Origin of the sequence: Bradyrhizobium sp. 139 (assembly GCF_023074175.1) — a bacterium.
Taxonomy (GTDB): domain Bacteria; phylum Pseudomonadota; class Alphaproteobacteria; order Rhizobiales; family Xanthobacteraceae; genus Bradyrhizobium.
The window spans coordinates 56,622-113,571 of the sequence record NZ_JADPKS010000037.1 but is presented as its reverse complement, the minus strand read 5'-3'; the positions used below and the strand labels follow the sequence as shown (position 1 = coordinate 113,571).

Below are 56,950 nucleotides of genomic sequence, written 5' to 3'. Positions count from 1 at the left end.
GCACCCGCTCGCTCAGCGCGGCAACGCCAGGCGCCTGCGGATGGAATACGTCGACACCGCGCCTGACGTCTTCGGCCGCCCGGATCAGCGTCGCATGTCCGCCAAGGGCATCTGCGCGCTGGCGCACGGCCGGGGCATGCGCGTCCGCCTTCGGTGGCAGCGCCGCCCAGATCAGCCCGCCGCCCCAATCGTAAATCACGTCGCCACCGGTCTCCCGCACCAGCTGGGTCCCCAGCGCCGCGCCGGAGGCCGGCGGACAGACGATCCGCCATACCGGCCAGGCCCCGAGCGCACCGTTGGCCGCGAACGGCAGGACGTCGCGGATCGTGGCCCACAATACGGCAGAGGCTGCATCCTCGACCAGCGTCGCGGTTCCGAACGGCGCCAGCAATTCGCGCAGCGAGCCGGCGCGATGGGCGGCCGAAGCCGTGATGCCCTCGAGCCGCAGCACGGTCAGCGCTTCGCCCTGGCCGGCGGTGTCGCCAAGCCCGTCGGTCTTGGCCCGCAACGCCGATTTCGGCAGATGCGCGGCAGCAGAGACATCGAAGGGCGAACCGAGTGCCGCGGTCATCGCCTTGTTGGCGGCGGCATCGTCAAGCCCGCGCAGCAGCAGCGTCCGCTCTGCTTCCGGCTTCGGCATCACCTTGAGCGTGACTTCGGTCATCACCGACAGCGTGCCCCAGGACCCCGCCAACAGCTTGCAGAGATCGTAGCCGGTGACGTTCTTCACCACCTTGCCGCCGGTCTTGAAGCTGTCGCCGAAACCGGAGACGGCATGCGCCCCGAGCAGGTGATCGCGCGCCCCGCCCGCCCTGATCCGGCGCGGACCGGCGAGACCGGCCGCGATCATGCCGCCGATGGTTCCGAGCGCGGGCGTGCCGAGCAGCGGCGCCGTATTCATCGGCTCGAAGGCGAATTGCTGGTTCTTGGCATCGATCAGCGACAGCACGTCGGCCAGTGGCGCACCGGTCTGCAGCGTGACGATCAGCTCGTTCGGTTCGTAAGACGTGACAGCATTCAACGCGGAGACGTCGAGCACGGCATTGGTCGCCATCGCATGGCCGATGCCGCGCTTTGAGCCATGGCCGATGATCTCGAGCGGCTGCTCATTGGCAATCGCCGCGCGCACCACCTCTTCGACGTCTTTGGCGTCACGTACCTTGAGCGTATCCACCACTGAGCCGGTAGCGAAATTCGCGGCGGAAATCAAATGTCGTGCGGCCGCGGAACGCCTTGATCACCCGACTTCGTCCGACTGTACAGGAGGCGTCCTGAAGGGTCGCGGTGCGCGGGTCCTCTCCTCGCCCTCATCCTGAAGGCGGCGAGTGCGGTGCGATAGGAACATGCGCCATGCGCTTCCGTTTAGGGTTCGGATCCGGACAGTTCTCATTCATCACCGGGGACAGCCTCGAACGAAAGGACGCTCATGACCCTACGCGGCGCCCGGCCCGATCGCTTGGACATCAGCGATGCTGACATCCCGAAAGAGCTGGTCGCAGCCGTCAGGCAGCGCAGTGCCGTGCTCTTCGTCGGAGCAGGTCCATCGATCAGCGTTGGGCTGCCGTCCTGGCAATCCCTCATCGATCATCTCACCAAGGAGCTATCGCTCGATCCATCCGACCTCGCCAGTTCGCCGGCAAGCCACTACTCGCTGGCGGAATACTACCGGATTGTCCATGGCAGCATCGGGCCGCTTCGCAGCTGGATGGATCGAAACTGGAAGGTTTCAGAAGATCGCGTTTGCCGCTCGAAGATGCACGAATTGATCGTGTCGCTTGATTTTCCGATCATCTACACCACCAATTTTGATCGCAACATCGAGGCAGCCTTCGCCGCGCACGGTCGTGACTTCATCAAGGTCGCGAATGCGCGGGATATCGCCAAGATCAGGGAGCGCGTGACGCAAATCGTGAAATTCCACGGCGATTTCGACGATGACGACTCGCTCGTGGTCACCGAGACCGACTATTTCAACCGCCTCGCCTTCGACAGCCCGCTGGACGTAAAATTTCGTGCCGATGCGCTCGGCAAAACCGTACTCTTTATCGGCTACAGCATGCGCGATCTCAACATCAGGCTGTTGCTGCACAATCTGTGGAGGACCTGGCACAATTCCGGACACGAGCAGGATCGGCCGCACTCATTCGTCTTCATGTCCGAACCAGAGCCTGTGCAGGAAGCCGTTCTTTCCGGGTGGGGGATCAAGGTGCTGTCGAGCCGGCACGGGACTCCCGACAAGAGCCTGACGGATTTCCTGCAGCGGCTGCTTGATGCCGCCGGCCGGCAGGACCACACCCAAGCCGAAGCGGGCAATCGCGGCTGACCTAGCAGGGAAAGAAGGCGGGGTTTCCGTTCAAGAAAATCAAGGCGAGGGTCGCCACTCGGCTCACGGCAAGCCTGTCGCTCAGGTAAGCCGGTCGAGATTGCCGAACGGCTTGAGATCGCCTGTCTCCTCGCTAGGCTGCTCCCCTTTATTCTCCTGATCCTTGCCTTCCTCGTGCAGCGCCTGATCGCCAACGATTTCGCCCGCGATCTGTTTGGTCTTCCCTACGATCCGATCTTTGACGGCTCTCGTCTTACTCATCGCTGCTCCATTCGATTAGGTGTGTCGGATGCGATTGAGGCGTAGATCACGGAGCATTTTCACGACCTTCGCCTCGGCTCATGACTTTCCGGAGTTCAAGCAGTTCATATGCATGCCCGGCAAGCGTCTGTAGCTAACGAACTTGCGCGCCCGTGATTGGTTCATCGCGCGATAACGGATTATCCGGATCTTTTCGCGGATCGCATGTCTCGATTTGCTGCTGTTCGCGCATAACACTTCGACGTCTGTCGAACCATAAACGCCCGGGTTTCGCTATCCATCGAACCTGCCGCAACCTGGCGCGGCGACCACCTGCGATGAGGAGTTCCATCATGACCCAACAGGCAACGAACCGGCAAACCATCGGTGAGGCGACCAGTGACGGCGGCCTTCTGGTCGTGGCGCAATGGGAAGCGAAGGCGGGAGATGCCGATAGCGTCGCCGAGATCCTGCGCGGCTTCCTTCCGGAAGCGCAAAGTGAGCCCGGCGTGAAGTTGTTCCTGATCAGCCGCGCCAAGGATAATCCGGCGCAGTTCCTGTTCTACGAGCTGTTTCGCGACGAGGCAGCCTTCAAGGCGCATCAGGAGAGCGCGCATTTCAAGAACTACATCGCCGCACAAGCCCTGCCGCTGCTGGCGAAGCGCGAGCGCACTCAATACGCGCTGATATGAGCAGCAGCGTTCGAGCGGGCAGCGGAGGCACGACCTCCGCTGCCTCCGCGGTCGTCCCCGTCAGAACCGCGGGATGTCGGGAAACGCCAGCTTGCCCGCATGGACATGCATGCGGCCGAGCTCGGCGCAGCGGTGCAGGGTCGGAAACACCTTGCCGGGATTGAGCAGGCCCTGGGCGTCAAAGGCGCATTTCAGGCGCTGCTGCTGGTTGAGGTCGATCTCGCTGAACATCTCCGGCATCAGATCGCGCTTCTCGATGCCGACGCCGTGCTCGCCGGTGAGCACGCCGCCGAACTCGACGCAGGCGCGCAGGATATCGGCGCCGAACGCTTCGGCGCGTTCGATCTCGCCGGGCTTGTTGGCATCGTAGAGGATCAGCGGGTGCAGATTGCCGTCGCCGGCATGGAACACGTTGGCGCAGCCGAGCCGGTACTTTTCCGAAAGCTCGCGGATGCGGGCGAGCGCCTTCGGCAGCGCGCCGCGGGGAATCGTGCCGTCCATGCAGAGATAATCGGGCGAGATGCGGCCAACGGCCGGAAACGCGGCTTTGCGGCCGGCCCAGAACAAATTGCGCTCGGCTTCCGAGGTCGAGATCTGGCAGGTGGTCGAGCCGCAGCCGTTCGCGATGGCCTCGACGCGGGTGATCAGCTCGTCGACCTCGATCTTCGGACCGTCGAGCTCGATGATGAGCAGCGCTTCGACATCGAGCGGATAGCCGGCATGAACGAAGGCCTCCGCAGCGTGGATCGCCGGCCTGTCCATCATCTCCATGCCGCCTGGGATGATGCCGGCGCCGATGATGTGCGCCACGCATTCGCCGGCCGCCTCGACTTGCGCGAAGCCGACCATCAGTGCGCGTGCCGTTTCCGGCTTTTGCAGGATGCGCACCGTGATCTCGGTGATGACGCCGAGCAGGCCTTCGGAGCCGGTGATGACGCCCATCAGGTCGTAGCCGGGGTTTTCCGCCGACTTGCCGCCGATGCGCAAAATCTCGCCGCTCATCAGGACAATCTCGCAACCGAGCACGTTGTTGGTGGTCATGCCGTATTTCAGGCAGTGCACGCCGCCGGAATTTTCCGCGACATTGCCGCCGATCGAGCAGGCGATCTGCGAGGACGGATCGGGCGCGTAGTAGAAGCCGGCATGCGCAACCGCCTGACTGATCGCCAGATTGGTGACGCCGGGCTCGGTGACGACGACGCGGTTGTCGAAGTCGATCTCGCGGATGCGCTTGAACTTGCCGAGGCCCAGCAGCACGCCGTCTTCGAGCGGCAGCGCACCGCCGGACAGTGAAGTGCCGGAGCCGCGCGGCACCACCTTGATGCCCTGCCCGGTACAATATTTCAGGATGAGCGAGACCTGCTCGGTCGTGTCGGGCAGCACCACGACCATTGGCGGCTGCCGGTATGCCGTCAGCCCGTCGGATTCGTAAGCCCGCATCTCGGAAGCGCTGTCGATCACGCCCTCGCCGGGCACGATTGCGCGCAATGCAGCCACGATCTCGGCGCGGCGCGCGAGCACGGCCCGGTCGCTCGCAGGCATCATGATGGCCATAACATATCCTTCATGGCATATCCTTCCGGCTCACGCCGCACGATCAATTTGTCGCGGCAAATCAACCACGTCCGCGGTGGTTTGGGTAGGCCATCCGAAAGTCGGATCGACGATCTTGCACGAGTTCGCTCTGGGACAAGTAGGAAATCGTGAAACCTGTCATGGTTTCGTGGCTTGTCCAAGCCGGGCGGGCCTGCCAAAACCGGCAGGTCCGACGATTGCCGACAGGCAACACAGATCAGGCCAGACCCACCAGGGAAGAGACGAAGAGCACCCGATGAAAAAACTGACTTTTGGCGCACTGACGATCCTCACCGTGACTGCCACGGCCTCCACTGCGATGGCGCAGGATGTCGCGGCCGGCAAATCGTCGTTCAACAAATGCCTGGCCTGCCACGCCATCGGCGAAGGCGCCAAGAACAAGGTCGGCCCCGAGCTCAACGGCCTCAACGGCCGCAAGTCGGGCACCGCGCCGGACTACAACTACTCGGATGCGAACAAGAATTCCGGCATCACCTGGGACGAAGCCACGTTCAAGGAATACATCAAGGACCCCAAGGCCAAGATCCCCGGCACCAAGATGGCGTTCGCCGGCATCAAGAACGAGACCGAGATCAACAATCTCTGGACCTACGTCTCGCAGTTCGACAAGGACGGGAAAATCAAGCAGTAAGCGCGTGAGAGGCGGCCGCTAATCCGCGGCCGCCTGCACCGGGACGATCTTCCCGATCATCGTCTCGATCTCCGTCTTCACGAGATCCGGCACCGCGTTCTGCACCATGTGGCCGAGATCGGGCAGCGCGATCAGCTTTGCATTCGGCACCATCGCGGCGAAGGGACGCGCGTGGATGTTGGTCGACACCGTCTTGTCGAGCTCGCCGGCAATGATCGTGACCGGCGCCGATATCTCACCATAGCGCGAAACTTGCGCAGCCACCGCTTCCTTCAGCGTCACCAGATCACAGGCATTGGCGATGAACTCGCGCGGGCGCAGCAGCAGCGGAGTTGCGGAGTCCCGCACGAAACCATCAGGCATCATCTGCGGCAGGAAGACGCTGCGCGCACCGGCCTCGGCAACGAAATACCCCAGCGGCAGCGTGACGGTGTAGGCGAGCAGCGGCCCGATCACGGGCGTCGCGATGATCTCGTTGTAACGGCCGACGCCGCCGCGCCAGGGATGCGTGACCGGGGCCAGCATGACGAGGCCGGCAACCCGGCTCGGATGATCGAGCGCCAGCCGCGCGCCGAGCGCCCCGCTCCAGGAATGCACGACGACGATCGCGCGATCGATCCCGAGCTTTCCGAGCGCCTCATCGATCATCCGCGCCTGGATCTGCGGCGTCGAATCCTGCCGCCGCATCCGCGTGCTCCAGCCGTGGCCGGGACGGTCGATCAGGATGACGCGATGGTCTTTGGCAAGGAGGTCGCCGAGCGGACGCCGCATCGCTTCGAGATTGGAGCTCGCGCCGTGCAGCATCACGATCGGCATGCCGTAACCGCGCGGACCGATATCGACGACATGAAGCACAGCGCCGTCGACCTCGACCATCCGGCCCTGAGGCGGAAAGGCGCGTTGCACGGCGAGGACGCCGGCCTGCGTGAGCAGCGCCAGCAGAACCAGCGCGGTCACGACTGACATCACGAACATGGAGAGAATCCGGGCGATCCAGGGCACCTGGCAGTTACGAGACTTGCCGGGCGGCAGTTTCGCTCCATCAGGCCCCGCACTCCACCTGAAATCCTGGGCTGTGGATATGTGCATAATTCCAGCAGGAAAAAAGCAAACAAAATCAATCACATTCCCAGCAGCGCGCAAGCCTCAGGCCAGCTTCATGCAGTCGTCATCCCGGCATCCATATAATCGCCACGGTCGGTTCCGCCATCTAGACGCGGGTGGGCGCCGTTCCTCCTCGCAATCCACAGGAACGCGGGAACGACCGGCAGATTGTCCTGGTTCGAACCGGAGGGTTTTTGATGAGCGTCAGATCGAATGACACCGCGATCGAGGAGATTGTCGCAAGCTGCAACGGCGACCTGCGCGGTGCCGTGCGGGCGCTGCTCCTGATCAACGAGCATCTCGAGGCGGAGCTTGCAAGGGCCTACGCTGCAGCCGCCGATCGCGGCCTCGTTGAGCGCGGCGGTAGCGCCCTGCACTAAGTGCAGGCTAGTTCGTACCGTCCTCGTCCTTTTCCTCGTCGGGCGTGACCGCCGGGCAGGCGCGGATCGTCGAGCGGGCAAGCTTGGCATCGGCCCTGGACTTGTAGGGACCGTCGCCGAACCAGATGTCGCCGTCGATCACGGGATTGCTGGTTACGATGTTGCATCTGCCGGTGGCGCGATTGCCGACCACCCAGAACAGTCCGTCGGCGAGACTCACCGTGCCCGACGCGAGCAGCAAGACACCTGCAAAAATCGAACGCTTCATGGCTGTGCTCCTGCCATGCAGGTAGGCCTGCGCGTCCGTCGACAATACCCCTGAGAATGCCGCACGTGCGATCGTAGTTAATCCGCGCACGCTGCGATCCCTCGGGAATTGTTCAACTTATCGGCTAGATGTCGCGGCCTTCGATCTTCTCGGTCAGCGCCTTGACCTGGTCGGGGATCTTGTCGAGGTGCGGATTGACGGCGAGTGCCTTGCGGTAGGCCTCGAGCGCACGTTTCTCGTCGCCGACCTCCTGCATGATCATGCCGAGGCCTGCGAGCGCGCCGAAATGGCGAGGCTCCCGGATCAGCACCTCGCGGATGTCGGCAAGCGAGCGGCCGTAGTCGTTCTGCATGTAGTAGAGCGTGGCGCGCCGGTTCCAGGCCTCGATGTAGTCGGGCCGCAGCTTGATGACCGCATCGAGCAGCTTGATCGCGATTTCGATCTTCTGCGCATCGACCGCGGTCTTGGCCCGCGCCATCAACAGCCCCGCGGTGTCGCTCGGGGTGTGGATCCAGATCGCCCAGATCCGCGCCTCGACATGCTTGGCGCTGGCTTCGTCGGGCGCCGCCTTCAACGCGCCGAACAGAAAATCGAGATTCTTGGTGCGATCGACCTTGGGCAGCTTGGCCGGCGCTTCGGGAAGCTTCTTCTGCTGCTTGCCGGGCGGGGTCGGCGGATCAGCCTGCGCCAGCGCGGGAGCGAGACCAGCGGCTCCCAGAACGAAAGCCAGACACACGGTGCGCGCGAATGAGAATCTCACTGCCATGGTCAAAGTCTAAACGCACAAAGCCGCCCTTGCAAAGCAGGGGCGGCGTCAAACTCGTGTGAGACCGTGGTCTTGCGCGCGCGGAGGCGACCGGCAGGGCGAAAGATCAGCCCTGACGAGCCTTGAAACGGCGCTGCACCTTGTTGATCACATAGACCCGGCCCTTGCGGCGGACCAGGCGGTTGGCGCGATGGCGACCGCGCAGCGATTTCAGTGAGTTACGGACCTTCATGGCAAAATCCTGAACGTTCGAAAGGCCGTGTTCGGCACTACCGTTTCGGCACGCGCGAATGTGGCAAAATGAGATTTTCCCGCTGGCAGACCGACCGCCCGGGACGGGGCGGTTCTTAAGGCATGGGAGCACTGGATGTCAATGTTAACTGCCCGGTTCCGGACCAGCAAATTCTTGAAAACAACCCCATGCAAAGTAGAAGCGGCCGGATCGGCCCGATTTGCCGACTGGAGTTCCGCCCGCAACGACGCCTTGCCAAATTCGTTATATCATATAATCAATTCGGCAACCCGTCGGGAGAAAACCATGCCGAAGCTGAAGTTGCCCAATATCGACGACGTCGTCGCCATCGACATCCACACCCACGCCGAAGAGCCCTGCGGCACCCATCCCGACGACGGCTATGACGATTTCCAGGCGCAGATGGCGGACTACTTCAAGTCGCCGCACAAGCATCCGCCAACCGTGCCAGAGACCGCGGCTTATTACCGCTCCAAGAACATCGCCGCCGTGATCTTCCCGGTCGACGCCGAGCGCGAGACCGGCTTCCGCCGCTACAACAATTACGAGATGCTGGAGGTCGCCTCCGAGCATCTCGACGTCCTCATCCCCTTCGTCTCGATCGACCCGCATAAGGGCAAGCTGGGCGTGCGTGAGGCGCGCAAGCTGATCGAGGAATACGGGGTGCGCGGCTTCAAATTCCATCCGACTATGCAGGGCTTCTACGCCAACGACCGCATGGCCTATCCGCTCTATGAAGAGATCAACAATGGCGGTGCGATCGCGCTGTTCCACACCGGCCAGACCGGAGTCGGTTCGGGCATGCCCGGCGGCATGGGCATGCGGCTGAAATTTTCCAACCCGATGTACATGGACGACGTCGCGGCTGATTTCCCCGATCTCAAGATCATCCTCGCCCACCCATCCTTCCCCTGGCAGGAAGAGGCGCTGTCGGTCGCGACCCACAAGCCGAACGTCTATATCGACCTCTCCGGCTGGTCGCCGAAATATTTCCCGCCGATCCTGGTCCGCTACATCAACTCGATCCTCCAGGACAAGATGCTGTTCGGCTCGGACTGGCCGGTGATCACGCCGGACCGCTGGCTGTCGGATTTCGCCAAGATCGACATCCGCGACGAGATCCGGCCGAAGGTGCTCAAGGCCAACGCGCGCAAGCTTCTGGGGATCTAGGCGCGTACTCATCGCCGTAGTGCATTGAGGGTTTCGATCCCAGCGATCGAAGCCCTCACGCTCAGATGTTGGTCGCTAGACGTGATCGCCCCGTCCGCCCAAAATGGAGCAGCAACTATGGTGTGAAACGCGGGTCCATTGAGAGCGCCGATCGAGCGACGTAATCAATCTCGCCCCGTCCAATCCCGATATCCTTTAGCTCTCTGTCGCTCAGATCGTCCAGCGCAGCACGCAGCCTCTCGCGTTTGCGCCATTCACGAAATGCATTCCAATATGCCTCGAGGGGACTGCAAGGCTGCCGCCTCGCCGTTGCTGGTCCAAACTCACTGTTTCCGTGGATGGTGCTCATTGCAGTGTCCAGGTTGGTCTATTTCTGCCAAGCGAGATTGCCGGCAAATCCCCTGGCGCGCTTAACAGTTGGCTTACATTTCCTTTACCGACAGCTTATTCTTGGGTTTCAGAGGTGGCCGCGAGAGGGAATGCAGCTTGCGTTTTCTGTTTGAGGATTACGCATTGGATACCGACAGGCGCGAACTGCAGCGCGCAAGGGAAGAGGTCGTTGTCACACCCCAAGTATTCGACCTGATTGAATACCTGATCCGGAACAGGGAGCGCGTCGTCAGCAAAGACGACCTCGTCAGCGCCGTTTGGAAGGGTCGCATCGTCTCGGATGCCGCGCTAACGACTCGCCTGAACGCCGCCCGGAGCGCAATCGGCGACACGGGCGAGAAACAGCACTTGATCAAAACATTGCCGCGCAGAGGTTTCCGCTTCGTTGGCGCAGTGCAGGAAGACCGGATGCCCGCAAATGAGACGATTGGCCTAATTGAGCGAACCGGCGAAGCGCCGCCGCGCCTGTCCATCGTCGTGCTACCCTTCGCGAACCTGAACGGTGATCGTGAGCAGGACTATTTCGCGGACGGTATAACCGAGAGTCTGACCACGGACCTGTCGCGCATCGGTGGTTCATTTGTAATGGCACAGAACAGCGCCGTCTCATACAAGGGCAGAGCTGTCGATGTGCGCCAAGTCGGCCGCGAATTGAATGTTCGCTACGTGCTCGAAGGCTCAGTGCAACGCAGCGGCAAGCGACTTCGGATGAATGTTCAGCTGATCGATGCCAGGAGCGGCCAGCATCTTTGGGCCGAGCGCTTCGAGAAGCCTGTCGTCGACCTGTTCGATATGCAGGACGAAATCGTATCGAGGCTCGCCGGCACATTAGGTGCCCAGCTCATCGAGGCTGAGGCGCGACGAGCCGAGCGTACGCTGCATCCCGATGCGATGGACTTGTGCTTCCAGGGCCGGGCCTGGTTGATGAAGGGGATTAGCCTTGAATGCGTGACGCAAGCGCGGGGCTTCTTCGAGCGCTCGCTGGAGTTCGATCCCGGCAACGTCGAAGCAATGATTGGTCTGGCAAATGTTGATACGGTAGTTGGAGGTAGCTTTACGACAGATGATGGGCCCGCGCGGCTTGCGGCGGCCGAGGCGATGGTGAGCAAGGTATTGTCGATTAGGCCGAACAGTGCCTCAGCCCACATGGCTCGGGGTTGGGTCCAGACCTTTACGAACCGGGCCGCCCAAGGCATCCGTGAGTTCGAACATGCGTTGGCGCTGGCTCCGAATTTGGTCCACGCTCATGCTGCCCTTGGTTTCGCCAAATCCTACCTAGGTCGCGCTACCGAGACCGAAGGCCATATACTCGAAGCTTTACGGCTCTCTCCTCGCGACGTTTTCGCCTACCAGTGGGCGTGTTTTGCGGGCGTGGCCAAGCTGCTGCTTGGTTCAGACGTCGAAGCCGTCAGTTGGCTGCGACGAAGCACCGAGGCGAATCGTAACTTTCATCTCGCTCATATATCGCTCGCCGCTGCCTTGGCCTTGACCGGCGCGCTCGATGAGGCGCGAACTGCTGCGAGAACGGGACTTGCGCTCAACTCAGGTTTCACCATTGGTTGCTTGCTCGCAGCTCAACAAAGCGACAATCCAATTTACCTTGCCGGGCTGCAGCGCTTGTGTGAAGGCTGGCGCCTCGCTGGCGTGCCGGAAGGGTGATGAGCGCTCCGGGTCTGAAGTCGACTTCAGCGCGTTCCTGCCCTACGTCGTCTTTGGGTCAAAAGCGTCGATCTAGCGCTCGCCTGCGAATTTCCGGTTGATCTCTAAGAACCGACAAGCCGCCGATCACGCTTGCAGTGGTACAAGTCCGCCGTGCTTTGGTAAGCTGACGACTATGCGTACTCCCAAGCGCAGTTCTTATGACCACAAACGGCCCGGAAGGACAACCCATGAGCCTCAAAGCCGTGGTCTTCGATGCCTACGGAACGCTCTACGACATCCAGTCCGTCGCGGAGACCACTGAGGATGCCTTTCCGGGCTACGGCGAGATCATCACGCAGATCTGGCGGATCAAGCAGCTCGAATACACCTGGTTGCGCTCGCTGATGCGGCGCTACCAGGACTTTGCCGCGGTCACACGCGACTCGCTCGCCTATACGCTCCGGGTGCTCGGGCTGAGCTATGACGGCGAAGTGTTCGAACGCCTCATCGAGAAGTATCTGCACCTCGATCTCTATCCGGACGCGACCGATGCGCTTGCGGCGCTGAAGCCAAGGAAACTCGCCATCCTCTCCAATGGTAGTCCGGACATGCTGAACGCGCTCGTGCGCAACTCCGGGCTCGACCGCCTGCTCGACGCCACGATCAGCGTCGATACGAAGAAGATCTTCAAGCCGAGCCCGGACGCCTATGAGCTGATCGGCGAGGTGTTCGGCACCGCGCCGAACGAGGTGCTGTTCGTCTCGTCCAATCCCTGGGACGTGGCGGGCGCAAAGTCGTTCGGGCTGAACGTCGCCTGGATCGAGCGCGTGACGCCCGAGGCGGTGGCGCTGGCTTGCGTCGAGAACGAACTCGTGGCACCGCTGACGATGTTCAAGGCGATCCGCACCCAGATGGACGAGCTTGGCTTGGCGCCGGACCACCGCGTCCGTTCGCTGTCCGAGCTGCCCGGGATCATCTAGGGATGACCCAGGGATCGCCGCCCGCACGTGAGACACCTGAATGAGCCTGGAATCCGTTCGCGCCTTCTTCGCCGAGAAAGCTCCCGACATATCCGTGATTGAATCGCCGATCAGCTCGGCCACGGTGCCGTTGGCCGCCGAGGCCTATGGCGTCGAGCCCGGACGGATCGCCAAGACGCTATCATTGCGCATCGGCGAGCGCGTCATCCTGATCGTCGCGGCCGGCACCTCGCGCATGGACAACAAGAAGGTGAAGGCGGCGTTCGGCGGCAAGCCGAAGATGCTGGGACTGGAAGAGGTCGCCGGAATCACCGGCCATGAGGTCGGCGGTGTCTGCCCGTTCGGGCTGAAATCACCGCTGCCGATCTACTGCGATGTGTCGCTGAAAGCGTTCGACATCGTCGTTCCCGCCGCGGGGTCGACCCACAGCGCCGTGCGCATCGCGCCCGACCGGATGGCCGAGCTTGTCGCGGCCGAATGGATCGACGTTTGCGAAGTCAGATCGTAACGCGCGCTAATCGTCCTCATCGTAAGGCCGCGGCGGCGCGGGCGGAGGCGGCGGCGCAGCGTTGTAACGCGGTGAGGGCGCCGCGCGATTGCGCGGAACCTGCTGCTGCGGCTGCATCTGATTGTTGGACTGGAACACTGCCCGGCAGCCGCTCGAAAGCTGTGGCGTGTTCTGCTGCAGACAAGCCGTGATGCGGCTCACGTCTGGAATATGGTCGCTGCACAGCCGCCACACATCAGGCGTACACGCCATCTGCTGTTCCATCGTTCCGCGATACTCTTCGGCGGAGGCGGCGCCCTGCGCGACGGTGCCACCGATCGCAAGCGCGACACCCAGCGCAATCCGCTCTGTTCGCATGTCCCGATCCTTCTCGATTCCCTCAAATTCTCATCAAACAATGAGGCGGGAGCCGGTTCTGGACCAACAACAAAATGTGAAAGCGTGGCTGGAACCTACTCCACCTTGCCGATCTTCTTCACCGCCGCGATCAGCCGCGCGCTGTCGGTGGCGACGAACTCGGAGAAGGCCGGCGCGTCCTGATAGGCGACGAGACTGCCCGAGGCCTCGAACGACTTGAGCACGTCGGGACTCGTCATCACCTGCGCCATCGCTTCGCGCAGCCGACTCGCGACCGGCGCCGGCAGCGAGCTCTGCGCGAACAGGCCGGCCCAGATGTACATCTCGACATCCTTGTAGCCGAGCTCCTGGAAGATCGGCACGTCAGGAAAGCTCGCGATGCGCTGCGCGCCGCAATTGCCGAGCACGCGGAGCTTGCCATCGTCGACCTGCGGCTTCAGCGTGCCGGGTGCGGCTGCAATCGCCTGCACGGTACCGCTGAGCAGCGCGGTCAGCGCCGGGCCCGCGCCGCGGAACGGAACATGCAGCAATTTGATATCGGCGCTGCTCGCGAACATCTCCATTGCGACATGCAGCGTTCCGTAAGGACCGGACGAGCCGTAAGTGATCTGGCCCGGGCGCTTCTTCGCATCCTCGACGAAATCCTGCGCCGTCTTCCACGGCGCCGATGCCGGCACCGCGAGCAGCGTCGGATCGGCGAGCACGCGCGCGATCGGCATGAACTGCGAGATTTCGTAGGCAACGGGACGGTCGAACAGACGGTCGGCTTCGGGGAGCACCGCAAGCGAGGACAGCGTCATCAGCAGCGTGTAGCCGTCAGGCTCGGCGCGCGCCGCCGCGGCGTTGCCGACCGAACCGCCGCCGCCACCGGCGCGGTTGTCGACGATGACGGGCTTGCCGAGGATCCGCTCCAGCGCCATCGCCACGGGACGCGCGGCTAGATCAGCCTGACCGCCCGCCGGAAACGGCACGATCAAAGTGATGTTGCGCATCGGATAGGTTTGCGCGAAGGCCGGCTCAGGCAATGCAGCCCGCAACAACGGAAGTGCGGCAACGGCCCGCAAGAGATCACGTCGATCCATCATAGTCCCCTCGCCCCCGGTTTTCTTTGTTTCGCCAGCCTAACGTGCCACGCGGCAAGAACAAGGCGTTAACGAAGCATTGACCATGTCCGGGCCCGCCCGGAACGCATCCGTGAACCCACTGTTGCCCTCCCAGGGAGTGAGTGATGCGGAATCTTGCGACCATCGACATCGCCTTGGACGAGATGCTGGTGAATCTCGCCGCGATCGTCCTGCGGCTTTCGAAGCCCGAATTGACGCGAACGCCGGAAGCGCGGCACGCCCTGGCGCAATCCGTCCACCAATACGCGGTGTGCGCGGCACGCTCGACCGACCCACGTGTTCACGAATTGAAGTCGCAGTTGGAAGAGACGCTGAAGCCGAGGCTGCGCATTGTTGCTAGCGACGGCGTGAAGGTGTCGTAGTCAGAGGTGGTGGGCTCGCTTCGCTTTGCCCGCCCTACGATAGCCGTTCGGAGGATAGACAAGCGAGATCTCGTAGGGTGGGCAAAGGCGCGCTCTTCGCGCGCCGTGCCCACCATCATTCTCCGAACTGCCCCGCCAGATCCCGCATGTCCCTCCCCAATCCACTGGAAGAGTGCCCTGGTCGACGTAGCGATGGAAGCTGCTGAGGGACCAATCGCGCACGCGCGTGACGAGGCCATGCTTCACAGGGTTGAAGTGTATGTAATCAACGTGCCGCGCCAAGTCCGCGTCGTCGCGAATGGCGTGCTCCCAGTAGCGTCGTTGCCAAATGCCTTTTTCGCGTTTTCTCGATTTACTTATCGAGCGCATTTGCGCCTCCAAACCTCGCGAAAAACCGCCCTTGATCAGATTCCATCGCGACGAAAAGTCGGCGTCATCCTCCGGAAGCGACCAAATGGCATGAAGATGGTCGGGCAGAATGCAGATCGCGACGGTCTCGAACGGGCGGCGCTGCTGAACGGTATGATAAATTCGTCTCAGGCGATCAGCTCGATTAACGAGCAACGTGCTCGACCGGTCTGCCAGCACAACCGTGAAGAAGAATGCATTGCCTCTTGCTCGACGGTATTGAGGCATGTTGCATGCTTCTCGACGAGAGTGGTGGGCACGGCGCAAGAGCGCCTTTGCCCACCCTACGATAGCTACCCCGCTTTGACACCCTTCTTAGGCCGCCACTTGCACGTGCCCGGCAACTTCGCGACGAGAAAATCGCCGAGCGCCTCAACGCGTGCGGGGCGCGGGCCGCCGGGCGGGGTTACGAGATGCACGGCGCCTTCGGCCTGCTTCCAGTCCTTCAGGATCACTTCGACCTCGCCGGAGGAAATCGCCTCGCCCACGATGAATTCTGGCAGTTCGGCGATGCCGAGACCGGCGATCAGCGCCGGCATCACCGCTTCGCCGTTATTGACACGAAGCTGTCCGCCCGGACGCACGCTCGCCTGCTCGCCTGCCGAATTGGTGTAGTGCCAGACATTGGGCGTCGAGAGATAGGCGTAGCTGAAGCATTTGTGCTCGGCCAGATGCATCGGATGCGTCGGCCGGCCGTGGCGCTTGAGATAAGACGGCGCGGCCACCGTAAAGCGCGGCATGGTGAAGAGCCGCCGTGCGATCAGTGACGAGTCCGGCAGCCGCGCGATCCGCACCGCCATGTCAAAGCCCTCGCCGATCAAATCGACGGTCGCATCGCTCAGATGCAGATCAACCGAGACTTCCGGATAGGTCTCGAAAAATTCCGGCAACAGCGGCGCCACCGCCTTGATCCCGAACGTCATGGGCACCGCGAGCCGCACCAGGCCGCGCGGCGCCACCGATTGCGCCAGCGCCTCGTTCTCGGCCGCCTCGCCGTCCACGAGCAGACGCGTGGCGCGTTCAGCGAGCTTGTGCCCGGCATCGGTCAGCGCGAGCCGCCGCGAGGTGCGGTTGAACAGCCGGGCACCGAGCCGCTCCTCCAAACGCGTGACCGCCTTGGACACAGTCGCCTTGGACATCGCGAGCTCGCTCGCGGCTCCCGCAAACGACCGTAATTCCACAACTTTTGCGAAAATCGCGAGCGCCTCGAAATCCGGAAGTTTTGCCATAAGAACCATTCCAATTGGGGGCGTTATAGGAAACAATGCGTTTCAACAGTTTCTATTTCTACACCACAGGCGAAGACTTATCCAAGGGCCATCAGAAGTTCAGGAATGGAGAAATCCAATGACCAAGAAGCTCTCAGGCAAGGTTGCTCTCGTCACCGGCGGTTCGCGCGGCATCGGCGCGGCCTCTGCCCGCGCTCTCGCCGATGAAGGCGCGGATGTCGCCATCAGCTATGTCGCCTCCCCCGAAAAGGCCGAAGCGGTGGTCACCGATCTGAAGGCCAGGGGTGTCAAGGCTCGTGCCTTCAGGGCCGACCAGGCCTCAGCCAAGGACGTGACGCAGCTCGTCAACGATGTCGCGAAGGAATTCGGCCATCTCGACATCCTCGTCAACAACGCCGGTGTCGCCGCAGGCGGCGCGATCGACGATGCCAACGCCGATACGGACGCGCTGACGCGGCAGGATGCGATCAACGTGCATGGCGTGATCGCGGCAATCCGCGCCGCATCGCAATTGATGGGTGAAGGCGGCCGCATCGTCACGGTCGGCTCGATGCTGGCCGACCGCGCCTCGTTTCCGGGCCTTGCCGACTACGTCGCCACCAAGGCGGCCGTGGTCGGCTACACCAAGGGCGCGGCACGCGACCTCGGCCCGCGCGGCATCACGGTGAACGTGGTGCAGCCCGGTTCGATCGACACCGACATGAACCCGAAGGACGGCGGCGAGTTCGCCGAGACGCAGCGCAAGCAGCACGCGCTGCAGCGCTTCGGCCGCCCGGAAGAAGTCGCAGCCGGCGTCGTCTTCCTCGCGAGCCCGGAAGCCTCCTTCGTCACCGGCACGGTGCTCAACGTCGACGGCGGTTTCGGCGCCTAGCCGCCACCCGTCCAACACAAGGAATGACGCAGATGATCGAACTCAGACCTTTCGCAAAGCTCGGCGGCGCCGATCACGGCTGGCTCAAGGCCAAGCACCATTTCTCCTTCGCCAGTCACTATGACCCCAACAACATGGGACACGGCGCCTTGCGGGTGTGGAACGACGACGAGATCGCGCCGAACACCGGCTTTCCCGCCCATCCTCACGCCAACATGGAAATCATCACCTATGTGCGCGAGGGCGCGATCACCCATCAGGACAGCCTCGGCAACGAGGGCCGCACCGAGGCGGGCGACGTGCAGGTGATGAGCGCCGGCAGCGGCATCCGCCACTCCGAGTACAATGTCGAGCCGAACAAGGCCCGAATCTTCCAGATCTGGATCGAGCCGACGGTGCGCGGGGGACAGCCGACCTGGGGTTCGAAGCCTTTTCCGAAGGCGAACCGCTCCGGCAAGCTGGTCACCATCGCGAGCGGCTTCGAGGATGATACGGACGCGCTGCCGATCCGCGCCGATGCGCGGGTGCTCGCCACCACGCTGAAGGCCGGCGAAACGGCTGAGTATTCGGCCAAAAAGTCGCGCCACCTCTATCTGGTGCCGGCGGCAGGTGCGGTCGAGATCAACGGGGTGCGCGTCAACGCCCGCGACGGCGCCGCGATCCGCGACGAGGACAGGCTGCAGATTACGGCGCTGGAAGATTCGGAGATCGTGCTCGTCGACGCGGCGTAGCAACACAACAACTCGTCATGCCCGGCCTTGAGCCGGGCATCCATCGCTCTTCGGGAATGTCTTCCGAAGAAGGATGGATTGCCGGGTCAAGCCCGGCAATGACAGAGAAAAAATAACTCAACCCACCAAATCTGAATTCAACGGAGACCATCATGACCAAAGTTCTCGTCCTCTACTACTCCGCCTATGGCCACATCGAAGCGATGGCCAATGCCGTTGCCGACGGCGCGCGCGACGCCGGCGCCACCGTCGACGTCAAGCGCGTGCCCGAGCTGGTGCCGGCCGAGGTCGCCAAAGCGTCCCATTATAAGGTTGACCAGGCTGCGCCGGTCGCCAAGATCGATGACCTCGCCAATTACGACGCGATCATCGTCGGCACCGGCACCCGCTTCGGCCGCATGGCCTCGCAGATGGCGAACTTCCTCGATCAGGCCGGCGGGCTCTGGGCCAAGGGCGCGCTACACGGCAAGGTTGGCGGCGCCTTCACATCGAGCGCGACGCAGCATGGCGGCCAGGAGACGACGCTGTTCTCGATCATCACCAACCTCTTGCATTTCGGCATGGTGGTTGTCGGCATGAATTACGGCTTTGCCGGCCAGATGAAGCTCGACGAGGTCACCGGCGGCGCACCCTACGGCGCCACCACGATCACCGGCGGGGACGGCAGCCGCCAGCCCAGCGCAAACGAGCTTGCCGGCGCGCGCTATCAAGGACGCCAGATCGCGGAGACCGCGAAGAAACTACACGGCTAAGCTGCACGGGTGATGCGACGGGGCTGCTTCAGCGCGCCCCTTTGCCCATCGCGCGCGCCGCGAGGGCGGCCAGTCTGGGATGGCGGCGCAGGCCCTGCGCGGCATGGTCGCGCCATGCGTAAGGAGTGCCGCGCCAGGACAGCGCGACGCTGACATCGGTCAGCGGCACCGGTTCGGCGCCGAAGCGGCGCTTGTAGTGCTGATTGCCGATACTGAGGTCGAACCGGCGCACGCCCTCTGCATGCAACGCCGCCATGGTGCGCTCGGTGACGAGCAGCCCCGGCGAGCAGCTCGACCATGACTCGCCGGCGTGGCTGATGCGCAGGAGGGAATAGGTCGCGCCGTGCCTGACGCCAAGCGTGGTGGCGACGACGCCCTCGTCGCACACCAGCGCCGAGATGACGGCATAACCGTCCACGACACCCTGGCGGGCGACGTCGCGATAGAACTGCGCATGGGCGTCATCGTTGAGGACGAAGCGCGAGCCGAGCTTTCGCATGCGTGCCTGCTGCTGGACATCCATGACATCCAGCAATTGGCGCGCACGCGCGACATCCGAGGCGATCTCGAACCGTGCACCTTTGTTCCGGCTGAAGACGCGCCAGCAGCGCGGCATCTGCATGCGCTTGATCGAGGCCTGGTAGGCTTCATAGTCGTCGCCCGTCAGCACGAGATTGCCGTTGAGCGAGCAGGCCCCGGCACGGCCGAGCGACACCAGCGGGTTCGGCTTGCCGCCGACTTGGGCCGGCATCTTCTTCAGGCGCAGCAGGTCGAAGCGGTCGGGCAAGGCGCGTAACGCGTCGACCAGCGCCTTGCCGATCGCATGCATTTCCGCCGCGTCCAACGCGGCCTCGAGCGCCAGGATCGGCGCGTTGTTGTCGGAGACACCGAGGTCGGCGAATTCGACGATGCGGATGCCGCGCCTGACGTGACTGATCAGCGGCACCACCGCGATGTCCTCGCCGGTCGCGGCATCGCAGATCAATGCGATCAGCGGCGCAAAGCCGTGAAACGCCTCGTACCAGGCGCCGAGCCAGTAACCATGCTGGAAAGCGGTGCGATGCCCTGCGTTCAGGCGCAATGCGGCCTGCCGCCAGTCACGCACGAAATCGACCGCGATTCCCGACGTGCTGGAGACCCGACCATCTGGTTGCTCGACGCTGAGAAACGTCATCCGCGCGACATACGATTACTGAATGTTTCCGGATAGATTATGTTTTGTCGCAGACCACAAGCAACGTTGCTGCTTATCGTTAAGCCGGTGCCACTATTGCCGCCCCGGCTGCGACAAGCTGTCAACGCTCCGGTTCCATCTGCTCGACGCATTGGAACCTGGCCAGGAAGTGCAGGCCTGCCGCGGCAAGAGCGAACATGAACCAGATCGGATTCTGCCGTTCGAGCAGGAAGGTCTCGGTAGCTCCGTAATACAAGCCGAACAGCCATACGGTGAGGAACAGTTTTGCCAGCGCGCGACTGCGGTTGTGGGCCTGGGCCGACTGGAAATTGCCGAGCGGTGCGAGCACGAAGACGAGGATCACGAGCAATAGCCCCGGCAAGCCGATGGTGACCGCGAGGTCGAGATAGCTGTTGTGGCTGTGGGCAGCGGACGTCGCCCATTCGGCGCCCTGGGTGGTCTGCCGCGCGGTCACATTGTCCCAGAAGGCAGCATAGCCGTGACCGATGGTTGGCTTCTCGGCGACGGCTGCGAGCGCGAATTCCCAGATGGCGGAACGGCCGGTGAAGGTCGGATCGAGCGGAAGCAGCCGCGTCATCGCCCCGAGCGCCGGGCTCAAGACGCTGCCGACCGTCAGCAGGTTCATCACGATCAACGGCACGAAGCAGATGAGCCGCTTCAGCCACAGGCTTGGCGTGACATAGACCAGCGAGGCGAGCGCGTAGATCGCAAGGCACAGCACTGACGACGTCTTGCCGCCGGTGAAGATCAGGAAGATGCCGGCCAGCGCGGCGATCGCGGGCCCGATCACGAACGAGCCGACGGCAGACAGGTAAATGCCGACATAGACCAGGATGGTCATGACGGGCGAAGCGACGTTCTTGTGGCCAAAACTGCCGCGCCAGTCGCCGGCAAGCTGCGGCTCGGCGAGGTCGAGGGCGGTGTGGATCGAATATTGCGGCGCGAGGAAGACGCCGAGATAGCACAGCACCAGCAGCACGAGCGCGGCGACGCCGAGGCACGGATTGAAGCTGCGTTGCGTCGGCGGCAGCAATGGCAGCACGACGGCGAGCGACGTCACGCTCGCCGCGAGAACGAAGCGCTGGATCGAAACGCCGCGACTCTCGGAGAAGACGATATTGATCAACAGCCAGCCGACGAGACAGAGATGCAGCGGGGTGACCAGGCTCTTCAGCGCGGGCGCATCTGTGGCGGCGACGAACAGCAGCGCGACCGCAGCCAGGAGGCCCCATGAGACATAGGCGAGCGCCATTCGCCCGCCGACGACGTTGGCGACATCCTCGCTGCGCAGGTCGGGAAACGGATCGAGCGTGACCAGCACGAGGAGCAGCGCCGCGACCGCGACGAGGCACCGCGCCGCCTGCGCGGCATTCAGCCCCGCGAGCCTATCGTGCAGGACGTGGCCCAGCGTTCGGGTCTCGACGTCAGTCATGTCAGCGGCGCTGCGATCCATGGCTCAAGGCAGGTCGTGAAGCCGGGGAAGCCTGAGGTCTTAGCCCATCCCCGTTAACCATCCGTCAACCAGCACATTGGGGCTCTGCGCCACCGCCTGCGGCTGCACGATGCTGCGCGCGATCTCATAATATTGCAGCGCCCGCTGCTCCAGCGTGAGAGTGTCGAGCACGAAGCCGCGGGGGTCGAACGTACCCGCGGCGCACCCGGCCCAGAAATTGTCCCAGCCCGCCTCGAACCCCGCGATGTCGACGAACTTGGCGCCGCAGCGCGGGTCCCAATACGGCACCGACGACACCGGCTCGAACCGGACGCGATGCGGGAAATAATCGGGGTCGCGCCACGGGCCGCCGGGATCCCAGGCGAACACCGGCACGCCGCAAGACAGAGCCTGCTGATAGGCGATGCCCTGGCTCTCGTTCTGGCACAGGAAAATCATCGCGCGCGAGCGCGCCAGCCCAGACTGGTAGTCTTCTTCCTTGTAACTGCCGTAGCGCAATTCCGTGAACGAGCGGCCCTCCTTCAGGAGGCGGGCGCGGACGGGCTCGATCAGCTCCGGCGCGTAGCGCTCGCGGTCCCAATGGACCTTGTCGTAGATCAGGACGTCGACGGTCTTTTGCGAGGTGCGCGACGGCGCCCAGAGATCCGTGTCGATGCCGACTGGCCAGGCCTCCGTGTCCGGCCAGTACGGCCGGTACATGTCGACGTACCATGGGCCGGGCACCACGACCTTCTTCACCGGCAGGCGCTTGAACAGGTCGGGATCGTCCAGCGGATGATTGTGGGCGGCGACGCCGAGCAGGATCGGATTCTTCCACGCGAACTTGTCGAGCAGAAAGGTGCGGCCGATGATGCAGGCGAGTTCGCCCGGATGCTGCGCGATGTAGCCGTAGTCGTTGACGCGGTAACGGATGCCGAGCCGGTCGAGTCCCGCGCAGAGATTGAGGAACACGCGAAGCTGCCCGCTCATGCGCGGCTCGCCGAGCAGCATCCGGCGCGCCATGCTCCGCAGATGCCGGTCGCCGGGAAACCAGCGGTCGTCCTTGTCCTCGTAGAAGAGGTTGAGGACCATCGCATCGGGGTCGTGTTCGAACGTCTTTGCGGGCACCGGATCCATCCGCGGCAATCAGGTCGGCATTCTCGCATGGGACCGGCTGTCGCACTCTTCCAAATTTGCGACAGGCTTAATGCCACCGGCTTAACGCTAATCTACGAAACCAGAGCCGCGCAGATCTTCGCGGCAACGATTTGGCCGTAATGCGAGTATGCCAAGGTTGCGATCGATCGCACTGCCAATCAGCAGATGCACCCTGGTTAACAGACCCTTAAAGGCGAGCCGTAGCTTGATCACCGCCGAAGACGTCCTCGATTTGCCGGCCGCCTCACGCGTGGCGACGCCAGCGCGCCTGCCGTTACCGGGGCACTCGACCACATCGGTGTCCGTGGTCATTCCCGCCAAGAACGTTGCCGCCTATGTCGGCGATACCCTCGCCAGCGCACTGGCGCAAGGCGAGATCAACGAAGTGATCGTCGTGGACGACGGCTCGAGCGACAACACCATGGCCATCGTCCGCGCCATTCGTGATCCGCGGCTGCGGCTGCTCACTAACGACTCCGCCGGCGTATCGGCGGCGCGCAATCTCGGCGCGCGGCACGCGAATGGCGAGTGGCTGCTTTTCCTCGATGCCGACGACCGCCTGCGTCCCGGCGCGGTGGCGGCGCTGCTCGCGGCGGCCCGCGGTGCTCCGCGCGCGGTTCTCGTCTACGGCGACTACAACACGATCGACAGCGAGGGGCGGCAGATCGGCCGGCGGGGCCTGCTGAAGGGACGCCGCAAGCCTTCCGGCGACGTGCTGGCGCGGCTCGCCAGCGGCAACTTCATCGTCAATGGCGGCGTCGCGCTCGCACGTGCGGAGGCTTTCCGCGCCATCGGCGGCTTCGACACCTCCCTCAGATATTGCGAGGACTGGCATTGCTGGTGCCGCCTCGCCGCGATCGGCGAGTTCGAGTTCGCACCAAAGCTTCTGCTCGACTATCGCCTGCACACGGCCAACACCATGAATGCGGCGGTGCGGACGCCGAAGGATTTCTTCCCTGCGATCGCGCGGGTGTTCGACGACGGGCTGATTCTGGCGAGACTGCCCGAGGGCACGGCGGCCGGGCTGCGCCAGGCCGCCGAGATTCATCTCGTCACCTATTCGGCGATGCAGGCGATCCGCTTCCGCAGATATCGCGACGTCTTCGTCTATCTCGGGATGGTCGGCCGCCGCTCGCTCAAATCGCTGCCGCGCGCTGCAATCAGGGTCGCCCTCGCCCGGCTTGGCATCTAGTCGATCACCGCAGCGTCAGGACACGATCTTCGATGCCTCATAGGGCTTCGGCTCGATGCCGAACGCCGCCAGCATGGAGCCGAGCCCGACCAGCGCGGGGTGCATGGCGACGACCGCCTTCGATGTCGCGAGCAGACGAGCGGAGCGAACCAGCGACAGCGGCAGCCGTCCGAGCATCTGCGCGAACACCCGCGCCCGCGCTGCCGCGCTTTGTGCGGCCTTGTACTGCACACGATAATTGATGGCGCCGATACGCAGGCTGCGCTTCGCGATCCAGCCGCGGCTGGTGCGGCTTTGCGGCACGGTTTCGGTGATGACCGCCTCCGCCGTCCAGTGGAACGTCATGCCGGCATCGCGGCACCGCACGAAGAAGTCGCAATCGCCGCCGCCGAGGAAATTGAAGCGCAGGTCGAAGGTGGGACGATCGAACCGCTCGAACGCCGCACGCGTGATCAGGCAGTTGCCGCAGCCATAGATCAGCGGCACCGCGCCGCTGTAATCATAGGCGGGGCAGAAGGCGGGATGACGCGCAAGCCAGGGCTTGCTGCCGTCGTCGAAGACCGGCAGCACCGGCCCGCCGACCACGTCGGCGCCGGTCGCCTCCGCCGTGCGAACCATCAACTCGAGCCAGTCGGGCGAAGCGATCTCGTCGTCGTCGATCATCAGGAAGCGGGTCGCGGCAGGAAACAGCGCCTGCGCCGTCTCGAAGACCGCGTTGATCGCCTGGCAATTGCCCTGCCGCTTCTCGACCAGGCAAACGCCCTGCAGCCTGCCATCGGTGAGATACTGCGCGGCAACCGGCGTGCTTTCGCGCCCTGCCGCGTCGTTCTCGACCATGACCACCGCAAAGGAGCGCGGAGTGCGCTGGCTCACGAGCGAGTCCAGCGTCAGCCGCAAATGCTGCGGGCGGCGGAAGCAGGGAATGCAGACGACGATGCCGACCGACAGGTCGATGACGCGGGAGCTCGCCGCGATCTCCCGGTTGGGATCGCGTACGGCATCCGAGATCCGGCTGGCGGAAAGGTCTGTCGGGATCAGCGTCATGGCGTTCTAGATGTCCGAAATTCGTTGAAAAAGCCCTGCGTCAATCGCGCGGATCGGGGCTGTCCTGCGACGGCACATCGCCGGGGGGACAGTTGCGTCCCAAAATGAGCGGCCGGCCTGAGGCTTGCGACGGTGCCGCGCCGCCGATCTCCCGCCAGCCATGGACTTAACCGCTTTCGCGCGTTTCGCCTGCGAAACCCTACGCGTGTGATAGTGCAATTCGCAGTCCATTGCGCTGGCGACGGCTCAACATGGGCGATGCCGTAGTTAACGCCTATGCGCATTAACCCGACCGTAAGCACCGCGACCGGTGAAGCAGCCGGCCTCGGATTTGCTCTTCGGGCAAGCGAGATTTTTCCTGTAAATTTAAGTCGAACAAGCGCGGTCAGAGAAAATGAACAAGCCAGCCACGATCGATTTCGCGACAGCCACAGCGATCCAAATCCCCGCGTCCACTGCACGCACCCAGGCGCTGCACGATCTTGTCCCCGGCGAAGCCCGCGACAGCCTGCTCGCCGTTCACGACGTGCTGCGCCGCGAACTGCCGCAGGGCCAGCTCGCCACCTATGAAGCCGGCGGCGGCTCGTGCAGCGTTCTGCCGCCGGAATTGCTGAGCCGCAGCAAGGTCACCGTCGTCGACATCGACGAAGACCAGGTCCGCAACAACACTTACGCGGACGAGGCGATCCTCGGCGACGTGCAGACCTACCGCTTCGGACGCGAGACCTTCGATCTGGTGATCTGCTACAACGTGATCGAACATCTGCCCAACGTCGATGCCGCGCTCCTGAATTTCCGCGACGCGCTCAAGCCCGGCGGACTGATCCTGATCGGTGCGCCCAATCCGCGCTCGCTGTCGGGCGTCGTCACCAAATATTCGCCGCACTGGTTTCACGTCTGGTTCTACCGGAATATCCGCGGCATCAAGGATGCCGGTCTGCCCGGCGAGCCGCCGTTCCCGACCTTCTTCCATCCGCTGGTGACGCTGCCCCGGCTCGAAGCATTCGCGACGGCCAATGGTCTTGAGATGATCTACCGCCGCGAGGTCGAGAGCCCGCGCTATCCCGAAATGCGCCGGCGCAAGCCGCCATTCGCCGCTCTGGTCGATGCCGGCGCGGCCGTGCTGAACGCCGTGCTTCCGCGCGGGACCGATGTCCGCCGCGGCGACTATCACGTCATCCTTCGGAAGAGCTGACGGCCATGGGGCGCGCGCGGCCGATCGCAGGACGAGCGGAGCTTCGCGGCCACACTGCGCGCGGTAATGAACCGTTAATCTCTGAGGAGCCCCGCCATTGCTCGCGTCACGGCGACGCGTCGAAGAGTGGCATGCGCTTAAACGCTTTGTTTGCCATTTCAGTGAATAGTCACTCACCGAGTATGGTTAATTTTCCCTGTTGCGTTGATTGGGCACCTATATCCCGGGTGCGTGGCGTAGAGCGAAGAGTAACCCCTCAGCCTGCGGCAGTTGGAATGAAAGCTGGGGACCATGCTTGACTATAGCCAGCCGATCGATCGGGCCGGACCGGGGACCCCGCAACAGAGGCCTCAGGCCGGCTTCAATGTGCTGGAGCTCGTCGATTTGCTCTGGCAGAGGAAGGTTGCGATTGCCGCTGCCGCCCTCCTCGGTGCAACGCTTGCCGTCACCGCCGGCAAGAGCCTGACGCCCCGCTACACCGCCACCGCACAGCTCTATGTCGACCCGCGTGAGCTTCAGCTCGTCGATCGCGAGCTCACGCCGCGCGCGCAGGATGTCTCCGGCATGTCCATGGTGGTGGAGAGTCAGGCGCGCCTGATCACATCCAACAGCGTGCTGCTTCGGGTGATCCAGCAGGTAGGCCTGGACAAAGACCCCGAATTCGGCGGCGGCGGTGACGGTAACAGCCTGATGTCGTCGCTGCTCGGTCTGATCGGCCTTCATCCCCGCGCGCCCTCCGCCGCGGACAACAAGGAAGTGCAGCTTGCGGCGCTCGAGGCGCTGAACAGGCACATCACGATCCGTAAGACCGAGAAGAGCTTCATCGTCGACATCGAGGTCTGGTCGACCGATCCGGCGAAAGCTGCGATGCTCGCCAACGCGGTGACCAGCACCTACCTCACGGAATCCCGCAACTCACAGGCTTCGGCCGCACGGCGCGCCACCAGCGATCTCTCCGGCCGCCTCAAGGAACTGCGCGATCGGCTGCGCGTCGCCGAGACCGCGCTCGCAACCTACAAGGCCCAGAACAATTTCGTCGGCACCCAGGACGCGCTGATCAGCGACCAGCAGCTCTCCGCCAGCAACCAGCGGCTTTCCGCCGCCCGCGCGGCGACCATGGACGCGCAGGCGCGGCTCGACCAGATCGAGGGGAGCCGTCGCACGGCTGCGGATGCCGGCGCGATTCCCGAGGCGCTCCAATCGCCGACCATCGCTAACCTGCGCGCGCAATATGCCGACGCGCGCAAGAAATATGCGGAGCAGACCGGCGAACTTGGCCCGCGCCATCCGGCGCTGCGCCAGACCGAGAAGCAGGTCGAGGATCTCAAACGCACGATTAACGAGGAGATCGACCGCTTCGCCCAATCCGCCAAGAACGATCTGACCCGCGCCCGCGACTTCGAGGCCTCGCTCAACAGGGCGCTGGAAGCGCAGAAGCGGCAGAGCGTCCAGCTCAGCCAGGCCGCCGTGCGCCTGCGCGAACTCGAGCGCGAGGCCGATGCCAGCCGCGACGTCTATCAATCCTTCCTCAAGCGTTCGCGTGAGACCGAGGAGCAGGAGAGCCTGAACACCTCGGCGGCTCGCGTCATCGGCGAAGCGACAGTGCCGCAGCGGCGTTCGTTCCCGCCGGCGATGAGCATGTTTGCCATGATCGGCTTCATCTTCGGCGCAATCGCCGCTTCGAGCTGGTTCGTCGCAGCCGAACTCCTGTTCGCCGGTGCGGCCGCGCCGGCACCCACGCCAGCCCGTCCCCAGCGCAGGCCGACATCAGGCACTGCGCGAGCTCCGAATGTGTCGCAGGCTCCGGAGGTTGCCCAGCCCCAGCAAGTTTCGCGAGCGCCGGAAGTTGCGCAGGCGCTGCCGGAACTTTCCGCGCCACCGCTGCAACCTTCGATGGTCGAAAAGCCCCTGATCGAAAAGCCGCTGATCGCGCGCCTCCAGGAGGCCGACGTCATTCACACGCTCGGCGCCATCCTCGCCACCGGCGGCGGCGTCGATCTGACCCGGCTGGGCTGGCCGACGCTGCGCCCCGGCTTCCCCCTGACGACGCTGCTCAATGCCTGGCGCGACATGCGCGCCGCGGTGGCCCGGCGTGCCGGCGGCAAGGCGATGCCGGTCATCGCGCTCATCGGTGCCGGCGAGACCGCCGGGCGCAGCGTGACGGCACTGAACTTCGCGCTCGCGGCCGCGCGTGACGGCGCCCGCGTGCTGATGATCGATGCCGACCATCAGGCGCACTCGCTCTCGAACAGGGTCAACCGTCCCGGCAAGAGCGGGCCGAGCCGGCTCGGCTGGCTCTCGATCGGCGGCAAGGCCGCGCGCGAGATCAAGACAGTCAACGGCATCTCGGTGCTGCCGGCTGCCGGGAACGAGGCCGGCAAGGCGACCGACGCCATCCGCAAGGCAATTGAGCAGGCGCGCTCCGCCGGCGGCTATGACATCGTGGTCCTCGACGGCCCCGTGTCGCCACTCACGACCGGCGGCCGCAAGCTGCTCGATGATGCCGACGCGCTGGTGGCCGTGCTGCCGACCAGCCTCGACATCAACGACAGCCTGGAAGAAATCCTGAACACGCTCGGCCGCGCCGAGCGCAAGCTCGTCGGCGTCGTGCTCGACGAGCTTACCCCCGCAGCCCAAGCGGGCCAGCGAGGCAGACAATATGCTTGAGCGCCGCGTCAATCTGGACGGCCGGGCCGCGACTGCCGACGTGCCGCGGATCTCCGTCGGCGGCCTTCGCATGGCCGCGCTCGATCTGGAAGCGACCGCCGATTTCATGATCGAGGCCACCGATCCGCGTCATCGTATCGGCCGTCCGCTGTACCTGACCTCGGCCAATGGCGAGGTGCTGGCGCGCTGCTCGACCGAGCCGCAGACCGAGCGCCTGTTCCGCGCCGCCGATTTGATCAATGCCGACGGCCAGCCGCTGGTCACCGTCTCAAAGCTGCAATCCTGGTTTCCGCTGCCGGAGCGCGTCGCGACCACCGATTTGTTCCACGTGGTCGCGCGCAAGGCCGAAGCCGCTGGCCGCACCTTCTACATGTTCGGCGCCAGCGAAGCCGAGAACACCGCGGCGGTCGAGAATGTCCGCAGTCTGTATCCGAACCTCAAGATCGTCGGGTACAGCCACGGCTATCTGCGCGGCGACGCCCTGCGCGCCAAAGTCGAGGAGATCAACGCGCTCGCGCCGGATTATCTCTGGATCGCGCTCGGCGTGCCCAATGAGCAGGCATTCGTGGAGGAGTACGCGCCGCAGTTGACCAATGTTGGCGTTATCAAGACATCCGGCGGCTTGTTCAACTTTTTATCGGGCAGCCGGTCCCGCGCGCCGCAATGGATGCAGAAAATCGGACTCGAATGGGTTTGGCGCACCTGGCTCGAGCCACGCCGCCTGTTCTGGCGCTATTTGACCACCAACCCTCGCGCGCTCTATCTTCTCTTCAGCCGCAACCGGCCTTTCAATCGCTGAGAGAAGAGTAGAAGACCACATGACCGACCGACCGACCGTCCTCGTCACAGGAGGCGCGGGCTATATTGGCTCGCATGCCTGCCGCGCACTGTCTGCCGCCGGCTATCAGCCCGTCGTTTATGACAATCTCTCGACAGGTCATCGCAGCTTCGTCGCCGGCCCGCTTGTGACGGGCGATCTGCTCGACGGCGCCGCGCTGGCGCGCGCCTTCGCCGACCACAAGGTTTCGGCGGTGATGCATTTCGCCGCGGCAAGCCTCGTCGGCGAGTCCATGACCGACCCGCAGAAATACTACATCAACAACGTACAAGGCACGCTGTCGCTGCTGCAGGCGATGCGCAACGCAGGCTGCCATCGCATCGTGTTCTCCTCGACCGGCGCCGTCTACGGCAACGCCGATTCCAAGGAGCTGCCGGAAGACTTCCCCTGCGCACCGATCAATCCCTACGGCGCGTCGAAATGGATGATCGAGCGCATGCTCGCCGATTACCGCGCAGCCTATGGCTTCGGCGCGTTCTGCCTGCGCTATTTCAATGCCAGCGGCGCCGATCCGGCCGGCGGCATCGGCGAGTTGCGTGACAACGAAACGCATCTCATTCCGCGGGCCATGATGGCGCTCCAGGGCCATGTCGACTTCGCCGTGTTCGGCGATGATTACGATACGCCCGACGGCACCGCGATCCGCGACTATATCCATGTCACCGACCTCGCAGCGGCGCATGTCGCGGCACTGAAGCTCCTGGGAACGGGACATGCCGGCGGCAGCTTCAATCTCGGCACCGGCTCCGGCTTTTCGGTCCGCGAGATCCTGAATGCCATCAGGCAGGAGACCGGGCGCGAGGTGCCGCACACCGTCAAACCGCGCCGCGCGGGTGACCCCACCTATCTGGTCGCCGATGCCTCCGCCGCACGAAAGGTGCTGAACTTCGTGCCGCGTCACTCCGACCTGCCTACCGTGATCCGCACGGCGTGGGCCTGGCACCAGACGGCCCATCCGCTCCGGCAGCGCTAGGCACCCTTGTTGCGCCTTGCCGGCAGGGACCCTGAGCGGCTAAAGAGACTATGTCGGCGTTGGCAACTTTCCGGGCCGCCGCACGTTTTCGTATGGCCGCCGACGCAAGCGGCACACGTGGCTCGACAAACAGCGCGAGCCGATTTTTTTACCACGAAGACAAGGATCGAGTCGGCGCATCGCTGCTTTCAGGCGCGGCCCAAGGGAGCACGGAGGCGAATGCATCAGGCCGCAGGCCTGCAATTCGAGCGCGTGATGGACGAGCTCATTCTCTGGCACACCGTGCCGGAGGACGAACGATCGCCGGCACCGGCCTGGTGGTGGGGACCGGCGATGGCCGTGTTCGACGCGCACGAGCCGATGCGACACGCGTGGTGTTGCGAACTCGGTCTGGACGAGGGCTCGAGCTTTGCCGAAGGTGCGCGTGCCCTTCTCGAACTGCTCGCCGAGCAAACCTCGCTCCCCTGTTCGGATGATTTTCCGCGCAAGGCGGCAGTCAAGGAAGACGACGTCCGCGAGCTGCACCCGCAACCGTCAGACAACAGCGCGTTTCAGCCGTAACGCGGCGGCTTCTTCGGCGGCAACGTCCCGCTCCGGCTGGAGCGGCGGCGCGACAGGCATGATCATCGGCCGCAGCAGCTCGGCCATCTGCTGTGCCGGCAACGGCTTGGAGATGAGGAAGCCCTGCATCTCGTCGCAGCCATGGGTGCGCAGGAACGCCTCCTGCTCGACGTTCTCGACGCCTTCGGCGACTACGGTCATGCCGAGCGCCTTGCCCATGCTGATGATCGCCTGCGCGATCGCCTGGTCCTCCGAATCCTGCGGCAGGTCGCGCACGAAGGAACGGTCGATTTTGATAGTGTCGATCGGAAAATGCTTCATCAGCGACATCGACGAATAGCCGGTGCCGAAATCGTCGATGGCGAGGCGGATGCCGCGGCTCTGGATGGCATCGAGTACTTTCAGCGCGCGCCCGACATTGCGCATCATCATGCTCTCGGTGACCTCCAGCTGGAGCAACACGGGCGACATGCCGCTGGCGGCCAGAGCCTCGTCGACGTCCTGCAACAGATGTTCGTCGACAAACTGCCGCGGCGACAGGTTGACCGCCATCGACACCGGCAACAGGCCGCGGCGCTGCCAGGCCATCGCCTGCGCGCAGGCCTCCTTCACCACCCAGCGGCCGATCGGCACGATCAGCCCGGTCTCTTCCGCAAGCGGAATGAACTGCGCCGGCGAGATGCTGCCGAGATCCGGGTGGGTCCAGCGCAGCAGCGCTTCCACGCCGGTAATCTGGCCGGTCTCCATGTCCACCTTGGGCTGGTAGTTCAGCGAGAACTGCTCGCGCTCCAGCGCCCGGCGTAGCGCGCTCTCGAGCGACAGCCGCTCGATCGATTGCGTCTTCACCTCCTTGGAGAAGAAGCGATAGCTGTTCTTGCCGTCTTCCTTGGCGAGATACATCGCCATGTCGGCGTTCTTGGTCAGGGTCTGCGCGTCGGAGCCATTGGCCGGATACATCGCAATGCCGATCGAGGCCGTGGTGTGGCACTCGTGGCCGGCGAGCTCCATGGGCTCGGCGAGCGCCGCGAGCAGCCCGGCCGAGATGCGCTGGACGTCGTCGATCTCACCGCACTGGTCGAGGATCACCACGAATTCGTCGCCGCCGAGGCGTGCCACCACGTCGCTTGCCCGCAGCGCACCGCGGAGCCGGTTGGCCACTTCGAGCAGGAGCAGATCGCCGGCCTCATGGCCGAGCGAATCGTTGATGACCTTGAAGCGGTCGAGATCGATGAAGAGCACGGCGAAACGGTGATCGTGGCACTGAGCTTCGTCAATCGCCTCCCGCAACAGCCCGTTGAAGGTCTCGCGGTTCGGCAGATCGGTCAGGCTGTCATGCGAGGCGAGGTACTCGATCCGCTCGTCAGCATCGGTCTTCTCGTCGGCGCGATCGAAATTTTCCATCGCAAAGGAGACGTTGTCGGCGAGACGCTGCAACAGCTCGACGAACTCGGCCGTAAATGTGTCCGGCTCGGTCGACATGTAGATCATGACGCCGACAGCCTGGTCGTGCGCAACCAGCGGGAATGCCGCACCCGACCGCGCGCCGTCGCCTCGGACGACGGCGTGGAAGGCGCGGACGCGATCGTCGTTGAGATAATCGTTGCTGATGCACGGCTGGCGCGTGCGAAAAGCCGTGCCGCTCATCCCACGACCTTCGGGACGCTCGGGATCGACGGAGAGGCGGACGTTGCGCGTGGTGTCGGACGACGGTCCGGCGCTGGCCACGATTTCCAGCTGATCGCTGCCGGCCTTGGCCAGCGCAACGGTGGTGGAGGTGAATTTTGCGCCGTTCGATGCAGCGAGGCAGACGAGGTCGAACAGCTCGGCGCGCGACTTCGCTCTCATGATCGCCTCGTTGGTGGCGCTCAGTGCCGCGAACATGCGCGTCAGGCGTTCCTTCTGGGCCTCAGTGCGGGCCTGCTCCTCGACGCGATCGAAATTATCGAGCGCAAAGGAGACGTTCTCGGCCAAACGTCCGAGTAGCTCGACCAGATCTGGCGTGAATGTATTTTCCTCCGGTGCATGGAAGAGCAGAATGCCGATCGATTCAAGCCCCGCCCGCAACAGCGGGAAGCTGGCAGCGGCCCGCGTTCCGTCTTCGGCCGCCTTGGAGTGCCAATGCGCCGATCGCGGGTCGTTCAGATAGTCGTTGATGACACTCGGCGCTCGGGTCCGTAATGACGTGCCGATGATTCCCTGCCCCTCGGGATGATCGGCAGAGACAACGCAAGTGCGCCCGCCCATCCGCTCTTGGAGGCGTCCCTTTACCGCTACGACACGAACAAGCTCGCGGCCTTCGTCCACGATGCCAATTGTCGCCGAAGCAAAGACATCGCCGAGCACAGCCGCCTGGCATGCGACTTCGAACAGCTCCTCGCGGCTCTTTGCGCGCATGATGGCTTCGTTTGTGGCGCTCAGCGCCTCGAACATGCCGCTCAGGCGGCTACGCTGCTTATCGGCCTTCGCCTTCTCGTCGGCGCGGTCGAAATTCTCCAGCGCGAAGGCGACATTGGCCTGGAGTTTGCGCAGCAACTCGACGAATTCGCCCGTGAAGGTGTCGCACTCCGGAGAATTGAACAGGAATACGCCCTCGACCCGGTCGCCGTTGAAGAGCGGCAACGCCGCGGACGACGCGATCCCGTTGCGGCGGGCGCTGGCCTGCCACGGCGCAATGCGGTCGTCGGCGAGCACGTCGTTGCTGACAGCGGGCTGGCGGGTGCGGAACGCAGTGCCTGTCAGTCCGCGCCCTTCGGGCACCTCATCGGAAGTGGAAAACTTGAAGTTACGGACCTGATCCGCATTCGGCCCGTAACAGGCGACGACGCGCAACAGCTCGGCGCGATGATCGGCGAGCGCAACGGTGACCGAGGTGAACTTGGCCCCCTTCGCCGTCGCCTCGCAGACGAAGTCGAACAGCTCGGAGCGCGACCGCGCGCGCAAGATCGCCTCGTTGGTGGCGCTGAGCGCCGCATACATGCGTGCCAGGCGTTCTTCTTCCGCGGCGAACCTGGCTTTCTCGGCTTCGCGCCCGAAATTCTCAAGCGCGAACGAGACGTTCTCCGCCATGCGCAGCAGGAGCGCGACGATCTCCTCGTCCTTGGCCCAGGAGCGGCTGATGAAGAACTGGAGCACGCCGACACTTTCGCCGTGCCTGATCAGCGGCGCGACCACGCAGGCGGCGACGCCGGTGTTGACGTTGGCCTGCTCCCACGGCGTTCCCTTGGTGCGGCTGGCGAGATCGTCCTCGACGATGGCTTTCTGCGTCCGGAACGCCTCACCGGAGATGCCCTTGCCGTAAGGATTCTCCGGATCGATCGAGTAGCGCGCCTGGGTAACGAGTTCGAGATTCTGTCCAGTGGACGCGACCGGAACCATCCAGTGCGTGTCCGGCTCGCGGAGCAGAACGATGGTCGCCAGCGACTTGCCGCCATGCACGGAGGCGTCGCACACGAGCTGATATAGCTCCTGCTCGGACTTGGCGCGCAGGATCGCCTCGTTGGTTGCGCTGATCGCGCCGAACATGCGGTTGAGCCGGCGCATCGCCCGCTCACCGGTCTGCCGTGCGGTCTCGCGCGCGAAATTCTCCAGTGCATAGGAAATGTTGGCCGACATGCGCTCGAACAGCGACACCATCTGCTCGCTCAACGAGTTGGCTTCGCTGCGGGTCACGAACAGTACGCCGACACTCTTGCCGTTGCAGAGCAGCGGCAGCGCCGCAGCAGCACCGATATGGGCTGTGGCCGCGCCCGCACGCCACGCCAGCGAACGCGGATCGTTCAGATAGTCGTTGCTGACGCACAGCTTCTGATCGCGAAATGCTTCGCCGCCGACGCCCGAGCCTTCGGGTGTGCCGGCTTCCGTCGTAATCACGATGGAGCGCAGCCGCGAAATGTCATCGCCACAGCCGGCCGCAAACTGCAACCGCCGGCCATCCGGTCCCATCAGGAACACGGCAACGGCCAAAAAGTCCCCGCTCGCAAACCCTGCGTCGCAGACCTTCTGGTACAGCTCGTCCGGCGATTTCGCGTAGAGGATCGCTTCGTTGATGGCGCTCAACGCTGCAAAGGTCCGCGCGAGGGTCGTCTGCACGATCTCAACTCCCGGGCATTTCTGCCTAATTTTCCCGAGTGCTTTATGAACGGCGAGCGCCTAAGTGGTCGTTATTGCGCGCTGCAAACCCTCGATCAAAGTGAACGAGCTGCGAACGGCAGGCGCCAAACTGTCGGGAATACCGTCGCGCGGGAGGAATCTTCGACCAAGGCGCGTTCTCTCTACGAATTTGCAGCCCTGTATTGGTTTAGGAGTGATTGATATCGCTCCCGCGCTTTGAGACGATGGCTCCCAACAAGCAGCCCGTTAAGGGCACAATGCCGAGGAACGCCATGCCCATCGTCGAGGCCGACCGCCTCACGCGCATCAGCGCAGCACTGCTCCGCGCCGCCGGAGCTTCCGAGGAAGAGGCCGATGCGGTGGCTGTCGGCTGCATCAACGCCAATCTCGCCGGCCATGACTCCCACGGCGTGATCGCGGTTCCGACCTACATCGACCGCATCAAGGCTGGCCACATCGTTCCCGGCGCGAAATGGTCCATCGTCCGGGAATCGCCGACCACGACCGTGATCGACGGCCAGTGGGGCTTCGGCTTCCATGTCAACGCCAAGGCGATGGCGCTGACGATCGAGAAGGCGAAGACGGCGAACGTCGCCGCCTGCACCGTGTTCCGCCAAAGTCATGTCGGCCGCCTCGCCGCGTATCCGCTGATGGCGATGCGCGACGGCATGATCGGGATTGCGACGGCGGATTCCGGCCGCTCGCCGAAGCACGTGGCGCCGTTCGGAGGCAAGGAGGCTAGGCTCGGCACAAACCCGATCTCGATCGCGGTGCCGTCCGATCTCGACGCGCCGTTCTACCTGGACATGGCAACCTCGGCGGTCGCGGCCGGCAAGATCCAGCTCGCAGTCGCCCGCGGCGAGGAGATTCCGACTGGGTGGATCATCGATGCCGAGGGACGGCACACCACCGACCCCACGCAATATCGCAAGGGTGGCGCGCTGCTGCCGCTCGGCGGCACCGAGGGCTACAAGGGCAGTGGCCTCGCCGCGATGGTCGAGGTGCTATGCGGCCTGCTCACCGGTCTCGGCTTCGGCGTCGAACCGACGGGACGTCACAATGACGGATGCTTCATGGCGGTGTTCAACGTCGCTGCGTTCCGCCCGCTGAAGGAATTCAAGCGCGAGGTCACCGAATTCGCGCGCTATCTGAAATCGACGCCGCCCTCTGACGGTAGCAAGGGCGTGTTCTATCCCGGCGAGATCGAGGGGCTGCGCGAGCAGCAACGCCTGCGCGACGGCATTGAGATCGAGGGTGCGACCTGGGAGAAGCTGCGCGCGCTGGCGCGCGAGTACCGGCTCGACACCGTCCTCGATCTGGCCTGACGGAATTTTGGAGAACAGCAGCATGACGCGGCAGATGGTACTGGTCGGCTTCCTCCAGGCGCAGAACTGCACGAATCTGCCGAGCTCGTGGCGGCATCCCGACTCGCGCGACGATTCGATGTCGGCGGATTATTATCAAGAGATCGCCAGAATTCTCGAAGCCGGCAAGTTCCACATGGCCTTCTTCGACGATCGGCTGGCGATGCCGGACCGCTACGGCAACGATCATGCTCATACCGTCGAATACGGCATCCGCTGCGTGAAGATGGATCCGCTGATCGTGCTGACGACAATGGGCTTGGTCACCGACAAGCTCGGGTTAGGCGCGACCTGCTCGACCACCTATTACGAGCCGTTCGATGTTGCGCGCCGCTTCGCGACGCTCGATTTGATGTCCGGCGGGCGCGCGGGCTGGAACGTCGTGACCTCGCTCAATGATGGCGAAGCCCTCAACATGGGCCGCGATTCTCATCCCGAACATGATTCGCGCTACGACCGCGCCGACGAGTTCATGGAGGTCGTGCTTGGCCATTGGGACACCTGGGAGGACGGCGCGCTCATCATGGACAAGCAGAGCGGCCGCTTTGCCGATCCGGCCAAGGTGAAGCGGCTCGATCACAAAGGGCTTGCCTTCAAGTCGCGCGGACCATTCACCGTGCCGCGCTCGGATCAGGGCCATCCTGTCATCATCCAGGCCGGCGCATCCGGCCGCGGCCAGCGCTTTGCAGGCCGATGGGGCGAGGTAATCTTCACCGCCGTGCGAAATCTCGCCGGCGCCAAGGAAGGCTATGCCGCCGTCCGCAACGAGGCCGCGAAAGCCGGCCGCGATCCCGACCAGATGTTCCTTTGCAACCTGACCACGCCGGTCTGCGCCGCGACCAAGACGGAGGCCGAAGACAAGATGGCGCGGATCAACAAGCTGCCGCGGCAGATCGACGCGCTGTCGCTGCTGGCCGAAGCGCTCAACTACGATTTCGCCTCCAAGGATCTCGACGCGCCGCTGACGACGGACGAGCTGAAGAGCATGCAGGGAATTTTGGGCATCCGCGACGGCGTGCTGAAGAATTCCGGCAAGAGCAATCCAAGCGCGCGCGACTTCGTCACCTTCTCCGGCCGCGGCCAGGTGCAGGACGCAATGGTCGGCGGCCCCAGGGAGATCGCCGACAAATTGGAAGAGATGTTCGTCGAGCGCGGTTGCGACGGGTTCGTCATCGCCGCGACCTATGTGCCCGGCTCCTACGCCGATTTCGTGCAACATATCGTACCGGAATTGCAGCGCCGCGGGCTGTTTCAGAAGGACTATCGCGGCAAGACGCTGCGAGAAAATCTCGGGCTGAAGCGGCCCGCCGCCGGAGCCTGGAAGGTGCAGCCGCGCGCTGCCGCGGAATAATGGAGGATCCGACATGCGCTGGCTGAAATTCACCACCTCGGACAAGACGTCCTGGGGGATCATCGAGGGCGACCAAGTGATCGCGGTCGAGGGCGATCCCTTTGGCGAATGGCAGCGCACCTCGCGCACGCATCCGCTGGCCAACGTGAAGATCGAGCTGCCGCTGATCCCGCGCACCTTCTATTGCGTCGGCTTGAACTATCTGAAGCACCTGAAGGAAGCCGCCGACAAGCGCGGCGAGGTGCCGGCCGTTCCTGACAGACCCGAGATCGGCTACCGTGCCCAGAACGCGCTGATCGCGCATGACGAGGACGTCGTGATCCCGTCGTTTGCGACGGACAAGATCCACTATGAGGGCGAGCTCGTCGTGGTCATCGGCAAGAAGGTGAAGCATCTTACCAAACAAGACGCGATGGAGTGCGTGTTCGGCTACACCATCGGCAACGACGTCAGCGAACGCAGCTGGCAGAAGACCGACCGCAGCCTGTGGCGCTCGAAGAACGCCGACACGTTCAAGCCGATGGGCCCGTGGATCGAAACCGAGGTCGATCTCGCCAAAATGCAAACCATCGTCCGGGTCAACGGCAAGGAGACCAACCGCTTCCACACCAACGACATGATCTTTGGCGTGGTGCCGTTCCTGGTCGAGCTTACCAGGTATTTCACGCTTTGGCCCGGTGACGTGATCTGGATGGGCACGGACGGTGCATCGCCTGATATCAAGCACGGCGATGTCGTGGAGATCGACATCACCGGTATCGGGACGTTGCGCAACAGGTTTGTGCGGGAGCAGCGCTAGCTGGCGATACCGTAGGATGGGTAGAGCGCAGCGAAACCCATCATCCACGCTCGTCTCGGAAAGACCTTGATGGGTTTCGCTATCGCTCTACCATCCTACGAAGCTACCGTATCTTCAAAACGGCAGCGCTACGCCGGTCTTGATCTCCTTCAGCACCACGTTGCTCCTGACGTAGCGGATGCCGGGAATACGGAACATGAACTCGTCGAGGAAGCGGTTGTAGGCCGCCATGTCCTGCACGACGACGCGCAAATGATAGTCGGCATCGCCCGTGGTCGCGAAACATTCCAGCACCTCGCGCCGCTTGGTTACCCGAAACGAACTCGTCAACGAATTTGGCATCGTGCCGCTCCAGCGAGACGTGGAGGATGGCCGACATCGCAAAGCCCGCCTGCTCGCGCGCGACCAGCGCCGCATAGCCACGGATGACGCCGCTCTCCTCCAGCGCGCGCACCCGCCGCCAGCACGCCGAGGTGGACATGCCGACCTCCTCCGCGAGTTGCTGATTGGTGGCGCGGCCGTCCTTCTGGAGATAGGCAAGAATCCGGGTGTCCTGGTCTTCGATCATGAGGCCCGCCAAATCGGATTATCCCACCGGTTCTTAGCTTATACCGGTGGATTCTACCAGAATAGGCGCGCGCTCAGGTAAGGAAAGGTAAGACCTACCACCGCCCCAGGCTTACCTTCGCGCTACGGCAGGGACGCCGCGCGAGGGTCCGCCATGGACGCCATTCCATCACTCGACGCCTATGAACTCTCCGACCGCTACGACCGCGCTGAGGGCCGTGCCTTCCTCACGGGCACACAGGCCATCGTCCGCATCGCGCTCGACCAGGCACGGCGCGACCGCGCCGCCGGGCTGAACACCGCCGGCTTCATCTCCGGCTATCGCGGCTCGCCGCTCGGCGGCGTCGATCTCGAGCTCTGGCGCATCCAGGAGCGGCTCAAGCGGGACCGCATCGAATTTCTGCCGGCGGTGAACGAAGACCTCGCGGCAACCGCGGTGCTCGGCTCACAGCAGGTCGAAACGCAGGCAGATCGCGAAGTCGATGGCGTGTTCGGGCTCTGGTACGGCAAGGGCCCCGGCGTCGATCGCTCCGGCGATGCGCTCAAGCACGGCAACGCCTACGGTTCCTCGCCGCATGGCGGCGTGCTGGTGGTCGCCGGCGATGACCATGGCTGCGTCTCGTCCTCGATGCCGCACCAATCCGACGTCGCTTTCATGAGCTGGTTCATGCCGACACTGCACCCCGCAAGCGTCAGCGAGTATCTCGAATTCGGCGAATACGGCTACGCGCTGAGCCGCTTCTCCGGCATGTGGGTCGGCTTCAAGGCGATCTCGGAGATTGTCGAGTCAGGTGCATCCGTCGCGCTGCGCCCGCCGCGCGCCTTCCGCACGCCGGACTTCACGCCGCCGCCCGGCGGCCTGCATTATCGCTGGCCGGATCTGCCGGGCCCGCAGATCGAGGAGCGGCTGGAGGCGAAGAAGCACGCGGTCTACGCCTTCGCAAAAGACAATCCGATCGACCGTCACATCTACGACGTTCCCAATGCCACCTACGGCATCGTCACCACGGGAAAGGCGCATCTCGACCTAATGGAGGCGCTGCGGCTGATGGGCCTCGATGAGGCGGCCTGCCGCAGCATCGGCATCGACGTCTACAAGGTCGGCATAGTCTGGCCGCTGGCGCTGCATGACGCCATGGACTTCGTCAAAGGCAAGCGCGAGATTTTGGTGGTCGAGGAGAAGCGCGGCATCATCGAGAGCCAGTTCAAGGAATATTTCTACGACTACCCCGGCGCCAAGCCCGAGCGCATGGTCGGCAAGCACGACGAGACCGGCGCGCGGCTGATCTCCTGGATCGGCGAATTGTCGCCGCGTGCGCTCGCGTCCGTGCTGGCGCGGCGGCTCGATCCGATGTTTCCGGGCCTCAATCTGGCTGCGCGTGCAGCCACGCTGTTGCCGGAAGCCGAGCGCACGATCAACGTCTCAGGCGCGACGCGCACACCCTATTTCTGCTCGGGATGTCCGCACAACACATCGACAAAAGTGCCGGAAGGCTCGAAGGCGCTGGCCGGCATCGGCTGCCACTTCATGGCAAGCTGGATGGACCGCGAGACCTCGTCGCTGATCCAGATGGGCGGCGAAGGCGTCAACTGGGCGGCGTCATCAAAATTTACCGGCAACAGGCACGTCTTCCAGAATCTCGGCGAAGGCACCTATTATCATTCGGGCTCGATGGCGATCCGCCAGGCCATCGCCGCAAAAGCCAACATCACCTACAAGATCCTGTTCAACGATGCCGTGGCGATGACCGGCGGCCAGCCGGTCGACGGTCCCGTCAGCGTGCATGCGATCGCGCACAGCGTGCGCGCCGAAGGCGTTGAGCGCATCGCGCTGGTATCGGACGATCCCTCGCAGTTTGCGTCCGGGGATCTGCCCGACGGCGTCACCATTCACCCGCGCGAGGAGATGGACGCCGTGCAACGCGAGCTGCGCGAGATTTCCGGAGTATCCGTCCTGATCTATCAGCAGACCTGCGCCACGGAGAAGCGGCGGCGGCGCAAGCGCGGGCAGATGGCCGACCCGAAACGCTTTGCCTACATCAACGATCTCGTCTGCGAAGGCTGCGGCGACTGCTCGGTCGAGTCCAACTGCCTCAGCGTCGAGCCGAAGGAAACGCCGTTTGGCCGCAAGCGCCAGATCAATCTCTCGGCCTGCAACAAGGATTTTTCCTGTCTCAACGGTTTTTGCCCCAGCTTCGTCACCGTGGAAGGCGCGACACGCCGGAAGAAGAGCGCGAGCCAGATCGACGCGATCGGCCGTGCCGCCACGCTACCCCTGCCCGCTTCCGCAACGCTCGACCGCCCCTACGACCTGCTCGTCACCGGCGTCGGCGGCACAGGCGTGATCACGGTTGGCGCGCTGATCGGCATGGCCGCGCATCTGGAACGTCGCGGCATCTCGGTGCTCGACTTCACCGGATTTGCGCAGAAGTTCGGACCTGTGCTGAGCTACATCCGTCTTGCCGCGACTCCCGAGGCACTGCACCAGGTGCGCATCGACCAGGGATCAGCCGATGCGTTGATCGGCTGCGATCTCGTCGTCAGCTCCTCGCCAAAGGCGTCCGGCACCTATCGCCGCGGCACGCGCGCCGCTGTTAACAGCGCGGAGATGCCGACCGGCGACGTCGTCCGCTTCCGCGACGCCGATCTCGCCTCGCCTGCCCGCCTGCGCGCGATCGGCCGCGTGATCGGAGACGGCAATCTTGACACGATCAACGCCAACGCGCTCGCCGAGCAGCTGCTCGGCGATGCCGTCTATGCCAACATCATCATGCTGGGCTTTGCGTGGCAGCGCGGACTGGTTCCGATTTCGCTGCAAGCGCTGCTGCGCGCGATCGAGCTCAACGGCGTCGCGGTCGAGCGCAACAAGCAGGCCTTTGCCTGGGGCCGGATAGCCGCAGCGGATCCGGACTTTCTGCCGAAGACGGACGCGGCGCCCGAGGCCGAGACGCTCGACCGGCTGATCGACCGCCGTGCCGATTTTCTCACTGCCTATCAAGACGATGCCTATGCAGCGCGCTATCGGACAATCGTCGCAAAAGTCCGCAACGCCGAAGTCGTCCTCGACAGCGAGGCGCTGACCGAGGCGGTCGCCCGCGCCCTGTTCAAGCTGATGGCCTACAAGGACGAGTACGAGGTGGCGCGCCTGCACATGCAGACCGGCTTTCTCGACGAGCTGAAGCGCGAATTCGAGGGCGACTTCAGCGTCCAGTATCACCTAGCCCCGCCATTCCTGCCGTCCGGGCGCGACGCTCGCGGCCGCCCACGCAAGCGTGCCTTCGGTCAGCGGATCCAGGCGCCGCTCTCCGCGCTTGCGCGGCTCAAGGCGTTGCGCGGGACGCCGTTCGATCCGTTCGGCTACACGGCCGAGCGGCGCGCGGAACGGGAGCTGATCACCTGGTACCAGTACCTGATTGAACGGATGCTCACTAGGCTCGACGCGGCGCATCTGCCCGATCTCCTTGCAATCGCAAAGGTCCCGCTGGATATCCGCGGCTACGGCCCGGTGAAGGATGCCGCGATCGTGAAGGCGAAAGCCGAGGTCGAGCGGCGGTTCACTGAACTCGACGCACCAGCGTCGGCTAAGATGCACGCCTCCGATTGACGCGAGGCTGTCGAGGCCTCAGCCTCCCGGTCCGATGGGGTTCCCGGATGGCGCCCCCGCAACCGGGTGATGCATCATGGATCTCGACCAGTTGACCCTGACCCAGGCCGCGGCCGACCTCCGCGCCCGGAAAGTCACGAGCACCGCGCTCACGCAGGAAGCGCTGACCCGCGCCAAGATCAGCGCCGACCTGAACGCTTTCATCACCCTCGACGAGGCCGGCGCCTTGAAGGCTGCAGCCGCATTCGACGCGAGCGGCAACACGAACATGCCGCTCGGCGGCGTTCCAATCGTGATCAAGGACAATATCGAGGTCGCGGGGCTTCCCTGTACCGCAGGAACGCCAGCGCTGAAGCATTACGTTCCGAAGGCCGACGCGCCGGTTGTCGCGAAGCTGCGAGCCGCAGGCGCGGTCATCATCGGCAAGACCAGCATGCACGAACTCGCCTTCGGCATCTCCGGCTACAACACCGCATTCAAGACCGGTGCGGAGTTCGGCGTGCGCAACGCCTATGATCGCGCCGTGATCGCTGGCGGCTCCTCCTCCGGAACGGGTGCCGCGATCGGCGCGCGGATTGTCGCCGGCGGGCTCGGCACCGACACCGGCGGTTCGGTCCGGGTGCCTGGCGCGCTGAACGGATGCGCCTCGCTCCGCCCGACCGTCGGACGCTATCCACAAGACGGCATCGCGCCGATCTCGCACACCCGCGACACCGCAGGCCCGATGGCCGCGACCGTGGCGGATGTGGAACTGCTCGACCGCGTCATTGCAGGTGGCGACGCCGTCCATCCCGCCGATCTCGCGGGGTTGCGGATCGGCATCGTGAGGACCATGCTGGCCAATCTCGATGCCGACATCGAAGCCGCCTTCCAGGCGGCGGTCGCGCAGATGAAGGCGCAGGGCGTCGCGATGGTCGAGATCGAGATGCCGCAACTTGCCGAGCTCAATGGCCAGGTCGGTTTTCCCGTCGCGCTGTACGAGGCCTATGACGACATGGCCGCCTATCTCGCGCACACCGGCACCGGCCTCAACATCGAGGCTTTGGTGAAGGACATCGCCAGTCCTGACGTGAAGGGTACCTATGACGGCCTCGTGATCCCGCGCAAATTGCCTGGTCCTGACAATACGCTGGTCGATGCCGAGCCGATCTATGACGCCGCCATCAAGTCCGCGCGTCCCGCGCTGCAGGCGCTCTACGGCAGAACCTTTGCCGATAACCGTCTCGACGTCATCGCTTTCCCGACCACGCCACGCGTGGCAATTGCTTCGAATCCCGATTCCAGCAGCCTCGAAAATTTCGGCCTCTTCATCCAGAACACCGATCCCGGCAGCAATGCCGGCATTCCCGGCATCCAGATTCCGATCGCGCTGGGCGCAACGAGCCGATTGCCGATTGGTCTTGAGTTGGATGGCCCTGCGGGCAGCGATCGCCGGCTGCTCGCGGTCGGCATGGCGCTTGAACAAGTGTTCGGGCGGTTGCCGGCGCCGCCCCGATCATGAATAGGGATTGATCAGCTTCTGCTGCTCGGCGCTGTGATGCACGAGCATGTCGATGAAGGTCCTGACCTTCGCCGACAGATGATGCCGGTGCGGATAGACCGCGTTCATCGACATCTCGACGGGACGACATTCCGGCAAGAGGCGAACGAGGTGGCCGGCCTCGAGATCGTCCCGAATGAGAAACCCGGCCATCAGGCAGACGGCAGCGCCTTCCAATGCCACCTTCCGCAAGGCTTCACCGCTGTTGGTGATGAAGCTGCCGGAGATCCGCACCGATACCGGCTTGCCCTTGCGATCGAAGAAGCGCCAATCGTCGCCGAACGGATAATTCAAGTGACGGGCGCAATTGTGCGCGGTGAGCTCATCGAGCTTCTGCACGCGACCGTGCCTTTCGAGATAGTCGTGCGAGCAGCACAGCACGTGGCGCCAGGTGGCAAGGCTGCGGACGATCAGGCTCGAGTCCGGCGGCGAGGTCATGCGCAGGGCAACGTCATAGCCTTCTTCGATGAGGTCGACTTCGGCTTCGCCCATGCGCAGATCGATCTTGAGCTCTGGATAGGTCGACAGGAGTTTCGCCACCACTGGCGCGGCGAACGGCACCATGTGCGTGGCGACGTGGATCCGTAGCGTGCCGCGGGGCACCGACTGCAGTTCGCTCGCGATATCGTCGGCCTGTTCGATATCGGCGAGTATTCGGATGCTGCGTTCGTAATAGGCCTTGCCGATCTCGGTGAGGTTGACCTTGCGCGTGGTGCGCTGAAGCAGCCTCACCCCGAGCCGGTCTTCCAGCGCCTGAACGTGATTGCTCACCATAGTGGTCGACATGTTGAGCTTGCGTGCTGCCGCAGAGAAGCCGCCGGTCTCGACCACCCGGCTGAAGACTTCGAGGCTGGTCAATCGGTCCATGCCGGCTGATTATCCCCTCTTGATCGATAATCGCAAGGAATTCCCTCGGATTATCCATCAGATCATCTCGCGTGTGGCGCATGCGTTAGCAGCAATCGCTCGACAGACGCGGCAATCGCTGTGGGGCAGTCGCTCCCTCTGGTTCAGTAAAACCATACAACCCCCGGATTATCTGCTCAGAGTGGATAATCCTTCTAGCATTTCGTCGATTATCACTCGAACCAGGAAGACCGATAGTCTTAGCCAGCCGATAGGAGACTGCCATGTCCGAGATGCCTCGCACCGAAAACTTCCAGCAAGCGCTTGAAATAACTCAAGAGTACTCCAAGGCGCCGATGCGTGGCTCGGTCCGGACTATGGTCCGGCGCGCCGCGTTGGTGCTCGCACTCCTCGCGAGCACGGCAACGATTGTCTATTGGGGACATGACTACTGGGCCAACGGCCGCTACCTCGAGACAACCGACGATGCCTACGTGAAGGCCGACTCCACGATCATCGCGCCAAAAGTCTCGGGCTATATCGCCAAGGTGCTGGTCAGCGACAACGAAAAGGTCAAAGCGGGCCAGGTCCTGGCGAAGATAGATGACCGCGACTTCAAGGCAGCGCTCGACCAGGCTCGCGCCGATGTCGCCGCCGCGGAAGCCTCCGTGCGCAACATTGATGCCCAGCTCGAGTTGCAGCAGCCAATTATCGAGCAGGGTACGGCCGACGTTGCCGCGGCGGATGCCAATCTGAAATTCGCGCAGGAGGAACGCGCCCGCTACGACGACCTCATGAAGTCAGGCTCCGGCACGATCCAGCGCGCGCAGCAGACCGATGCGGCGCTGCGCGCCAGCAACGCACAATTGCAGCACGCGAAATCGGGCCTCATGGCCGCGCAGCGCAAGGTCGACGTGCTCACCACCCAGCGCGCCCAGGCCACAGCCCAGTTCGACCGCGCCCGCGCTGTCGCAGACCAGGCGGCGCTGAACCTGTCCTATGCCGAGATCACCGCACCGGTCGACGGTACGGTCGGCGCCCGCTCGCTCCGGGTCGGCCAGTTCGTGCAGGCCGGCACGCAATTGATGGCGGTGGTGCCGCTCGATGCGGTCTATGTCGTTGCGAATTTCAAGGAGACACAGCTCACGCATGTTCGCGCTGGTCAGCCGGTCGAGCTACACATCGACAGTTTTCGCAACCAGACCTTGCACGGCCATGTCGACAGCCTGTCGCCGGCGAGCGGGCTCGAATTCGCGCTGCTGCCGCCGGACAACGCCACAGGTAATTTCACCAAGATCGTGCAGCGCGTGCCGGTGAAGATCGTGCTCGACGACCACAGCCTTGCCGGCCTTTTGCGGCCCGGCATGTCTGCCGTGCCGACCGTCGACACCAAGGCAACCGTGCTGGCCGAGCGCGAGACGGCCAAGCGCCTCGCCGACAACACGTCTCGCCCTAACGGCAGCTGAGGCCAGCACGGCCGAGCAGGATCAACAGGTCTTGCCGGACGATCCTTCTCACGCTTCCTCAATTAGCGAAATCGACCGCCCAATGCATCCTGTCTCCGTGACCGAGACGAGGCTTCCATGAGCACGCTCCAACCGACCGCCAACGCCGTCTCCGCTGCCAACATTCATGCTTCGGCCGCACCCACCACGCCGCCGGTTTCCGCCAAAACCTGGATCGCGGTGATCGGCGCCACCCTCGGCGCTTTTATGGCTGTCCTGAACATCCAGATCGTCAACGCCTCGCTCGCCGACATTCAGGGCGCAATCGGCGCCGGCATCGACGATGGCGGCTGGATCTCGACCTCTTATCTGATCGCCGAGATCGTGGTGATCCCGCTGTCCGGTTGGCTCGCGCAGGTTTTCTCGATTCGCATCTATCTCCTCGTCAATGCCATCCTGTTCCTGCTCCTCTCCGCGGCCTGCGCGCTGGCGCAGGACCTGCCGCAGATGATCGTGCTGCGCGCTGTCCAGGGTTTCACCGGCGGTGTGCTGATCCCGATGGCCTTCACGCTGATCATCACACTGCTGCCGCGCGGAAAGCAGCCGGTCGGACTCGCCCTATTCGCGCTGTCGGCGACGTTCGCGCCCGCAATCGGCCCGACCATCGGCGGCTATCTCACCGAGAATTTCGGCTGGCAGTACATCTTCTACGTCAACGTCGTCCCTGGCGCGATCATGGTCGGCATGCTCTGGTACGCGCTCGATGCAAAGCCGATGAAGCTTGCGCTGCTGCGCGACGGTGACTGGGCCGGCATCATCACCATGGCGATCGGCCTCTCCGCGCTGCAGACCGTGCTGGAAGAGGGCAACAAGGACGACTGGTTCGGCTCGCCCTTCATCGTCAAGCTGTCGGTGATCGCGGCCGTGGCGCTGGCCGCCTTTCTGATCATCGAGCTGACGGTAAAGAAGCCGCTGCTGAATTTGCGTCTGCTGGTCCGCCGCAATTTCGGCTTCGGCATGCTGGCGAACTTCCTGCTCGGCATCGCGCTCTACGGCTCGGTGTTCATCCTGCCGCAATATCTGTCCCGAATCCAGGGCTACAATGCCGAACAGATCGGCATGGTGCTGGCATGGACCGGGCTGCCGCAGCTCGTGCTGATCCCCCTGGTGCCGCGCCTGATGCAACGCTTCGACGCACGGATCATCATCGGTGTCGGCTTCGTCCTGTTCGCGGCCTCGAACTTCATGAACATCTATATGACCGCCGACTATGCCGCCGACCAGCTGCTGTGGCCCAATGTGGTCCGCGCGATCGGCCAGGCGTTGGTGATGGCTCCCCTGTCCGCGGTGGCAACATCAGGCATTGAGCCGGAGAACGCGGGCTCGGCCTCCGGCCTGTTCAACATGATGCGCAATCTCGGCGGCGCCGTCGGCATCGCACTGCTCCAGACCGTGCTGACCAAGCGCGAGCAGTACCACTCCAACGTGCTGATGCAGTCGGTGTCGGTGTTCGAGCAGGCGACGCGGACGCGGCTGGAGCAGCTCACACAGTATTTTGTCAATCACGGCATCCTCGACCGTGCGGACGCCGCGCATCGCGCCTATCTCGCGATCGGTCATATCGTCCAGAAGCAGGCCTTCATCCTCGCCTTCAGCGATACTTTCTATCTGCTCGGCATGGCGCTGATCGTGGCGCTCGCCGCCGTCCTCTTCCTGAAGAAGCCCGGCCAGACCTCGGCCGGTGGCGCCCACTGACGTCAACCTAGCAAGCAAGGAGAACGACGATGAAACCCCGCATGAACTTCTACCAGGCTGCCCCCGACACGATGAAGGCGCTGATGACGCTGGAGCAGCAGATCCAGTCGACGGGACTCGAGAAATCGCTGATCGAGCTCGTCAAGATCCGGGCGTCGCAGATCAACGGCTGCGCCTTCTGCATCAACATGCATACCGAGGACGCCCGCAAGCGCGGAGAGACCGAGCAACGCATCTATCTGCTCAACGCCTGGCGCGAATCCCCGCTCTACACCGACCGCGAGCGCGCCGCTTTGGCCTGGACGGAATCAGTGACGCTGATTTCGGAAACGCGAGCCCCCGACGATGTCTATGAGCAGGTCCGCGCGCAGTTCTCCGATGCGGAGACGGTGAACCTGACGATGCTGATCGGCGCGATCAATGCCTGGAACAGAATCGCGATCGCGTTCCGGGCGGTGTATCCGGTGAAGGTGAAGGCGTCGGCGGCGTGAGCTGACATTGCCTCCACACTCTCGACTGTCATGCCCCGCGGAGGCGGGGCATCCAGTATTCCAGAGGCAACGAGATTCAGAACAACCGCCGCGGCGTACTGGATCGCCCGGTCAAGCCGGGCAATGACACCTGAGTGTGATGCGGCCTCTCGACGTCAGCGGCTCTCTTAAACCGCCGTGGCCTTGGCGAACTCCACGTAAATCTCGCGAAGCCGCGTCGCCATCGGACCGGGCTTGCCGTCGCCGACCTTGTTGCCGTCGATCGCAACCACCGGCTGGACGAACAGTGACGCCGAGGTGGCAAAGGCCTCCTTGGCGGCGAGCGCCTCGGCGACCGTGAACGAACGCTCCTCGACACGAAGTTGGCGTTCCTCGGCAAGCGCGACCACGGCCTTGCGGGTGCAGCCCGGCAGGATCGCGTTGGAGTTCTTGCGGGTGACGATGACGTCGTCCTTGGTCAGGATAAACGCCGAGGACGAACCGCCCTCGGTGACGTATCCGTCTTCCAGCATCCAGGCTTCGCCGGCGCCGGCTTCGGCAGCCGCCTGCTTGGCCAGCACCTGCGCCAGCAATGCCACGCTCTTGATGTCGCGGCGCTCCCAGCGGATGTCGGGCACCGTGATCACGTTGATACCGGTCTTGGCCGAGGCGGCGTTGATGATGTCCTTTTCGGAGGTGAACATCACCAGGCTCGACTTGACGTCGCCCTTCGGGAAGGCGAAGTCGCGGCCCTTGTCGGCGCCGCGCGTGACCTGGAGATAGACGAGGCCGTTCTCGACCTTGTTGCGCGCGATCAACTCTTTCTGGAGCTCGGCGATGCGTTCGACCATCTCCGGCAGCTTCAGCTTGATCTCACCGACCGAGCGCTCCAAGCGCGCCAGATGCGAGGCGTTGTCGACCAGCTTGCCATCGAGCACGGCAGAGACCTCGTAGATGCCGTCGGCGAACAGGAAGCCGCGATCGAGGACCGAAATCTTGGCGTCCGAGAGCGGAACGAATGAGCCGTTGACGTAGGCGATCGGGTCCAAGGCAGGTCTCCTGGCGGGAAAGGGGATTGGCGCGCTTATACGGGATTTGGTGAGCCCGATAAACCCCACCCCTCGTCATTCCGGGGCGTCGCAGGGCGACGAGCCATGATGCGCAATTGCGCATCAGAGAATCCATTTCACTCATGTACTGCCGCCCGATCGATTCCGGGCCCGCGCCAAGGGACGCGTCCCGGAATGACGGCGTTGCTAATGCGACAAAATCTTCGACAGGAACTTCTGCGCGCGGTCGCTGCGCGGCTTGCCGAAGAAATCCTCCTTCGGCGCGTCCTCGACGATCTCGCCGCGGTCCATGAAGATCACGCGATTGGCGACCTTGCGGGCAAAGCCCATCTCGTGGGTGACGACCATCATGGTCATGCCCTCATGGGCGAGGTCGACCATGACGTCGAGCACCTCGCTCACCATTTCCGGATCGAGGGCCGAGGTCGGCTCGTCGAACAGCATGACGATCGGGTCCATCGCGAGCGCGCGGGCGATTGCGACGCGCTGCTGCTGGCCTCCGGAAAGCTGCGCAGGAAACTTCTGCGCCTGCTCCTTCAGGCCGACGCGCTCCAGCAGTTGCATGCCTTTCGCCACCGCCTTGTCGCGCGCACGGTCGAGCACCTTCTGCTGCGCGAGGCAGAGATTATCGATGATCTTCAGGTGCGGAAACAGCTCGAAATGCTGGAACACCATGCCGACGCGCGAGCGCAGCTTCGGCAGATCGGTCTTGGGATCGTTGACCTTGGTGCCGTCGACACTGATGTCGCCGCTCTGGAACGGCTCCAACGCGTTGACGCATTTGATCAGCGTCGACTTGCCCGAGCCCGAGGGCCCGCAGACCACGACCACCTCGCCCTTGGTGACGCTGGTGGTGCAGTCGGTCAGCACCTGGAACGTCGGGCTGTACCATTTGTTGACGTGGCTGATTTCGATCATGATCGACACGCTCTATCGAATGATGGCGATGCGCGCCTGGAGGCGGCGGACGCCGAAGGACGCAACACAGGAAATGGTGAAGTAGACGATTGCAGCGAACAGATACATCTCGACCAGGCGGCCGTCGCGCTGCGCGACCTTGCTCGCAGCCCCCAGGAAGTCCGTGATCGACAGCACGTAGACCAGCGAGGTGTCCTGGAACAGCACGATGGTCTGCGTGATCAGGACCGGCAGCATGTTGCGGAAGGCTTGCGGCAGCACGACGTAGCGCATGGTCTGGGCGTAGGTCAGGCCGAGCGCGTTGGCGGCGGCCGGCTGACCGCGCGAGATCGACTGGATGCCGGCACGCATGATCTCGGAGAAGTACGCGGCCTCGAACATGATGAAGGTGATGAGCGAGGAGGCGAACGCGCCGACGCTGATCGGGCGCGACGCGCCGGTCACCCACTGCCCGATATAGGGCACCAGGAAGTAGAACCAGAAGATGACCAGCACCAGCGGCAGCGAGCGCATGAAGTCGACATAGACACCGGCGATGCGGCCCAGGATCTTGAAGCCCGATAGCCGCATCAGCGCGATGGCCGTGCCGAAGATCAGGCCGCCGAGTGCTGCGAGCGCCGTCAGCGTCACCGTGAACGTCATGCCCTCGTAGAACAGATAGGGCAGCGCGCGGCGGATGACCTCGAAATCGAAATTGCTGAACATGGTGTTATTTCCCCGTGATGTAGCCGGGGATCGCGACGTAGCGCTCGAGGAAGCGCATCGCGGTCACGACGACGGCGTTGACGAGGAGATAGAGGAGAGTCGCGGCGGTGAAGGCCTCGAACACCTGGAACGAGAATTCCTGCATCGAGCGCGCCTGTCCGGTCAGTTCGAGCAGTCCGATGGTGATGGCCACGGCCGTGTTCTTGATGGTGTTGAGGAACTCGGACGTCAGCGGCGGCAGGATGATGCGAAACGCCATCGGGAGCAGCACGTAGCGATAGGCCTGCACGGTGGTGAGCCCAAGCGCAGTCGCCGCCATCTTCTGCCCGCGCGGCAGTGAGCCGATGCCGGCCTGCAATTGCACCGCGACGCGCGCCGACATGAAGAAGCCGATGCCGATCGCGGCCGTCCAGAACGGCGCATTCGGCAGCTGCTTGAGCCACAATCCGGCGGATCTTGGCAGCACTTCCGGCAGCACGAAAAACCACAGGAAGAGTTGCACGAGCAGCGGCATGTTGCGGAAGAATTCGACATAGGCAAAGCCGAACCAGTACGCCCCCTTCGATGGCAGCGTGCGCATGACGCCGATGATCGAGCCGGTGATCAGCGCAATGATCCAGGCGAGCGCACCTGTCTTGAGGGTCAGCACCAATCCCGTCAGCAGCATGTCGAGATAGGTGCCGGTCCCCATCGGATTCGGCTGGAAGAAAATTCCCCAGTTCCAGTGGTAGTTCACGTGTCCCCCGCGCGAACGCGCCAATCATGGTTATCGCAGGTGCCTATGCAAATGTCCGGCCACTCCCTCCAGAATGGCCGGAATGTGCCGCCTCTCCCCGTTTGCGGGGAGAGGCGATCAACTCAGTTTACTTATAGTCGTCCGGATTCGGCGAGTCCGTGGGCTTGGCGAACTCGTTCTTCAGCTCGGCCGAGATCGGGGTGTTGAGGTTCAGCCCCTTCGGCGGGATCTTCTGCGTGAACCACTTGTTGTAGATCTTTTCGCCCTCGCCGGAGGTGTAGAGCGCGGCGGTCGCCGCATCCACCACCTTCTTGAACGGCGCGTCGTCCTTGCGCAGCATGATGCCGTAGGGCTCGGGCTTGGAGAAGGCGTCCTTGGAGATGACGTAGTCGTCCGGCGACTTCGAGCCGGCGACGAGGCTCGCCAGCAGGATGTCGTCCATCACGAAGGCCACCGCGCGGTCGGTTTCGACCATCAGGAAGGATTCAGCGTGATCCTTGGCCGGGATGATGTTGGCGCCGAGACTGCGCGCGACGTTGGCCTCGGTGAGCTGCTTGATGTTGGTGGTGCCGGCAGTCGAGACCACCGCCTTGCCCTTGAGGTCATCGATCGACTTGAGGCCGCTCGACTTCTTGAAGACGTAGCGGCTGGCGGTCAGGTAATGGGTGTTGGTGAAGGCGACCTGCTTCTGCCGCTCGGCATTGTTGGTGGTCGAGCCGCATTCGAGGTCGATGGTGCCGTTCGCCATCAGCGGGATGCGGGTCGCCGAGGTCACCGGATTGAGCTTGACCTCGAGCTTGTCGAGCTTGAGCTCCTTCTTCACGGCGTCGACGATCTTGTAGCAGATGTCCATCGCGAACCCGATGGGCTTCTGGCTGTCATCGAGATAGGAGAACGGGATCGAGGAGTCGCGGAAGCCGAGCGTGATGGCGCCGGTGTCCTTGATGTTCTTCAGCGTGCCGGTCAGCTCCTGGGCCCCGGCCTGGCTGACGGCGAAGGTGGCGGCGAGCGCGAGCCCGATGCTACGGAAATGTTTCACTTTTTAGTCCCCTTTCAGGATGATGCGGCCGGATGCAAGCACAAATCGGCCCGGATTAGAATGTGACTTTCGGCTGGATCGCCGCTCAGGTTAACGGCTCAGGTTAATGGGCTGGGCAATTCCCCGAGATCCCAGAACAGGCCGGCCATCACCGTCAAGGCTTCTTCGGTCAATGGCAGCAGGATGTGCTCATTGGGCGCATGCTGGGAGCAGCCGGGATAGGAGTGCGGGACCCAGATTGTCGGCAGGCCCAGGATCTCGGAAAACACGTCGTTGGGCAGCGAGCCGCCGAAATTGGGCAGCACCGCCGGCGGATTGCCGGTGGTCTCTTTCACGGAGTCCGCGGCCCATTTGATCCAGGGGCTGTCGAAATCGGTGCGCGAGGCGGCAAAGCTCTGCGCCGCGCGCACCTCGACCATCGGAAAGCCCTTCTGGACCAGATGCGCGCCGATGGCCTCGATCAGGCCGTCGATCTTGGTACCGACCACAAAACGCAATTGCAGCACGGCACTGGCATGGCCGGGAATGGCATTGGCCGGCTTGTCGATATTGCCCGACGACATCGCCAGCACTTCGAGCGTGTTCCAGGCATAGAGCCGCTCGGCCGCCGACAGTCCCTCCTCGCCCCAGTTCTCCGCGAGTGCCGGCTCGTCCTCGGTCGGTACCACCTGCACGTCGGCGAGGTAGCTGCGGATCTGGTTGGTGAGGCGCGGCGGCTTCAGGGCGTCAAGCTGAAGCCGTCCATGGCCGTCGACCAGCGTCGAGATCGCGTTGACGAGAATAGTCGCGGGATTGGCGAGCACGCCCCCCCAATTGCCGGAATGGTGGCCGCCATCGCGCAGATTCACATCGAGATGAATGCGGATGCCGCCACGGCAACCGAGGAAGAGTGTTGGACGATCTGCTGACAGACGAGGCCCGTCGGAGGCCATGAACAAATCGGCCTTCAGCGCGTCGCGATTGAGATCGCAGACCTTGCCGAGATCGGGCGAGCCGATCTCCTCGCCCATCTCGATGATGAATTTGGCATTGAAGCCCAGCTTGCCGCCGCGGGCGTCGCGCACCGCGCGGAGTGCCGCCATGTTGATGCTGTGCTGGCCCTTGTTGTCGGCGGTGCCACGGCCATAGAGCCGCGTGCCAGCAACCGTCGTGCGCCAGGGATCGCGGCCATCGCGCCACTCCCCCTCCATGCCGTCGACGACGTCACCATGACCGTAGATCAGCACGGTCGGCGCTGACGCGCTCTCATGATGCTCGGCGAACAGGAACGGCGCCTTGCCGCTCGGGGATTCGACGATGCGGCTGGTAAAGTCGAGCGCCGCAAAGGCCGGCTGCATCTCCTGCTCCAGATAGCCGCGCAGCTCGGCGCCGCGCGACGGGTTCTGGCTTTCGGTCCGATAAGCGACGCGGCGGTCGAGCTCGGTGAGAAACGTGCCGGATTTGAAATCCTCACGGGCGCGGGCGATGGCGTCGGTTCTGGTCATGGCTGGTTTTTCGAGGTTTTGGACGAACGACCTGACCCGAGACGGACAGGCCTTCGAAAGTGGCGGGGACTTGGAAGTTCTTGGGATTTCGTTCTTGCTCTCTTGAGATTGGCTTGCCAAGAGCGGGAGCGCCGCTGATTTTGGCCTTGCCAAGCGCAAGCGATATGCAAGAACTTCGCCAAGTTGGGGCGCACGTCTATCATTCGAAGAGCGCCCGGTACAGGGCGCCGAGGGACCAGCATGGCCAAGCAGATCAGGCTCAACGCCTTCGCGATGAATTGCGTCGCGCACCAATCACCCGGCCTGTGGACCCATCCGCGCGACCGCACCGCCGAATATAACCGCCTGCCCTACTGGATCGATCTGGCCAAGACGCTGGAGCGCGGCCGTTTCGACGGATTGTTCCTGGCCGACGTGCTTGGCGTCTATGACGTCTATGGCAACAGCCCTGACGCGGCCTTGCGCAACGCAGCACAGACGCCATCCAACGAGCCGCTGCTGCTGCTCTCGGCGATGGCGGCGGTGACGCAGAATCTCGGCTTCGGCGTCACCAGCAATCTCTCCTTCGAGCCGCCCTACCCGTTCGCGCGGCGGATGTCGACGCTCGACCACCTCACCGAAGGGCGGATCGGCTGGAACGTCGTCACCGGCTATCTCGACAGCGCCGCGCGCGGCGCCGGCAAGGACAAGCAGACCGGACACGACGATCGCTACGACATCGCCGACGAATATATGGAGGTTGTCTACAAGCTCTGGGAAGGAAGCTGGGAGGACGACGCCGTGCTGAGGGACCGGGCGCGCGGCATCTTCACCGATCCCACCAAGATTCATCGCGTCAATCATGAAGGCGCGAATTACCGCATCAACAACACCATCCACCTCAGCGAGCCGTCGCCGCAGCGAACGCCCGTGTTGTACCAGGCCGGCACCTCGCCGCGCGGGCGGCAGTTCGCGGCGAAGCACGCCGAGTGCGTGTTCATGTCGGGACCGTCGGCCAAGGTGATCGGCCCTCGCGTGTCAGCGATCCGCCAGGAAGCCGCAGCGCTCGGCCGCAACCCGGCGGAAATCCTGATGTTCTCGATGATGACGATCATCCTCGGGCGAACGGAGGCCGAGGCGAAGGAAAAGTATGCCGACTACCGCCGCCATATCAGCCCCGAAGGCGCGCTGGCGCTGATGTCGGGATGGACCGGCGTCGACTTCTCCGGCTACGACCTCGACCAGCAGGTGCGTCACGTCCAGAACGACGCCGGCCGCAGCGCGATGGACAACGTCACCCGCGCCGATCCCGACCGCGTCTGGACCGTGCGCGACGTCATCGAGCATGTCGGCATCGGCGGCGCCGGCCCCGTGGTGGTCGGCACGCCCGAGATGGTCGCGGACAAGATCGAGCAATGGTTCGAGGCGACCGATGTCGACGGGCTGAATGTCGCGTTCGCGATCTCGCCGGGCGATTTCGAGGATATCGCCGACATGCTGGTGCCGGAGCTGACGCGGCGCGGTCGGTACAAGCCGGAATATGCGAAAGGGACGCTGCGGGAGAAGCTGTTCGGCGAGGGCCGGGCAAGGCTCGGCGCGCCACATCCCGCGGCGGGGTATCGCGTGGGGAATAAAGGGTAGGCGTCGAAGGATATAGCCTCCTACACCCCGTCCACCATCACCTCGATCAGCTTGGTCCCCGGGCGGCCAAACGCCGACGCCAGCGCCGCCTTCAGCTCGCGGGGATCGCTGACCTTGATCGCCTCGCAGCCCAGCGCCTTCGCGATCCCGGCGAAATCCACCGGCGGATCGACGAAATCCATGCCGATATAATTGTCGTCGCCGTGGAAGGCGAGCAGGCGCTGCTTGATGATGCGGTAGCCGCCATTGTTGGCAATGACGACGTTGAGCGGCAGCTTGTGATGCGCGGCCGTCCACAGCGACTGGATCGAATACATCGCGCTGCCGTCGCCGGAGAAGCACACGACCGGGCGCTGCGGATTGGCAAGACTGGCGCCGACGGAGGCCGGCAGGCCCCAGCCGATGCCGCCGGAGGCAAGGCCGTGATAGCCGAAGCGGTCGCGGTGCGCACGCAACGCCGTGATCTGGCGACTGGAGGTAAGGCCTTCGTCGACGA

51 protein-coding genes and 2 pseudogenes (2 of these 53 only partly in view) are annotated in these 56,950 nt (G+C 63.8%); 27 read left to right on the top strand and 26 right to left on the bottom strand.

What is annotated here, in order from left to right; translation table 11 throughout:
- On the bottom strand, window positions 1-1,174 hold the 5' portion of the coding sequence (locus IVA80_RS10110; protein ID WP_247428707.1) for an FAD-binding protein. The gene continues 65 nt to the left of window position 1, outside the view; 1,174 of the gene's 1,239 nt are visible here — the first part of the coding sequence; the start codon lies at window positions 1,172-1,174; its stop codon lies beyond the left edge, outside the window.
- Window positions 1,175-1,426: 252 nt separating this feature from the next.
- On the opposite strand from IVA80_RS10110, the gene IVA80_RS10105 reads away from it, so the two are divergent.
- Complete coding sequence (locus IVA80_RS10105) at window positions 1,427-2,323, top strand: SIR2 family protein (RefSeq protein WP_247428704.1); 897 nt, start codon at window positions 1,427-1,429, stop codon at window positions 2,321-2,323.
- 81 nt (window positions 2,324-2,404) lie between these two features.
- Here the strand turns inward: IVA80_RS10105 and IVA80_RS10100 are convergent, their stop codons facing one another.
- Entirely contained in the window at window positions 2,405-2,584 is a 180-nt protein-coding gene (locus IVA80_RS10100) for a CsbD family protein (RefSeq protein WP_247428701.1), read from the bottom strand.
- A 332-nt stretch (window positions 2,585-2,916) separates the two neighbouring features.
- Between IVA80_RS10100 and IVA80_RS10095 the strand changes: the two genes are divergently transcribed.
- Window positions 2,917-3,255, top strand: coding sequence for a putative quinol monooxygenase (locus IVA80_RS10095; RefSeq protein WP_247428698.1), 339 nt, complete (start codon window positions 2,917-2,919; stop codon window positions 3,253-3,255).
- A 60-nt stretch (window positions 3,256-3,315) separates the two neighbouring features.
- Here IVA80_RS10095 and IVA80_RS10090 read toward each other — a convergent pair whose 3' ends face one another.
- The gene (locus IVA80_RS10090; RefSeq protein WP_247428696.1) at window positions 3,316-4,809 is read right to left on the bottom strand and encodes an FAD-linked oxidase C-terminal domain-containing protein; all 1,494 of its coding nucleotides are present in this window, start codon (window positions 4,807-4,809) and stop codon (window positions 3,316-3,318) included.
- A 277-nt stretch (window positions 4,810-5,086) separates the two neighbouring features.
- On the opposite strand from IVA80_RS10090, the gene cycA reads away from it, so the two are divergent.
- Window positions 5,087-5,482, top strand: a complete 396-nt coding sequence (gene cycA, locus IVA80_RS10085) for a cytochrome c-550 CycA (protein WP_247428694.1) — start codon at window positions 5,087-5,089, stop codon at window positions 5,480-5,482.
- A gap of 18 nt (window positions 5,483-5,500) precedes the next feature.
- Here the strand turns inward: cycA and IVA80_RS10080 are convergent, their stop codons facing one another.
- Entirely contained in the window at window positions 5,501-6,457 is a 957-nt protein-coding gene (locus tag IVA80_RS10080) for an alpha/beta hydrolase (protein WP_247428691.1), read from the bottom strand.
- A gap of 326 nt (window positions 6,458-6,783) precedes the next feature.
- Between IVA80_RS10080 and IVA80_RS10075 the strand changes: the two genes are divergently transcribed.
- Window positions 6,784-6,966, top strand: a complete 183-nt coding sequence (locus IVA80_RS10075; RefSeq protein WP_247428689.1) for a hypothetical protein — start codon at window positions 6,784-6,786, stop codon at window positions 6,964-6,966.
- A 7-nt stretch (window positions 6,967-6,973) separates the two neighbouring features.
- Here IVA80_RS10075 and IVA80_RS10070 read toward each other — a convergent pair whose 3' ends face one another.
- The 3 genes from IVA80_RS10070 to ykgO form a co-directional block, all read right to left on the bottom strand.
- A complete protein-coding gene (locus IVA80_RS10070; RefSeq protein ID WP_247428687.1) occupies window positions 6,974-7,234 on the bottom strand; it encodes a hypothetical protein in 261 nt (86 codons plus the stop codon).
- 124 nt (window positions 7,235-7,358) lie between these two features.
- Entirely contained in the window at window positions 7,359-8,000 is a 642-nt protein-coding gene (locus IVA80_RS10065) for a tetratricopeptide repeat protein (protein WP_247428685.1), read from the bottom strand.
- A gap of 106 nt (window positions 8,001-8,106) precedes the next feature.
- Window positions 8,107-8,232 (bottom strand): type B 50S ribosomal protein L36, encoded by a 126-nt coding sequence (gene ykgO / locus IVA80_RS10060; protein ID WP_006611362.1) that lies wholly within the window; start codon window positions 8,230-8,232, stop codon window positions 8,107-8,109.
- A 306-nt stretch (window positions 8,233-8,538) separates the two neighbouring features.
- Between ykgO and IVA80_RS10055 the strand changes: the two genes are divergently transcribed.
- Window positions 8,539-9,423, top strand: coding sequence for an amidohydrolase family protein (locus IVA80_RS10055; protein ID WP_247428683.1), 885 nt, complete (start codon window positions 8,539-8,541; stop codon window positions 9,421-9,423).
- Window positions 9,424-9,538: 115 nt separating this feature from the next.
- Here the strand turns inward: IVA80_RS10055 and IVA80_RS10050 are convergent, their stop codons facing one another.
- The gene (locus tag IVA80_RS10050; protein ID WP_247428679.1) at window positions 9,539-9,772 is read right to left on the bottom strand and encodes a DUF1127 domain-containing protein; all 234 of its coding nucleotides are present in this window, start codon (window positions 9,770-9,772) and stop codon (window positions 9,539-9,541) included.
- A 137-nt stretch (window positions 9,773-9,909) separates the two neighbouring features.
- Between IVA80_RS10050 and IVA80_RS10045 the strand changes: the two genes are divergently transcribed.
- The 3 genes from IVA80_RS10045 (at window position 9,910) to IVA80_RS10035 (ending at window position 12,942) form a co-directional block, all read left to right on the top strand.
- Window positions 9,910-11,472, top strand: coding sequence for a winged helix-turn-helix domain-containing protein (locus tag IVA80_RS10045; protein ID WP_247428676.1), 1,563 nt, complete (start codon window positions 9,910-9,912; stop codon window positions 11,470-11,472).
- A 230-nt stretch (window positions 11,473-11,702) separates the two neighbouring features.
- On the top strand, window positions 11,703-12,434 hold the full coding sequence (locus tag IVA80_RS10040) for a haloacid dehalogenase type II (protein WP_247428673.1): 732 nt from the start codon (window positions 11,703-11,705) through the stop codon (window positions 12,432-12,434).
- A gap of 40 nt (window positions 12,435-12,474) precedes the next feature.
- Window positions 12,475-12,942, top strand: coding sequence for a YbaK/EbsC family protein (locus tag IVA80_RS10035; RefSeq protein WP_247428671.1), 468 nt, complete (start codon window positions 12,475-12,477; stop codon window positions 12,940-12,942).
- 6 nt (window positions 12,943-12,948) lie between these two features.
- Here the strand turns inward: IVA80_RS10035 and IVA80_RS10030 are convergent, their stop codons facing one another.
- The gene (locus IVA80_RS10030; protein ID WP_247428669.1) at window positions 12,949-13,299 is read right to left on the bottom strand and encodes a hypothetical protein; all 351 of its coding nucleotides are present in this window, start codon (window positions 13,297-13,299) and stop codon (window positions 12,949-12,951) included.
- A gap of 95 nt (window positions 13,300-13,394) precedes the next feature.
- On the bottom strand, window positions 13,395-14,381 hold the full coding sequence (locus tag IVA80_RS10025) for a tripartite tricarboxylate transporter substrate binding protein (protein ID WP_247428755.1): 987 nt from the start codon (window positions 14,379-14,381) through the stop codon (window positions 13,395-13,397).
- A gap of 146 nt (window positions 14,382-14,527) precedes the next feature.
- Between IVA80_RS10025 and IVA80_RS10020 the strand changes: the two genes are divergently transcribed.
- Complete coding sequence (locus IVA80_RS10020) at window positions 14,528-14,785, top strand: hypothetical protein (protein WP_247428668.1); 258 nt, start codon at window positions 14,528-14,530, stop codon at window positions 14,783-14,785.
- Between the two features lie 115 nt (window positions 14,786-14,900).
- On the opposite strand, the pseudogene IVA80_RS10015 reads toward IVA80_RS10020, so the two are convergent.
- Window positions 14,901-15,421: pseudogene (locus tag IVA80_RS10015) on the bottom strand (transposase).
- A gap of 65 nt (window positions 15,422-15,486) precedes the next feature.
- Window positions 15,487-16,422 (bottom strand): LysR family transcriptional regulator, encoded by a 936-nt coding sequence (locus IVA80_RS10010; protein WP_247428666.1) that lies wholly within the window; start codon window positions 16,420-16,422, stop codon window positions 15,487-15,489.
- A 118-nt stretch (window positions 16,423-16,540) separates the two neighbouring features.
- Here IVA80_RS10010 and IVA80_RS10005 point away from each other — a divergent pair, with 118 nt between their 5' ends.
- From IVA80_RS10005 to wrbA, 3 genes are all read left to right on the top strand, one after another.
- On the top strand, window positions 16,541-17,293 hold the full coding sequence (locus IVA80_RS10005; protein WP_247428664.1) for an SDR family oxidoreductase: 753 nt from the start codon (window positions 16,541-16,543) through the stop codon (window positions 17,291-17,293).
- A 32-nt stretch (window positions 17,294-17,325) separates the two neighbouring features.
- The gene (locus tag IVA80_RS10000; RefSeq protein ID WP_247428662.1) at window positions 17,326-18,024 is read left to right on the top strand and encodes a pirin family protein; all 699 of its coding nucleotides are present in this window, start codon (window positions 17,326-17,328) and stop codon (window positions 18,022-18,024) included.
- Window positions 18,025-18,176: 152 nt separating this feature from the next.
- On the top strand, window positions 18,177-18,776 hold the full coding sequence (gene wrbA, locus IVA80_RS09995; protein WP_247428660.1) for an NAD(P)H:quinone oxidoreductase: 600 nt from the start codon (window positions 18,177-18,179) through the stop codon (window positions 18,774-18,776).
- A 28-nt stretch (window positions 18,777-18,804) separates the two neighbouring features.
- On the opposite strand, the gene IVA80_RS09990 is transcribed toward wrbA, so the two are convergent.
- The 3 genes from IVA80_RS09990 to IVA80_RS09980 all read right to left on the bottom strand — a co-directional run bounded on the left by IVA80_RS09990 (window position 18,805) and on the right by IVA80_RS09980 (window position 22,531).
- Window positions 18,805-19,950, bottom strand: a complete 1,146-nt coding sequence (locus IVA80_RS09990; RefSeq protein ID WP_247428658.1) for a GNAT family N-acetyltransferase — start codon at window positions 19,948-19,950, stop codon at window positions 18,805-18,807.
- Window positions 19,951-20,071: 121 nt separating this feature from the next.
- The gene (locus IVA80_RS09985; RefSeq protein WP_247428655.1) at window positions 20,072-21,403 is read right to left on the bottom strand and encodes an O-antigen ligase; all 1,332 of its coding nucleotides are present in this window, start codon (window positions 21,401-21,403) and stop codon (window positions 20,072-20,074) included.
- A 60-nt stretch (window positions 21,404-21,463) separates the two neighbouring features.
- Complete coding sequence (locus IVA80_RS09980; protein WP_247428651.1) at window positions 21,464-22,531, bottom strand: glycosyltransferase family 1 protein; 1,068 nt, start codon at window positions 22,529-22,531, stop codon at window positions 21,464-21,466.
- 235 nt (window positions 22,532-22,766) lie between these two features.
- Between IVA80_RS09980 and IVA80_RS09975 the strand changes: the two genes are divergently transcribed.
- On the top strand, window positions 22,767-23,753 hold the full coding sequence (locus tag IVA80_RS09975) for a glycosyltransferase (protein WP_247428648.1): 987 nt from the start codon (window positions 22,767-22,769) through the stop codon (window positions 23,751-23,753).
- Window positions 23,754-23,768: 15 nt separating this feature from the next.
- Here IVA80_RS09975 and IVA80_RS09970 read toward each other — a convergent pair whose 3' ends face one another.
- Window positions 23,769-24,797 (bottom strand): glycosyltransferase, encoded by a 1,029-nt coding sequence (locus tag IVA80_RS09970; protein ID WP_247428646.1) that lies wholly within the window; start codon window positions 24,795-24,797, stop codon window positions 23,769-23,771.
- 394 nt (window positions 24,798-25,191) lie between these two features.
- On the opposite strand from IVA80_RS09970, the gene IVA80_RS09965 reads away from it, so the two are divergent.
- The 5 genes from IVA80_RS09965 (at window position 25,192) to IVA80_RS09945 (ending at window position 31,031) form a co-directional block, all read left to right on the top strand.
- Window positions 25,192-25,992 (top strand): methyltransferase, encoded by an 801-nt coding sequence (locus tag IVA80_RS09965; RefSeq protein ID WP_247428642.1) that lies wholly within the window; start codon window positions 25,192-25,194, stop codon window positions 25,990-25,992.
- A gap of 291 nt (window positions 25,993-26,283) precedes the next feature.
- Window positions 26,284-28,659, top strand: a complete 2,376-nt coding sequence (locus IVA80_RS09960; protein WP_247428639.1) for an exopolysaccharide transport family protein — start codon at window positions 26,284-26,286, stop codon at window positions 28,657-28,659.
- Window positions 28,652-29,458, top strand: a complete 807-nt coding sequence (locus IVA80_RS09955; RefSeq protein ID WP_247428636.1) for a WecB/TagA/CpsF family glycosyltransferase — start codon at window positions 28,652-28,654, stop codon at window positions 29,456-29,458. The genes IVA80_RS09960 and IVA80_RS09955 overlap by 8 nt, the downstream gene beginning before the upstream one ends.
- Before the next feature lie 19 nt (window positions 29,459-29,477).
- The gene (gene galE / locus IVA80_RS09950) at window positions 29,478-30,470 is read left to right on the top strand and encodes a UDP-glucose 4-epimerase GalE (RefSeq protein ID WP_247428633.1); all 993 of its coding nucleotides are present in this window, start codon (window positions 29,478-29,480) and stop codon (window positions 30,468-30,470) included.
- A gap of 219 nt (window positions 30,471-30,689) precedes the next feature.
- Window positions 30,690-31,031, top strand: coding sequence for a hypothetical protein (locus tag IVA80_RS09945; RefSeq protein ID WP_247428631.1), 342 nt, complete (start codon window positions 30,690-30,692; stop codon window positions 31,029-31,031).
- Here IVA80_RS09945 and IVA80_RS09940 read toward each other — a convergent pair.
- Complete coding sequence (locus IVA80_RS09940; RefSeq protein ID WP_247428628.1) at window positions 31,005-35,120, bottom strand: GAF domain-containing protein; 4,116 nt, start codon at window positions 35,118-35,120, stop codon at window positions 31,005-31,007. The two genes, IVA80_RS09945 and IVA80_RS09940, sit on opposite strands and share 27 nt — an antisense overlap.
- 293 nt (window positions 35,121-35,413) lie before the next feature.
- Here IVA80_RS09940 and IVA80_RS09935 point away from each other — a divergent pair, with 293 nt between their 5' ends.
- From IVA80_RS09935 to IVA80_RS09925, 3 genes are read left to right on the top strand one after another with little or no spacing between them, the layout of a single operon-like run.
- On the top strand, window positions 35,414-36,466 hold the full coding sequence (locus tag IVA80_RS09935; protein ID WP_247428625.1) for an Ldh family oxidoreductase: 1,053 nt from the start codon (window positions 35,414-35,416) through the stop codon (window positions 36,464-36,466).
- Between the two features lie 22 nt (window positions 36,467-36,488).
- Entirely contained in the window at window positions 36,489-37,856 is a 1,368-nt protein-coding gene (locus IVA80_RS09930; RefSeq protein ID WP_247428621.1) for an LLM class flavin-dependent oxidoreductase, read from the top strand.
- Window positions 37,857-37,869: 13 nt separating this feature from the next.
- Entirely contained in the window at window positions 37,870-38,655 is a 786-nt protein-coding gene (locus IVA80_RS09925) for a fumarylacetoacetate hydrolase family protein (RefSeq protein ID WP_247428618.1), read from the top strand.
- A 114-nt stretch (window positions 38,656-38,769) separates the two neighbouring features.
- On the opposite strand, the pseudogene IVA80_RS09920 reads toward IVA80_RS09925, so the two are convergent.
- A pseudogene (locus IVA80_RS09920) lies at window positions 38,770-39,223 on the bottom strand (Lrp/AsnC family transcriptional regulator).
- A gap of 153 nt (window positions 39,224-39,376) precedes the next feature.
- On the opposite strand from IVA80_RS09920, the gene IVA80_RS09915 reads away from it, so the two are divergent.
- Window positions 39,377-42,826, top strand: coding sequence for an indolepyruvate ferredoxin oxidoreductase family protein (locus tag IVA80_RS09915; RefSeq protein ID WP_247428616.1), 3,450 nt, complete (start codon window positions 39,377-39,379; stop codon window positions 42,824-42,826).
- Window positions 42,827-42,902: 76 nt separating this feature from the next.
- Window positions 42,903-44,327: an indoleacetamide hydrolase gene (gene iaaH, locus IVA80_RS09910; RefSeq protein WP_247428613.1), complete on the top strand. Its 1,425-nt coding sequence runs from the start codon at window positions 42,903-42,905 to the stop codon at window positions 44,325-44,327.
- On the opposite strand, the gene IVA80_RS09905 is transcribed toward iaaH, so the two are convergent.
- Window positions 44,322-45,233 (bottom strand): LysR family transcriptional regulator, encoded by a 912-nt coding sequence (locus IVA80_RS09905; RefSeq protein ID WP_247428610.1) that lies wholly within the window; start codon window positions 45,231-45,233, stop codon window positions 44,322-44,324. The two genes, iaaH and IVA80_RS09905, sit on opposite strands and share 6 nt — an antisense overlap.
- Window positions 45,234-45,496: 263 nt before the next feature.
- Between IVA80_RS09905 and IVA80_RS09900 the strand changes: the two genes are divergently transcribed.
- From IVA80_RS09900 to IVA80_RS09890, 3 genes are all read left to right on the top strand, one after another.
- Window positions 45,497-46,678 (top strand): HlyD family secretion protein, encoded by a 1,182-nt coding sequence (locus IVA80_RS09900; protein ID WP_247428607.1) that lies wholly within the window; start codon window positions 45,497-45,499, stop codon window positions 46,676-46,678.
- Between the two features lie 117 nt (window positions 46,679-46,795).
- Window positions 46,796-48,412 (top strand): MDR family MFS transporter, encoded by a 1,617-nt coding sequence (locus IVA80_RS09895; RefSeq protein WP_247428604.1) that lies wholly within the window; start codon window positions 46,796-46,798, stop codon window positions 48,410-48,412.
- Window positions 48,413-48,441: 29 nt separating this feature from the next.
- A complete protein-coding gene (locus IVA80_RS09890) occupies window positions 48,442-48,903 on the top strand; it encodes a carboxymuconolactone decarboxylase family protein (protein ID WP_247428601.1) in 462 nt (153 codons plus the stop codon).
- Between the two features lie 167 nt (window positions 48,904-49,070).
- On the opposite strand, the gene IVA80_RS09885 is transcribed toward IVA80_RS09890, so the two are convergent.
- The 6 genes from IVA80_RS09885 to IVA80_RS09860 all read right to left on the bottom strand — a co-directional run bounded on the left by IVA80_RS09885 (window position 49,071) and on the right by IVA80_RS09860 (window position 54,834).
- On the bottom strand, window positions 49,071-49,931 hold the full coding sequence (locus IVA80_RS09885; protein ID WP_247428598.1) for a D-amino-acid transaminase: 861 nt from the start codon (window positions 49,929-49,931) through the stop codon (window positions 49,071-49,073).
- Between the two features lie 207 nt (window positions 49,932-50,138).
- Window positions 50,139-50,870, bottom strand: coding sequence for an amino acid ABC transporter ATP-binding protein (locus IVA80_RS09880; RefSeq protein WP_247428595.1), 732 nt, complete (start codon window positions 50,868-50,870; stop codon window positions 50,139-50,141).
- Window positions 50,871-50,882: 12 nt separating this feature from the next.
- Window positions 50,883-51,575 carry an ABC transporter permease subunit gene (locus IVA80_RS09875; RefSeq protein WP_247428592.1) on the bottom strand — a complete coding sequence of 231 codons (693 nt, stop codon included), beginning with the start codon at window positions 51,573-51,575 and terminating at the stop codon, window positions 50,883-50,885.
- 4 nt (window positions 51,576-51,579) lie between these two features.
- Window positions 51,580-52,311, bottom strand: coding sequence for an amino acid ABC transporter permease (locus IVA80_RS09870; protein ID WP_247428590.1), 732 nt, complete (start codon window positions 52,309-52,311; stop codon window positions 51,580-51,582).
- A gap of 127 nt (window positions 52,312-52,438) precedes the next feature.
- Window positions 52,439-53,350: an amino acid ABC transporter substrate-binding protein gene (locus tag IVA80_RS09865; RefSeq protein ID WP_247428587.1), complete on the bottom strand. Its 912-nt coding sequence runs from the start codon at window positions 53,348-53,350 to the stop codon at window positions 52,439-52,441.
- Between the two features lie 98 nt (window positions 53,351-53,448).
- On the bottom strand, window positions 53,449-54,834 hold the full coding sequence (locus tag IVA80_RS09860) for a M20 family metallopeptidase (protein WP_247428583.1): 1,386 nt from the start codon (window positions 54,832-54,834) through the stop codon (window positions 53,449-53,451).
- Window positions 54,835-55,074: 240 nt separating this feature from the next.
- Between IVA80_RS09860 and IVA80_RS09855 the strand changes: the two genes are divergently transcribed.
- The gene (locus tag IVA80_RS09855) at window positions 55,075-56,454 is read left to right on the top strand and encodes an LLM class flavin-dependent oxidoreductase (protein ID WP_247428580.1); all 1,380 of its coding nucleotides are present in this window, start codon (window positions 55,075-55,077) and stop codon (window positions 56,452-56,454) included.
- Window positions 56,455-56,474: 20 nt separating this feature from the next.
- Here IVA80_RS09855 and IVA80_RS09850 read toward each other — a convergent pair whose 3' ends face one another.
- Window positions 56,475-56,950: the final stretch of a thiamine pyrophosphate-binding protein gene (locus IVA80_RS09850; protein WP_247428576.1), read on the bottom strand. Its footprint extends 1,183 nt past the window's final position; 476 of the gene's 1,659 nt are visible here — the last part of the coding sequence; the start codon falls outside the window, past its right edge; its stop codon occupies window positions 56,475-56,477.

Coding starts and splice junctions, on each gene's coding strand:
- IVA80_RS10105 (WP_247428704.1), top strand. CDS start 1,427: ATGACCCTACGCGGCGCCCGGCCCGATCGCTTGGACATCAGCGATGCT.
- IVA80_RS10100 (WP_247428701.1), bottom strand. CDS start 2,584: ATGAGTAAGACGAGAGCCGTCAAAGATCGGATCGTAGGGAAGACCAAA.
- IVA80_RS10095 (WP_247428698.1), top strand. CDS start 2,917: ATGACCCAACAGGCAACGAACCGGCAAACCATCGGTGAGGCGACCAGT.
- IVA80_RS10090 (WP_247428696.1), bottom strand. CDS start 4,809: ATGGCCATCATGATGCCTGCGAGCGACCGGGCCGTGCTCGCGCGCCGC.
- cycA (WP_247428694.1), top strand. CDS start 5,087: ATGAAAAAACTGACTTTTGGCGCACTGACGATCCTCACCGTGACTGCC.
- IVA80_RS10080 (WP_247428691.1), bottom strand. CDS start 6,457: ATGTTCGTGATGTCAGTCGTGACCGCGCTGGTTCTGCTGGCGCTGCTC.
- IVA80_RS10075 (WP_247428689.1), top strand. CDS start 6,784: ATGAGCGTCAGATCGAATGACACCGCGATCGAGGAGATTGTCGCAAGC.
- IVA80_RS10070 (WP_247428687.1), bottom strand. CDS start 7,234: ATGAAGCGTTCGATTTTTGCAGGTGTCTTGCTGCTCGCGTCGGGCACG.
- IVA80_RS10065 (WP_247428685.1), bottom strand. CDS start 8,000: ATGGCAGTGAGATTCTCATTCGCGCGCACCGTGTGTCTGGCTTTCGTT.
- ykgO (WP_006611362.1), bottom strand. CDS start 8,232: ATGAAGGTCCGTAACTCACTGAAATCGCTGCGCGGTCGCCATCGCGCC.
- IVA80_RS10055 (WP_247428683.1), top strand. CDS start 8,539: ATGCCGAAGCTGAAGTTGCCCAATATCGACGACGTCGTCGCCATCGAC.
- IVA80_RS10050 (WP_247428679.1), bottom strand. CDS start 9,772: ATGAGCACCATCCACGGAAACAGTGAGTTTGGACCAGCAACGGCGAGG.
- IVA80_RS10040 (WP_247428673.1), top strand. CDS start 11,703: ATGAGCCTCAAAGCCGTGGTCTTCGATGCCTACGGAACGCTCTACGAC.
- IVA80_RS10035 (WP_247428671.1), top strand. CDS start 12,475: ATGAGCCTGGAATCCGTTCGCGCCTTCTTCGCCGAGAAAGCTCCCGAC.
- IVA80_RS10030 (WP_247428669.1), bottom strand. CDS start 13,299: ATGCGAACAGAGCGGATTGCGCTGGGTGTCGCGCTTGCGATCGGTGGC.
- IVA80_RS10025 (WP_247428755.1), bottom strand. CDS start 14,381: ATGGATCGACGTGATCTCTTGCGGGCCGTTGCCGCACTTCCGTTGTTG.
- IVA80_RS10020 (WP_247428668.1), top strand. CDS start 14,528: ATGCGGAATCTTGCGACCATCGACATCGCCTTGGACGAGATGCTGGTG.
- IVA80_RS10010 (WP_247428666.1), bottom strand. CDS start 16,422: ATGGCAAAACTTCCGGATTTCGAGGCGCTCGCGATTTTCGCAAAAGTT.
- IVA80_RS10005 (WP_247428664.1), top strand. CDS start 16,541: ATGACCAAGAAGCTCTCAGGCAAGGTTGCTCTCGTCACCGGCGGTTCG.
- IVA80_RS10000 (WP_247428662.1), top strand. CDS start 17,326: ATGATCGAACTCAGACCTTTCGCAAAGCTCGGCGGCGCCGATCACGGC.
- wrbA (WP_247428660.1), top strand. CDS start 18,177: ATGACCAAAGTTCTCGTCCTCTACTACTCCGCCTATGGCCACATCGAA.
- IVA80_RS09990 (WP_247428658.1), bottom strand. CDS start 19,950: ATGACGTTTCTCAGCGTCGAGCAACCAGATGGTCGGGTCTCCAGCACG.
- IVA80_RS09985 (WP_247428655.1), bottom strand. CDS start 21,403: ATGACTGACGTCGAGACCCGAACGCTGGGCCACGTCCTGCACGATAGG.
- IVA80_RS09970 (WP_247428646.1), bottom strand. CDS start 24,797: ATGACGCTGATCCCGACAGACCTTTCCGCCAGCCGGATCTCGGATGCC.
- IVA80_RS09965 (WP_247428642.1), top strand. CDS start 25,192: ATGAACAAGCCAGCCACGATCGATTTCGCGACAGCCACAGCGATCCAA.
- IVA80_RS09960 (WP_247428639.1), top strand. CDS start 26,284: ATGCTTGACTATAGCCAGCCGATCGATCGGGCCGGACCGGGGACCCCG.
- IVA80_RS09955 (WP_247428636.1), top strand. CDS start 28,652: ATGCTTGAGCGCCGCGTCAATCTGGACGGCCGGGCCGCGACTGCCGAC.
- galE (WP_247428633.1), top strand. CDS start 29,478: ATGACCGACCGACCGACCGTCCTCGTCACAGGAGGCGCGGGCTATATT.
- IVA80_RS09945 (WP_247428631.1), top strand. CDS start 30,690: ATGCATCAGGCCGCAGGCCTGCAATTCGAGCGCGTGATGGACGAGCTC.
- IVA80_RS09935 (WP_247428625.1), top strand. CDS start 35,414: ATGCCCATCGTCGAGGCCGACCGCCTCACGCGCATCAGCGCAGCACTG.
- IVA80_RS09930 (WP_247428621.1), top strand. CDS start 36,489: ATGACGCGGCAGATGGTACTGGTCGGCTTCCTCCAGGCGCAGAACTGC.
- IVA80_RS09925 (WP_247428618.1), top strand. CDS start 37,870: ATGCGCTGGCTGAAATTCACCACCTCGGACAAGACGTCCTGGGGGATC.
- IVA80_RS09915 (WP_247428616.1), top strand. CDS start 39,377: ATGGACGCCATTCCATCACTCGACGCCTATGAACTCTCCGACCGCTAC.
- iaaH (WP_247428613.1), top strand. CDS start 42,903: ATGGATCTCGACCAGTTGACCCTGACCCAGGCCGCGGCCGACCTCCGC.
- IVA80_RS09905 (WP_247428610.1), bottom strand. CDS start 45,233: ATGGACCGATTGACCAGCCTCGAAGTCTTCAGCCGGGTGGTCGAGACC.
- IVA80_RS09900 (WP_247428607.1), top strand. CDS start 45,497: ATGTCCGAGATGCCTCGCACCGAAAACTTCCAGCAAGCGCTTGAAATA.
- IVA80_RS09895 (WP_247428604.1), top strand. CDS start 46,796: ATGAGCACGCTCCAACCGACCGCCAACGCCGTCTCCGCTGCCAACATT.
- IVA80_RS09890 (WP_247428601.1), top strand. CDS start 48,442: ATGAAACCCCGCATGAACTTCTACCAGGCTGCCCCCGACACGATGAAG.
- IVA80_RS09880 (WP_247428595.1), bottom strand. CDS start 50,870: ATGATCGAAATCAGCCACGTCAACAAATGGTACAGCCCGACGTTCCAG.
- IVA80_RS09875 (WP_247428592.1), bottom strand. CDS start 51,575: ATGTTCAGCAATTTCGATTTCGAGGTCATCCGCCGCGCGCTGCCCTAT.
- IVA80_RS09860 (WP_247428583.1), bottom strand. CDS start 54,834: ATGACCAGAACCGACGCCATCGCCCGCGCCCGTGAGGATTTCAAATCC.
- IVA80_RS09855 (WP_247428580.1), top strand. CDS start 55,075: ATGGCCAAGCAGATCAGGCTCAACGCCTTCGCGATGAATTGCGTCGCG.